The organism is Phocaeicola coprocola DSM 17136 (assembly GCF_000154845.1).
In the GTDB taxonomy this organism is placed as follows: domain Bacteria; phylum Bacteroidota; class Bacteroidia; order Bacteroidales; family Bacteroidaceae; genus Phocaeicola; species Phocaeicola coprocola.
This window is the reverse complement of record NZ_DS981479.1, coordinates 1-57,671: the sequence shown is the minus strand read 5'-3', so window position 1 is coordinate 57,671 and position 57,671 is coordinate 1. Positions and strand designations below refer to the sequence as shown.

At 40.1% G+C, this 57,671-nt stretch carries 41 protein-coding genes, 2 tRNA genes and 7 pseudogenes (1 of these 50 running past the window's edge); 19 read left to right on the top strand and 31 right to left on the bottom strand.

Annotation, left to right across the window (positions count from 1 at the left end):
* Positions 1 to 743 carry the 5' portion of a LysR family transcriptional regulator gene (locus BACCOP_RS09905; RefSeq protein WP_007568763.1) on the bottom strand. The gene continues 190 nt to the left of window position 1, outside the view, so 743 of the gene's 933 nt are visible here — the first part of the coding sequence; it begins with the start codon at positions 741 to 743; the stop codon falls past the left edge of the window.
* The gene (locus BACCOP_RS09900) at positions 744 to 1,325 is read right to left on the bottom strand and encodes a DUF6621 family protein (RefSeq protein ID WP_007568761.1); all 582 of its coding nucleotides are present in this window, start codon (positions 1,323 to 1,325) and stop codon (positions 744 to 746) included. It abuts the gene before it with no gap.
* A gap of 195 nt (positions 1,326 to 1,520) precedes the next feature.
* Between BACCOP_RS09900 and clpB the strand changes: the two genes are divergently transcribed.
* Positions 1,521 to 4,109, top strand: a complete 2,589-nt coding sequence (gene clpB / locus BACCOP_RS09895) for an ATP-dependent chaperone ClpB (protein WP_007568759.1) — start codon at positions 1,521 to 1,523, stop codon at positions 4,107 to 4,109.
* Between the two features lie 124 nt (positions 4,110 to 4,233).
* A complete protein-coding gene (gene mltG / locus BACCOP_RS09890) occupies positions 4,234 to 5,259 on the top strand; it encodes an endolytic transglycosylase MltG (RefSeq protein WP_007568757.1) in 1,026 nt (341 codons plus the stop codon).
* 29 nt (positions 5,260 to 5,288) lie between these two features.
* Here mltG and BACCOP_RS09885 read toward each other — a convergent pair whose 3' ends face one another.
* Together BACCOP_RS09885 and BACCOP_RS09880 are read right to left on the bottom strand one after the other, a co-directional pair.
* A complete protein-coding gene (locus tag BACCOP_RS09885; protein WP_007568755.1) occupies positions 5,289 to 5,978 on the bottom strand; it encodes a potassium channel family protein in 690 nt (229 codons plus the stop codon).
* Between the two features lie 3 nt (positions 5,979 to 5,981).
* Positions 5,982 to 7,814: a TrkH family potassium uptake protein gene (locus BACCOP_RS09880; RefSeq protein ID WP_007568753.1), complete on the bottom strand. Its 1,833-nt coding sequence runs from the start codon at positions 7,812 to 7,814 to the stop codon at positions 5,982 to 5,984.
* 318 nt (positions 7,815 to 8,132) lie between these two features.
* On the opposite strand from BACCOP_RS09880, the gene BACCOP_RS09875 reads away from it, so the two are divergent.
* The 6 genes from BACCOP_RS09875 (at position 8,133) to BACCOP_RS09850 (ending at position 13,532) form a co-directional block, all read left to right on the top strand.
* Positions 8,133 to 9,503: a TrpB-like pyridoxal phosphate-dependent enzyme gene (locus BACCOP_RS09875; RefSeq protein ID WP_007568751.1), complete on the top strand. Its 1,371-nt coding sequence runs from the start codon at positions 8,133 to 8,135 to the stop codon at positions 9,501 to 9,503.
* Between the two features lie 16 nt (positions 9,504 to 9,519).
* Positions 9,520 to 10,884 carry an alanine/glycine:cation symporter family protein gene (locus BACCOP_RS09870; protein WP_007568750.1) on the top strand — a complete coding sequence of 455 codons (1,365 nt, stop codon included), beginning with the start codon at positions 9,520 to 9,522 and terminating at the stop codon, positions 10,882 to 10,884.
* 174 nt (positions 10,885 to 11,058) lie between these two features.
* Positions 11,059 to 11,133: transfer RNA gene (locus BACCOP_RS09865), tRNA-Glu, on the top strand.
* 35 nt (positions 11,134 to 11,168) lie between these two features.
* Positions 11,169 to 11,243 (top strand) — tRNA-Glu (locus BACCOP_RS09860).
* Between the two features lie 110 nt (positions 11,244 to 11,353).
* A complete protein-coding gene (locus BACCOP_RS09855) occupies positions 11,354 to 12,781 on the top strand; it encodes a RapZ C-terminal domain-containing protein (protein WP_007568747.1) in 1,428 nt (475 codons plus the stop codon).
* A gap of 4 nt (positions 12,782 to 12,785) precedes the next feature.
* A complete protein-coding gene (locus tag BACCOP_RS09850) occupies positions 12,786 to 13,532 on the top strand; it encodes a nucleotidyltransferase family protein (protein ID WP_007568745.1) in 747 nt (248 codons plus the stop codon).
* A gap of 444 nt (positions 13,533 to 13,976) precedes the next feature.
* Here BACCOP_RS09850 and BACCOP_RS09845 read toward each other — a convergent pair whose 3' ends face one another.
* The 12 genes and pseudogenes from BACCOP_RS09845 to BACCOP_RS09790 all read right to left on the bottom strand — a co-directional run bounded on the left by BACCOP_RS09845 (position 13,977) and on the right by BACCOP_RS09790 (position 28,942).
* Entirely contained in the window at positions 13,977 to 14,858 is an 882-nt protein-coding gene (locus BACCOP_RS09845; protein ID WP_040312009.1) for a helix-turn-helix domain-containing protein, read from the bottom strand.
* Between the two features lie 189 nt (positions 14,859 to 15,047).
* A pseudogene (locus BACCOP_RS09840) lies at positions 15,048 to 16,694 on the bottom strand (efflux MFS transporter permease).
* Positions 16,695 to 16,737: 43 nt separating this feature from the next.
* A pseudogene (locus BACCOP_RS09835) lies at positions 16,738 to 17,715 on the bottom strand (HlyD family secretion protein); the annotation flags it as partial.
* A gap of 48 nt (positions 17,716 to 17,763) precedes the next feature.
* Positions 17,764 to 20,328, bottom strand: a complete 2,565-nt coding sequence (locus BACCOP_RS09830) for a pectinesterase (protein ID WP_040312002.1) — start codon at positions 20,326 to 20,328, stop codon at positions 17,764 to 17,766.
* Between the two features lie 125 nt (positions 20,329 to 20,453).
* Positions 20,454 to 23,198: a methionine synthase gene (gene metH, locus BACCOP_RS09825; RefSeq protein ID WP_007568733.1), complete on the bottom strand. Its 2,745-nt coding sequence runs from the start codon at positions 23,196 to 23,198 to the stop codon at positions 20,454 to 20,456.
* 112 nt (positions 23,199 to 23,310) lie between these two features.
* On the bottom strand, positions 23,311 to 23,769 hold the full coding sequence (gene smpB / locus BACCOP_RS09820; protein WP_007568731.1) for an SsrA-binding protein: 459 nt from the start codon (positions 23,767 to 23,769) through the stop codon (positions 23,311 to 23,313).
* The gene (locus BACCOP_RS09815; RefSeq protein WP_007568729.1) at positions 23,769 to 24,338 is read right to left on the bottom strand and encodes a Yip1 family protein; all 570 of its coding nucleotides are present in this window, start codon (positions 24,336 to 24,338) and stop codon (positions 23,769 to 23,771) included. Before BACCOP_RS09815 ends, smpB begins: the two co-directional genes overlap by 1 nt.
* A gap of 197 nt (positions 24,339 to 24,535) precedes the next feature.
* The gene (locus BACCOP_RS09810) at positions 24,536 to 24,976 is read right to left on the bottom strand and encodes a hypothetical protein (RefSeq protein WP_040312001.1); all 441 of its coding nucleotides are present in this window, start codon (positions 24,974 to 24,976) and stop codon (positions 24,536 to 24,538) included.
* Between the two features lie 365 nt (positions 24,977 to 25,341).
* Entirely contained in the window at positions 25,342 to 26,628 is a 1,287-nt protein-coding gene (locus BACCOP_RS09805; RefSeq protein WP_007567149.1) for an IS1380-like element IS615 family transposase, read from the bottom strand.
* 130 nt (positions 26,629 to 26,758) lie between these two features.
* Positions 26,759 to 27,292 carry a hypothetical protein gene (locus tag BACCOP_RS09800; protein ID WP_148315615.1) on the bottom strand — a complete coding sequence of 178 codons (534 nt, stop codon included), beginning with the start codon at positions 27,290 to 27,292 and terminating at the stop codon, positions 26,759 to 26,761.
* 201 nt (positions 27,293 to 27,493) lie between these two features.
* Positions 27,494 to 28,297: a hypothetical protein gene (locus tag BACCOP_RS09795; RefSeq protein ID WP_007568724.1), complete on the bottom strand. Its 804-nt coding sequence runs from the start codon at positions 28,295 to 28,297 to the stop codon at positions 27,494 to 27,496.
* Positions 28,298 to 28,432: 135 nt separating this feature from the next.
* Positions 28,433 to 28,942, bottom strand: a complete 510-nt coding sequence (locus BACCOP_RS09790) for a DMP19 family protein (protein ID WP_007568722.1) — start codon at positions 28,940 to 28,942, stop codon at positions 28,433 to 28,435.
* A 282-nt stretch (positions 28,943 to 29,224) separates the two neighbouring features.
* Between BACCOP_RS09790 and BACCOP_RS09785 the strand changes: the two genes are divergently transcribed.
* The 5 genes and pseudogenes from BACCOP_RS09785 to BACCOP_RS09770 all read left to right on the top strand — a co-directional run bounded on the left by BACCOP_RS09785 (position 29,225) and on the right by BACCOP_RS09770 (position 33,085).
* Positions 29,225 to 29,926: an iron-sulfur cluster assembly scaffold protein gene (locus BACCOP_RS09785; RefSeq protein WP_007568721.1), complete on the top strand. Its 702-nt coding sequence runs from the start codon at positions 29,225 to 29,227 to the stop codon at positions 29,924 to 29,926.
* Positions 29,927 to 29,945: 19 nt separating this feature from the next.
* On the top strand, positions 29,946 to 30,956 hold the full coding sequence (locus tag BACCOP_RS09780; RefSeq protein ID WP_007568719.1) for a GGGtGRT protein: 1,011 nt from the start codon (positions 29,946 to 29,948) through the stop codon (positions 30,954 to 30,956).
* Positions 30,957 to 30,967: 11 nt separating this feature from the next.
* Positions 30,968 to 31,447: pseudogene (locus BACCOP_RS21115) on the top strand (hypothetical protein); the annotation flags it as partial.
* Between the two features lie 773 nt (positions 31,448 to 32,220).
* Entirely contained in the window at positions 32,221 to 32,553 is a 333-nt protein-coding gene (queD, locus tag BACCOP_RS09775; protein WP_007568716.1) for a 6-carboxytetrahydropterin synthase QueD, read from the top strand.
* A complete protein-coding gene (locus BACCOP_RS09770; RefSeq protein WP_007568714.1) occupies positions 32,540 to 33,085 on the top strand; it encodes a 7-carboxy-7-deazaguanine synthase QueE in 546 nt (181 codons plus the stop codon). Before queD ends, BACCOP_RS09770 begins: the two co-directional genes overlap by 14 nt.
* Before the next feature lie 157 nt (positions 33,086 to 33,242).
* On the opposite strand, the pseudogene BACCOP_RS09765 reads toward BACCOP_RS09770, so the two are convergent.
* The 4 genes and pseudogenes from BACCOP_RS09765 to BACCOP_RS09750 all read right to left on the bottom strand — a co-directional run bounded on the left by BACCOP_RS09765 (position 33,243) and on the right by BACCOP_RS09750 (position 37,796).
* Positions 33,243 to 34,047 (bottom strand): annotated as a pseudogene (locus BACCOP_RS09765) (M48 family metallopeptidase).
* A gap of 19 nt (positions 34,048 to 34,066) precedes the next feature.
* Positions 34,067 to 34,504 (bottom strand): DUF3592 domain-containing protein, encoded by a 438-nt coding sequence (locus BACCOP_RS09760; protein WP_007568708.1) that lies wholly within the window; start codon positions 34,502 to 34,504, stop codon positions 34,067 to 34,069.
* A 140-nt stretch (positions 34,505 to 34,644) separates the two neighbouring features.
* The gene (locus BACCOP_RS09755; protein WP_007568706.1) at positions 34,645 to 36,045 is read right to left on the bottom strand and encodes a carboxylesterase/lipase family protein; all 1,401 of its coding nucleotides are present in this window, start codon (positions 36,043 to 36,045) and stop codon (positions 34,645 to 34,647) included.
* On the bottom strand, positions 36,042 to 37,796 hold the full coding sequence (locus BACCOP_RS09750) for a glycoside hydrolase family 3 C-terminal domain-containing protein (RefSeq protein WP_317618160.1): 1,755 nt from the start codon (positions 37,794 to 37,796) through the stop codon (positions 36,042 to 36,044). Before BACCOP_RS09750 ends, BACCOP_RS09755 begins: the two co-directional genes overlap by 4 nt.
* Positions 37,797 to 37,828: 32 nt before the next feature.
* On the opposite strand from BACCOP_RS09750, the gene BACCOP_RS09745 reads away from it, so the two are divergent.
* The 3 genes and pseudogenes from BACCOP_RS09745 to BACCOP_RS09735 all read left to right on the top strand — a co-directional run bounded on the left by BACCOP_RS09745 (position 37,829) and on the right by BACCOP_RS09735 (position 41,731).
* Positions 37,829 to 38,992, top strand: coding sequence for an IS4 family transposase (locus BACCOP_RS09745; RefSeq protein WP_007564783.1), 1,164 nt, complete (start codon positions 37,829 to 37,831; stop codon positions 38,990 to 38,992).
* Between the two features lie 386 nt (positions 38,993 to 39,378).
* A pseudogene (locus tag BACCOP_RS09740) lies at positions 39,379 to 40,378 on the top strand (IS110 family RNA-guided transposase).
* Positions 40,379 to 40,402: 24 nt separating this feature from the next.
* Entirely contained in the window at positions 40,403 to 41,731 is a 1,329-nt protein-coding gene (locus tag BACCOP_RS09735) for a sigma-54-dependent transcriptional regulator (RefSeq protein WP_007568696.1), read from the top strand.
* A 232-nt stretch (positions 41,732 to 41,963) separates the two neighbouring features.
* Here BACCOP_RS09735 and BACCOP_RS09730 read toward each other — a convergent pair whose 3' ends face one another.
* The 10 genes and pseudogenes from BACCOP_RS09730 to catA form a co-directional block, all read right to left on the bottom strand.
* Complete coding sequence (locus BACCOP_RS09730) at positions 41,964 to 43,418, bottom strand: HAMP domain-containing sensor histidine kinase (RefSeq protein ID WP_007568694.1); 1,455 nt, start codon at positions 43,416 to 43,418, stop codon at positions 41,964 to 41,966.
* 10 nt (positions 43,419 to 43,428) lie between these two features.
* Complete coding sequence (locus BACCOP_RS09725; RefSeq protein ID WP_007568692.1) at positions 43,429 to 44,556, bottom strand: hypothetical protein; 1,128 nt, start codon at positions 44,554 to 44,556, stop codon at positions 43,429 to 43,431.
* 67 nt (positions 44,557 to 44,623) lie between these two features.
* Positions 44,624 to 46,129, bottom strand: coding sequence for a TrkH family potassium uptake protein (locus BACCOP_RS09720; RefSeq protein WP_040312000.1), 1,506 nt, complete (start codon positions 46,127 to 46,129; stop codon positions 44,624 to 44,626).
* A gap of 209 nt (positions 46,130 to 46,338) precedes the next feature.
* Entirely contained in the window at positions 46,339 to 47,058 is a 720-nt protein-coding gene (locus tag BACCOP_RS09715; RefSeq protein WP_007568688.1) for a TorF family putative porin, read from the bottom strand.
* 175 nt (positions 47,059 to 47,233) lie between these two features.
* Positions 47,234 to 47,821 carry a K(+)-transporting ATPase subunit C gene (locus BACCOP_RS09710; protein ID WP_007568686.1) on the bottom strand — a complete coding sequence of 196 codons (588 nt, stop codon included), beginning with the start codon at positions 47,819 to 47,821 and terminating at the stop codon, positions 47,234 to 47,236.
* A 20-nt stretch (positions 47,822 to 47,841) separates the two neighbouring features.
* Entirely contained in the window at positions 47,842 to 49,878 is a 2,037-nt protein-coding gene (kdpB, locus tag BACCOP_RS09705; protein WP_007568684.1) for a potassium-transporting ATPase subunit KdpB, read from the bottom strand.
* A 93-nt stretch (positions 49,879 to 49,971) separates the two neighbouring features.
* On the bottom strand, positions 49,972 to 51,678 hold the full coding sequence (gene kdpA, locus BACCOP_RS09700; protein WP_007568682.1) for a potassium-transporting ATPase subunit KdpA: 1,707 nt from the start codon (positions 51,676 to 51,678) through the stop codon (positions 49,972 to 49,974).
* A 53-nt stretch (positions 51,679 to 51,731) separates the two neighbouring features.
* Positions 51,732 to 51,812: a potassium-transporting ATPase subunit F gene (locus BACCOP_RS21305; protein ID WP_081446902.1), complete on the bottom strand. Its 81-nt coding sequence runs from the start codon at positions 51,810 to 51,812 to the stop codon at positions 51,732 to 51,734.
* Positions 51,813 to 52,413: 601 nt separating this feature from the next.
* On the bottom strand, positions 52,414 to 53,019 hold the full coding sequence (locus BACCOP_RS09695; RefSeq protein WP_007568678.1) for a PliI family lysozyme inhibitor of I-type lysozyme: 606 nt from the start codon (positions 53,017 to 53,019) through the stop codon (positions 52,414 to 52,416).
* Positions 53,020 to 53,067: 48 nt separating this feature from the next.
* A pseudogene (catA, locus tag BACCOP_RS09690) lies at positions 53,068 to 53,700 on the bottom strand (type A chloramphenicol O-acetyltransferase).
* Between the two features lie 463 nt (positions 53,701 to 54,163).
* Between catA and BACCOP_RS09680 the strand changes: the two are divergent.
* Positions 54,164 to 54,658 carry a hypothetical protein gene (locus BACCOP_RS09680; protein WP_007568670.1) on the top strand — a complete coding sequence of 165 codons (495 nt, stop codon included), beginning with the start codon at positions 54,164 to 54,166 and terminating at the stop codon, positions 54,656 to 54,658.
* Positions 54,659 to 54,663: 5 nt separating this feature from the next.
* On the opposite strand, the gene BACCOP_RS09675 is transcribed toward BACCOP_RS09680, so the two are convergent.
* Positions 54,664 to 56,124: an ISAon1 family transposase N-terminal region protein gene (locus tag BACCOP_RS09675; RefSeq protein WP_227994726.1), complete on the bottom strand. Its 1,461-nt coding sequence runs from the start codon at positions 56,122 to 56,124 to the stop codon at positions 54,664 to 54,666.
* A gap of 104 nt (positions 56,125 to 56,228) precedes the next feature.
* Between BACCOP_RS09675 and BACCOP_RS09670 the strand changes: the two are divergent.
* Together BACCOP_RS09670 and BACCOP_RS09665 are read left to right on the top strand one after the other, a co-directional pair.
* Positions 56,229 to 56,750 (top strand): annotated as a pseudogene (locus BACCOP_RS09670) (efflux RND transporter permease subunit); the annotation flags it as partial.
* A 41-nt stretch (positions 56,751 to 56,791) separates the two neighbouring features.
* Positions 56,792 to 57,671, top strand: an 880-nt coding sequence (locus BACCOP_RS09665) for a TolC family protein (protein ID WP_007568664.1), incomplete at its 3' end; no start/stop codon positions are given.

Below are 57,671 nucleotides of genomic sequence, written 5' to 3'. Positions count from 1 at the left end.
ATTGCCTGAAGGGATATAATGCCCATTGTGGAGCTGTTTCTCAAAAACTGCTTAATGCTTTCCGTACTACCCAAATACAACCTGACATTCATCGACGAAAGCTTTATTCCCTGTTCGGATAGTGCCATTTCAATTGCATCGAGTGTACCCGATCCTCGTTCACGAAGTACCAGTGGTATATCCTTAAGTTCATCGAGTGTCAGCGAATCTTTTTTAGCCAAGGCAGAAGAAGTACAAACTACCGGCACCAGCTCATCGTGCAGAAAAGGCTCATATTTCAGGTTAGGCAAGCGGAATACTCCTTCTACCATACCTAAATCTATATTGTGTTCCTGCAATGCCTGTTCAACATTGCGTGAATTTGTATCTATCAGCGAAACGGAAACTTTCGGATATTTCTCTGTAAAAGCTGCTAAAATAGGCGGAAGCACATACTGGGCTATCGTCGTACTGGCACCCAGACGAAGCTGGCCGTTGTATTCATTATGCAACAAATGCATATCGTACTCCAGCTTACGATATTCGGCCAAAATACGCTCGCAATGTTCCAGCAAAACATTTCCCGATTCGGTCAGCGAAATCGTATTCCCTAAACGATTGAACAACCGGGTTTGATACAAGCTTTCCAGCTCGCGTATATGTTTGGTTATAGCGGGCTGGCTGACGAACAATTCCTGCGAAGCCTTTGTAAAGCTCAGGTTTTTCGCCACACTGTAAAAAACTTTCAGTCGGAAGTCTGACATTTAGAGTTCCTCCGCACGTATTCCTAATGACTGAAGAATGGGGAATCCCAACATCTCAAACGAATAATCACCTTCGTATGCAGGAGGGTTCATTCCAAAAACGGTAATGCTTTCCTTACCTTTCACCTTATTTATATAGTTACCCATGCGCTCACCATATCCGTCTTCATCGGGCACAATGATAATGCGATGAACATCTTTCGATTCACCGGCCAACTGGAACGACTCGATAAACAGGTCTTCGCGGGTTGCCATATCGGAAGGCTGGAAGGCATAAAGTGAAAATTCGCCCAGCTGACTCTTGAACGCTACATCATGGAGTTCTTTTCCCAGATTTGAAGGAGTGCAAAAATTCATTTTTTCTTCTCCGGCATCGTAGATAAAAATCACCTGTACCTCATTTTCTCCCAGCTGTATTCCTGCATCCAGAGCAAGGCACTCCAGCAGGTTAGCGAGATCAGCTTTGGGTAACTCACGGTTCACGATTGGGGCAAAATGAGCACTCATGTCACTGCCTACCCTGTCCAGATAAGAAGCATCTATCAGCATCACAACAGGGGCAAAAGGTATCTTCTTTTCCATATATCAAAGTTTATGGCGATAAAGATAATAAAAACTTTCCTGACATTTTGATATATATCCGGACAATATTGCAGTTTTCAAAGCTAACACACTGACATTTAGGCATATAATTATATTCTTAAAGCTGTGGCAAGAAGTTTGTCTGATAAAAGGTGTATTACAAAAACATAGATAAATAAGAAAGGAGAACAATATATGAACTTTAACAACTTTACAATCAAATCGCAAGAAGCTGTGCAACAAGCGGTGAATCTCGTACAAAGCCGCGGACAGCAAGCTATCGAGCCGGAACATTTGTTGGCAGGGGTGCTGAAGGTTGGCGAAAATGTCACAAACTTCATTTTCCAGAAACTTGGCATCAACGGTCAGCAGATAGAAACCGTACTCGACAAGCAAATAGCTTCTTTGCCAAAGGTTTCAGGAGGTGAACCTTACCTGAGCCGTGACGCTAATGAAGTATTGCAGAAAGCTGTCGAGCTTTCCAAATCACTGGGTGATGAATATGTTTCGCTGGAAGCTATCATCTTGGCTTTGCTCAATGTAAAAAGTACCGTATCTACCATCTTGAAAGATGCAGGTGTTACCGACAAAGAGCTGCGAGCTGCTATCAGTGAACTTCGTCAGGGACAAAATGTTACTTCACAGTCTAGTGAAGATACATACCAGTCACTCAGCAAATATGCCATCAACCTGATAGAAGCTGCACGTAACGGCAAGCTGGACCCGGTAATCGGTCGTGATGAAGAAATCCGTCGTGTACTGCAAATCTTGAGCCGTCGTACCAAAAACAATCCGGTCCTGATTGGTGAACCGGGTACAGGTAAGACAGCGATCGTAGAAGGACTGGCTCAGCGAATCCTGCGTGGAGATGTTCCGGAGAACTTGAAAAACAAGCAATTGTTTTCGCTCGACATGGGTGCGCTGGTTGCAGGTGCAAAATACAAAGGCGAATTCGAAGAACGACTGAAGTCGGTTATCAACGAAGTAACCAAATCGGATGGAAATATCATCTTGTTCATCGATGAAATCCATACACTGGTAGGTGCCGGAAAAGGTGAAGGTGCCATGGATGCTGCAAACATCCTGAAACCGGCCTTGGCACGTGGCGAACTGAGAAGTATCGGTGCTACTACCCTTGATGAATATCAGAAATATTTTGAAAAGGATAAAGCACTCGAAAGACGATTCCAGACCGTCATGGTAGACGAACCGGATACGGCAAGCTCTATTTCTATCTTGCGTGGATTGAAGGAACGTTATGAGAATCACCATCAGGTGAGAATCAAAGACGAAGCCATCATTGCCGCTGTAGAACTGAGTAACCGTTACATCACCGACCGTTTCTTGCCGGATAAAGCTATCGACTTGATGGATGAAGCCGCAGCCAAACTTCGTATGGAACGTGACTCGCTTCCGGAAGAGCTGGATGAAATTGAACGCCGGTTGAAGCAGCTTGAAATTGAACGTGAAGCTATCAAACGTGAAAAAGATGAAGCTAAGCTTGCTCAATTGAACAAAGAAATAGCTGAGTTGAAGGAACAGGAAACTTCATACAAGGCTAAATGGCAGAGCGAAAAAGAACTGGTGAACAAGATTCAGCAGAACAAGAAGGAAATAGAACAGCTGAAATTTGAAGCTGACAAGGCTGAACGCGAAGGCGACTACGGTAAAGTTGCTGAAATCCGTTATGGTAAGTTGCAGAGCTTGGAAAATGAAATAAAGAGTATTCAGGAAGACTTAAAGAAAAAGCAAGGCGACAATGCCATGATCAAGGAGGAAGTTACTGCCGAAGATATCGCAGATGTAGTATCACGCTGGACGGGAATACCGGTAAGCAAGATGTTGCAAAGCGAACGTGATAAATTGCTCCACTTGGAAGATGAATTACATAAACGTGTTATCGGTCAGGATGAAGCAATTGAAGCAGTAGCCGACGCTGTACGCCGTAGCCGTGCGGGACTGCAAGACCCGAAACGTCCGATTGGTTCATTCATCTTCTTGGGTACTACGGGTGTAGGTAAAACCGAGCTGGCAAAGGCTCTTGCCGAGTACCTGTTCGATGATGAATCGCTGATGACGCGTATCGATATGAGTGAATACCAAGAGAAACATACCGTTTCTCGTCTGATCGGTGCGCCTCCGGGATACGTTGGCTACGATGAAGGTGGTCAGTTGACTGAAGCTGTACGCCGTAAACCATACTCAGTTGTTCTTTTCGATGAAATCGAAAAAGCACATCCGGATGTATTCAATATCTTGTTGCAAGTATTGGACGATGGACGTCTGACTGATAATAAGGGACGTACGGTAAACTTCAAGAACACCATTATCATCATGACATCCAACTTGGGAAGTTCTTACATACAAAGTCAGTTCGAAAAGATCAATGATCAGAACCACGACCAGGTTGTAGAAGAAACCAAGGCAGAAGTGATGAATATGCTGAAAAAGACCATCCGTCCGGAATTCTTGAACCGTATAGATGAAACAATCATGTTCCAGCCGTTGAACAAGAACGAGATTGAACAGATTGTACGCTTGCAGATAAACGGCATCAAGAAAATGCTGGAAGAAAATGGTGTTACACTCCAGATGAGCGATCAGGCTGTAGATTTTATTGCTACTGCCGGATACGATCCAGAGTTTGGTGCTCGTCCGGTAAAACGTGCTATCCAGCGCTACTTACTGAACGATTTGTCAAAGAAGCTTCTGTCACAGGAAGTAGACCGTACTAAACCGATCATCGTAGAACGTAGCAGTGAAGGTTTGATATTCCGAAACTAAACTACTTATACAGGTTTCCAGAAACTACCTAAAAGGGAGAGTATTGAAATACGATACTCTCCCTTTTTCTTTTTGTCCAAATGGAAGAAATAAGCTATCTTTGCCGCACTGAAATAAAGCAAGAATGAAAAATAAAAAAGTTATTTATATCGTCGGATCGATTGTCTTATTGATTTTAATCGGTGTCGTTGCCTGCAAAACATTAATACTGAATACCCCTCTCAAAATAGAGAAAGCTGCTTATCTCTACATTGACAGCGACGATAACATAGACTCCGTATATACAAAATTGAAGAAAGATTTCCACACCTCTGATATCACCGGATTACGTATGCTCATTTCATGCAGTAATTATGCTGAAAACATTCACGAGGGAGCCTATAAACTTAAACCGACTGATAACACTTGGCATATATTTCACCAACTGAAAAGCGGACATCAGACTCCCATACGTCTGACAGTACCCAGTGTACGTACGCTCGGAGCATTGGCTAAATCCGTTTCCCGACGTCTGATGACGGACTCAGCTTCTATCGCCAGTTTGCTGAATGACAGTACGTATTGTTCTACGCTAGGATATAATCAATACACGATTCCTGCTCTTTTCATTCCCAATACATACGAAGTGTATTGGACCATGAGTGCTGAGGATTTTATCAAGCGTATGAAAAAAGAACACGACCGGTTCTGGAACAAGGAACGGATGGAAAAAGCAAAAAGTATCGGCTTTACTCCCGAAGAAGTGGCAACTCTGGCTTCTATCGTCGAAGAAGAAACAGCTAATAAGGCAGAAAAGCCAATGGTAGCCGGTCTTTATATCAACCGCCTGCACACAGGTATGCCCTTGCAGGCCGACCCCACTGTAAAATTTGGCTTGCAAGAATTTGGACTTAAGCGTATTCTGCATAAACATCTGGAAACAGATAGTCCATATAATACATATAAACATGCAGGATTACCTCCCGGACCGATTCGCATACCATCTATCGACGGGCTGGAAAGTGTATTGAATTACGCCAAGCATGATTATCTATATATGTGTGCGAAGGAAGATTTCTCTGGCACACACAACTTTGCCAAAAGCTGGAACGAACATCTTGCCAATGCCCGCCGTTACCAACGGGCATTGAACCAGAGAAATATCCACTAAGGGCATTACCTCTTGAATATAATTTTCAATCAACGGATAGATTTCCAGAACTTCATGAAATTAGCATACAGTCCGTAACATACCAATGCATCTTCGGGCTGTATTATATAGTCTTCAGGAAATTCATTGGCTACTTCTCTTTCCAAAATAGAAATACCAATGCAATTCTGTGCCTTCTTTCCACGTATCAATGAAATAATCTTCAAATCGAATTCCTTTTCCAACTGCAATTCATTGATGCCATATCCTGCTAATTTGGCAGGTACATTAAACTTGAAAATATAATGTTCCTCGTCTATCTGAAATGGTTCTACTGATGCATTCAGTTCCAACAACTGGACCAACATACGTGCTGCCTCTTTCTCCGGAGTCAGAATACGGTCTAGCGAAAAAGCTTCAAGCACAGTTTTATGGACATCATCTATCGCACGGGCATAAATATGCTTTACCTTGTTTTTCTTCAACAACGATACAACGCGTACAGAAGCTCCCAGGTCTTCACCTATTGCTACAATAACAACATCTACACTCTTTAATGGAAGAACAGAAAGTGCGATTTCATCGGTTGCATCAAGAACAAAAGCTGTAGCAATCTTATCTTTCAAATGATCCACATAATGTTCCCTCACATCCACTCCTATGACTTCATGCCCCAAAACAGTCAGTTCTTCGGCGAGCTTTCCGCCATAATTTCCCAGTCCTATTACAATATATTTCATATATCAGTTTATTATAATGTTATCACTTGGATATTTATAATTACGCTTCTTTACTTGTTTAATCAGTCCCAGCAACAAGGTAAAAGCTCCTACACGGCCTATGAACATCAGTAAAATAATAACCGATTTACCAGCCGTACTCAAAACAGGAGTAAGATCCAGACTGGAACCCACAGTACTCAAAGCCGATACACATTCAAAAGTAAGTGCCATTAGAGATGCTTTGGGTTCTAACATGCTCATGACAAAAATTGCAGCAGACAGAATGATAAGATACAACATAAGCACTGCATTTGAGCGGCGGATCGAATCATCCGACAATTCTCTCTGGAAAATAGTTACCCGATTTGCTCCTCTAATGACCGCCCACAAATTCAGAAGTATAACAGCAAACACATTTATCTTTACTCCACCTGCGGTAGACTGCGTACCCCCTCCTATGATCATCAGTATAATCATCAGCAACAAAGTCTGTGTAGACAGCGTAGTCAGCCCGACACTGACAAATCCAGCCGTACGCGGACATGTCGCATTGAAGAAAGCATGTACCCATTTATCTGTAACTTCCATGCCAGAAAATGCATTGTTCCACTCGTAAAGAGCAATAGCCAACGTACCCAGCACAAGCAAAATAGCTGTCATTATCAAAACAATACGTGTATTCAAATTATATAAATGGACCTGTTTTGGAAAATGAGACGAACGCCCGAAACACTTCCATTTCAGATAACGTAAATAATAAAAAAGCGTTTCTTTCAGATTCACCAAAATAGGGAAACCAATACCTCCCAAAATAATCAGAAATGAAACGGTTATAAAAAGCAAGTTATGGTTTTGCATAACCGCCGCATTTCCTAAGTTACCCGGCAAAGTAGAAAATCCGGCATTACAAAATGCTGAAACCGAATGGAAGGCTGCAAAATATATTTCCTGTTGCAACGTCATTCCCAGAGTATTGTGTATAGAATACCAGATAATCACCATACCAATACCTTCGATAGCTAATGTGAATCCTAGAATATATAATAAGGTGGATAAAAGAGAATTCAATGAATTAGAACTTATCATATCGCCAACTACCAGCTGATTATATAAAGAAGTATTTCCCATAAAAAACATGGCAAAAAAACTTGTCAGTGTCATAACTCCCAATCCTCCTATCTGGATAAGCAAAATGATAATAATTTGTCCTTCCAGTGTAAAGGTAGACGGAACATCAACCGAAACCAGTCCGGTAACACACGTAGCACTAGTTGCAGTAAACAATGCATCTATCCACGAAATTCCATGATAAGTTGCTCTGGGAAGCATCAGCAATCCAGCCCCAATAAATATTATAACCAAAAAGCTGGAAGCTAAAATAAGAGAAGGATTAGTACGCCTGCCCAACAATCGTACCAAGCTACTGGACAACTGCAATAAAGAATATAATAATAAAATAGCTATCCGATAATAATGACTATGAAAGAACATCCATGTCCAATAAACACCTTCATCTCCAGCATCCGGTTTCTTGAACAGCACAGGAAGTAAAGTCAGATACAGCAAGACATTAATTACCCATGACCAAAATGTATTTTTCTGTCCGTCCTCATCTGATTGAAAAACAATCTGCACTGTAGCCGACAGCAAAAAAACAATCCATACACTCTTATATATAATACGAATAGCCTTTGCCTCATCCGATGAAATCATAAATCCATGTTCATAAACCAAAGTAGCCAAAAACAGGATTGCGCAAAAATACGTAATCCACATGAACCAATTTATGACTTGATAAATACGAGGTAATATCAGTTTCTTACGATAAAGCAAGAGCCTTTCTAAAGAATCCATACTAAAACTGTTTTTATATTAACACTTGCACGCAAATGTATTTATAATTATCGGTTTTCCGATTAAAAGCATGACTTTATTACATATTTGTTTTTCCCCATCTACTCTATTAGTAAAGTCAACATCATCTTATACTCTGAATAGATCTTTCTGAAGAAAAACTTTCATTAAAACAAGCTATCATCTACTTATGTTCAAGAAACGCCGTGCACGGTTTTAAGGCATAAAAACATCAAAATAACAAATAAAAACCAAAAACGGTTGTAATATTACATTGTTTTACTTATTTTTGAAAAATCAATCAAAAAGCAAACATTTATGAGCAATAAACAGAAAAGATTCATTTTACCGGAAGATGAAATTCCTAAATATTGGTATAATATTCAGGCTGACATGAAAAACAAACCCATGCCTCCTCTGAATCCAGCTACACGCGAACCGCTTAAACCGGAAGATTTGTATCCTATTTTTGCAAAAGAATTATGTCATCAGGAGCTTAACCAGACCGATACATGGATAGAAATTCCCGAAGAAGTACGTGAGATGTACAAGTATTATCGAAGTACTCCGTTGGTTCGTGCATATGGTTTGGAAAAAGCTTTAGGAACACCGGCACATATCTATTTCAAGAACGAAAGTGTCAGCCCTATTGGCTCGCATAAACTGAACTCTGCACTGGCACAGGCTTATTACTGTAAAAAAGAAGGTGTCAGCAATATTACAACCGAAACCGGAGCCGGACAATGGGGAGCAGCCCTTTCGTATGCCGCAAAAGTATTCGGACTGGAGGCTGCCGTTTATCAGGTAAAAATCAGTTATGAACAGAAGCCATACCGACGCAGCATCATGCAGACTTTCGGAGCACAGGTTACTCCTTCACCTTCTATGTCAACACGCGCCGGAAAAAATATATTGACCAAGTATCCTAATCACCAGGGATCACTGGGTACAGCCATTTCCGAAGCCATCGAACTGGCACGTACAACTCCGAACTGTAAGTATACATTAGGATCTGTACTGAGCCATGTAACGCTTCATCAAACCATCATTGGTCTGGAAGCAGAAAAACAGATGGAAATGGCCGGCGAATATCCAGATATCATCATCGGATGTTTTGGTGGAGGTTCAAACTTTGGAGGCATCTGCTTCCCCTTCATGCGTCATACTATTCTGGAAGGAAAACAAACCCGTTACGTAGCTGCCGAACCGGCTTCCTGTCCGAAACTGACAAGAGGAAAGTTTGAATACGACTTTGGTGATGAAGCCGGATATACTCCTCTTCTGCCGATGTTTACACTGGGACATAACTTTACACCTGCCAACATTCATGCAGGTGGATTGCGTTACCATGGAGCAGGAGTTATCGTATCACAACTTTTGAAAGATCATTTGATGGAAGCCGTAGACATACAGCAACTGGAAACATTCGAAGCCGGATGTCTGTTTGCCCGTGCCGAAGGCATCATCCCTGCCCCCGAATCGTGTCACGCCATTGCTGCTGCCATACAAGAGGCCAACAAATGTAAGGAAACGGGTGAAGAAAAGGTTATTCTGTTTAACCTATCCGGACACGGTCTGATAGATATGAGTGCATACGACCAATATTTATCTGGAAACTTAACCAACTATACATTGACAGATAAAGACATCGAAAAAAGCTTGGGTGAAGTAGAAACAATGCAACCTTAACGATTTTAATATTTGCATGGAATTATTCGAACAAATAACAGCATCGGTCAGCTCCTTTCTCTGGGGATGGCCGATGATTATATTACTACTGGGAACTCACATTTTTCTGACCATACGGTTAAAGTTTCCACAACGCAAAATATTTACAGCGATACGACTTTCTTTTAAAAAAGATCCTGATTCTGAAGGCGATGTCAGTCAATTTGGCGCGCTTGCCACTTCACTGGCAGCAACTATTGGAACAGGAAACATCATCGGTGTGGCGACTGCCGTTGCATTCGGAGGTCCCGGTGCCGTATTCTGGTGCTGGCTGACCGGAGTTTTCGGAATTGCCACAAAATATGCCGAAGGGCTTCTTGCCATTAAATACCGCGTAAAAACATCCAGCGGAGAAATGCTTGGTGGTCCGATGTACGCACTGGAACGAGGACTGAAGCAAAAATGGCTGGGCATTTTATTCTGCATCTTTACAGCCATGGCAGCATTCGGTATCGGAAGTACGGTACAAGCTAACTCTATTGCCTTACTGATGCAAGAGACATACGGAGTAAGCGAACATATCACCGGTATAGTAGTGGCACTAGGCATCGCACTGGTTATCTTCTTCGGAGTAAAAGGTATTGCCCGTGTATGTATGACGCTGGTCCCTCTGATGGCTATCCTCTATATAGGAGGATGTATTTATATCCTCATTCTGAACCACGCCTATTTGGGAGAAGCCTTCAAACTCATCATCAGTTCTGCGTTTACTCCACATGCCGCAGGAGGAGGATTTCTAGGAACGAGTGTCATGCTCGCAGCACGTTACGGTATTGCCCGCGGACTTTTCTCCAACGAATCCGGACTTGGTTCGGCACCTATTGTGGCAGCAGCGGCACAAACTCGCAACCCGGTACGTCAGGCACTGGTTTCTTCTACCGGAACATTCTGGGACACCGTCATTATCTGTGCGCTGACGGGATTGGTGCTGGTTACCAGTGTACTCGCATTTCCTGACATCGATTATACACAAGGTGGAGCATTGACCAAAGCAGCCTTTGGTAAAATTCCTTATGTAGGTACCAGCATCCTGGCAATCGGTATTCTGACCTTTGCCTTTTCTACCATTTTAGGCTGGGGATATTACTCGGGAAAAGCCATCGAATATTTAGGAGGGAAAAAACTCCTGCGAATATATCGTGTTATATGGATTTCATCCATTTACTTTGGTTCCACCATGAATTTACAAGCAGTATGGAATATTGCCGACAGCGTAAACGCACTGATGGCAGTTCCTAATCTGATTTCCCTCATCTTCTTATCGGGAGTTGCCGTCAAAGAAACACAAAAATACCTTTGGGAAAACAGACTGGAAGACACTGCCGATCCGGAAGATCTATAATTCATAAAACGCTACCTGCACAAAGCAGTTTTCCCCTTTTTTACCCCTTTCAGAGGGGGAAAAAGAAAAAAATATGCATTTTTCTGCATTTTTTGTGCAAAACACTTGCAGATTCAAAAATAATGCGTACCTTTGCACCCGTGATTGAGAAACACCTCAACACAAACAAAGGATGGCCCGTTCGTCTATCGGTTAGGACGCAAGATTTTCATTCTTGAAAGGGGGGTTCGATTCCCCCACGGGCTACCAAAACAAAACATACGGTTAATCCGATGTATAAGGATGGCCCGTTCGTCTATCGGTTAGGACGCAAGATTTTCATTCTTGAAAGGGGGGTTCGATTCCCCCACGGGCTACCAAGGTCTGAGCAGTTTCTGTTCAGACCTTTTTCTTTTTATCCCTTTCTTTCTTTCAGCTTTTTATATCTATCTTTGTCCTTGTATTATAAGTTTATGTAATAAAAGATAGTATGAATACCGAATTACTCGCACAACTTTATCAATCATATACTGGAGAAGCTCCAACAAGTATCGAACCTTTGCCGGGAGCAGGCTCCAATCGCAAATACTTTCGCTTGAAAGGCAAGGAAAGCCTCATCGGTGTATATGGAACCTCCACCGAAGAAAATCGTGCATTTATCTACATGGCCAGACATTTCTCACAAAAAGGTTTGCCCGTACCCCGTATACTTGCCGAAGCAACCGACCAGTCGGCCTACCTGCAAGATGACTTGGGAGATATCTCACTGTTCCAACTTATCAAACAAGGAAGAGAAAGCGGTAACTTCAGTGATGAAGAAACAAATATATTGAAACGAACTATCCGCCTGCTTCCACAGATACAGTTTGAGGGAAGCAAGGACATGGACTTCAGTTATTGCTATCCACTGGCGGCATTCAACCGTCGCAGCATTCTGTGGGACCTGAACTATTTCAAGTATTGTTTTCTTAAAGCTACCGGACTGGAGTTTCAGGAAAATCTACTGGAAGATGATTTCGAACGTATGGCAGATACCCTTCTTCAGATAGAACCACAGGTATTCATGTACCGTGATTTTCAGAGCCGCAATATCATGATACGGGAAGAAAAACCGTACTTTATCGATTTTCAGGGAGGACGCAAGGGACCTTTCTATTACGATGTGGCATCTTTCCTCTGGCAGGCAAAGGCAAACTATCCCGATTCGCTCCGTCAGGAGCTTCTGGATGAGTACCTCGATGCTCTTCGCCCCTATCACGCGATTGATAAGGAGCAGTTCCTCACCACCCTCCGTCACTTTGTACTGTTCCGTACTCTGCAAGTTCTAGGCGCATACGGTTTCCGTGGATATTTTGAGAAAAAGGCACATTTCATACAAAGTGTACCGTATGCCATCGAAAATCTCCGTCAACTGCTGGAAACAGATTTTCCTGAATATCCCTACTTATGCCTCATGCTACGCAAACTGACAGAACTTCCCCAGTTTGCCAGCATACGAAACAGAAGGAAACTCACCGTACGCGTAATGAGTTTTTCGTATAAGAAAGGTATTCCCGAAGACCCGTCAGGAAACGGAGGCGGATATGTATTCGACTGCCGTGCCGTGCACAATCCGGGAAAGTACGAACAATACAAGCAACTGACCGGACGCGACAAACCGGTTATCGACTTTCTGGAACAGGACGGTGAAATACTCCAATTTCTGGAACACGTAGACGCACTGGCTGATGCTCATGTACAGCGCTTTCTGGAAAGAGGGTTTACCAACCTCTCTATCTGCTTCGGCTGTACCGGAGGACAGCACCGTTCCGTATATTCGGCAGAACACGTAGCGCACCACTTGAACGAAAAATTCGGTATACGCATCCGCCTGATACACCGCGAACAACATATTGAACAAATTTTAGAACCCCGATAACAATATGAAAGCCATGATATTTGCAGCGGGACTGGGAACTCGCCTGAAACCGCTGACCGACCATATGCCCAAAGCACTCGTACCCGTAAACGGACGTCCGATGCTGGAACACGTCATCCTGAAACTAAAACAATCCGGATTCAACGAACTGGTTATCAACATACATCATTTCGGAGAACAGATCATCGACTTTCTTGAAGCCAACCAGAATTTCGGACTGACAATTCATATCAGCGACGAACGTGAACAGTTGCTCGATACGGGAGGAGGTATCAAAAAAGCCGCACCATTTTTTCAGGGAAACGAACCATTCCTGATACATAACGTCGATATCCTCTCCGATACCGACCTGAAAGCCTTATACGAATCCCACCTGCACAGTGGCAATGATGCTACCCTGTTGGCAAGCAAACGAACCACAGCCCGCTATCTGCTGTTCGACAAACAGGCATATCTGAGAGGATGGGTTAATAAAGATACCGGACAGACCAAACCCGAAGGCTTCGAATATGACGCAACAAAATATCAGGAATATGCCTTCAGTGGCATTCACGTCATCTCCCCTTCCCTTTTCCGATACATGGACGAACGGTGGAAAGGCAAATTCCCCATCATGGATTTCTATTTGCAAACATGTGGGGAAGCCCGAATTGGTGGATGTCTGACCGAAGAGCTTCATCTGATTGATATAGGAAAACCGGAAACCCTTGAGAAAGCTGCCAGCTTTCTGGCAGAACTGAATCAAGAATAAAAATATCAGTCACTTACAAGCCAACAGGCAACTTGCCCGTACCTTAATGCAGAAGGCAATCCAACCGACTGCATAATATCTAAAAAACACGGGCAATTTGCCTTATTTTTTTGTACAAAAGCTAACAGACTTTGTACGATTTTTCAGAAAAATTCATGATGTTTTTCCTAACTTTTGCTGAAGTTTTTCGACATACTTCCTGAAGTGTTCCAAAACACGTGTTTCAAACCAAACTGAACGGTTGAAAACAGCAGTATATTAAAACTTGAAACTCATAAATAATAAACTTACAATCCGAAATCAAGCAATCAACATCAGCCAAAAGAGTTCTATCATGCCCATCACAAAGTCCGCATATCACTTTGATATTCAAACTTTTAAACACAACCATTTCTGAATATTTTATTTTAGCTTTAAAAAGCCCTATTAAATACCGAAACAATTTTACTCCTCAGCAGAAATCCGGTAATACGAAGGAGCAAGTCCCGTCTGCTTCTTAAAAAATGTCCCGAAAAAAGAAGCATTCGGAAAATTCAAGTCATCCGATATCTCTTGTACACTCTTGTTGGTATTCTTCAGCCAGAAAATGCTCTTCCGGATAATAGCTCTGAAAACCAGTTCCTGCACCGTATATCCGCAAACCGATTTCGATAATACTGAAAGATATTTGGGAGAAAGACACAACTTATCGGCATAAAAAGCTACTCCCCTCTCTTGCATATAATACTTTTCAATCAACCGAATGAGCTTGATAAAAGTATCAATCTTATGTCCCGCTACATTTTTTTCTTCGATAATCCGCCGGCTGTAAATAGAACACAAACGGTAAGTCAATGCCAGTAACAACAACTTACACTCATGATTATCAAACGGATTCTGCGCACTCTTCCTATGTCTTCCCAGCAATGCAATATAACGTGCCAAATCGCTTTCTTCTCCGGAAGTCCATACATAGCATGGTTCGGGAGTCAGTGTCGTATACAAATACATTGCCACAATCGAACTGCCTAAAATCTCACGTATCGGATCTATATGATAAAACAGTATGCTCACACGTAAATCATCAGACAGTTCTCCTATTGAAAAATTATTCCCTTCGGAAAGAAAAACCGTTTCCCCTGCCCGGGCTGTAAACTTCTTTTTATCTACATCGAAACAGAAATATCCTTTTTCACACACAATCAGTCCCACATAATTCATCAGGAAGGGCTTACACAATATCTTCGGAAAAGCTTTAACTTCCCCTTCCAGGCAGCAAATATCTTTTCCCGCCATCAAATCGCGCTCAAAACGTGTTAAACGCATTTCTTGTTCCTTAGCATCCATCCCCATAAAACTAAAATTAAAGTCTGCCACTAAGGTAAGATTTTTCTATATTCCCATCATGAAACAAGAAAATAAAAATACATCACGGGGAGCTTTCATAGGTACTTTTCCACCGAAAAGTCAGATTAAGAAATGAAATACGCTCCACCGTGATGTATAAAGCAAATAAATGAACGAGTGTAAAGTATTTTATGTCTGTAAATCCAGCTTTCTTTTTCTCCACGGAATTACCAGCATAAGAACGGCACATGCCATACAGCCGTAGAATGTCCATCCCGACATTTCTTTTACAGCAGCCAAAGTAGCCTGTACCTGCACACGCCCTTTTGTTGAAAGAGCTGCCATATTATGTGCTTCCTTTTCACTTTTTCCCTGATACATCATCCCTTGAACCGTCTGATTATATGAGGCTGCTACCTCTGTATTCAACTGATCCATATCGTGAGCAAAGCGAGTTACATAGTGTTGCTGACGATGCTGCATCACATTGGTATAGATAGCAGTTCCAGCCCCCGGTCCCAGTACCATACGCACTGTCAACATGATACAAATCCAGGTAGACAGATATTTATAAGGCATCCGCTGATTGGCATGTACAGCTGTCAGCGAATAAAGTAGCATCATTCCGGCAGAACGGATAATAACCGGATATTTCATGCGCTCGTACAAGCCGTCGGTCTGTACCTCAAAATACATAAACAGGCTGGAAAGTCCTATCAGAACAAAGCCCATCGAGAAAAGGTATTTCAGATGTACTCCTTTTGATCCCATGGCAATAGCAATAATGCAACCGATAAAATAACCGGCTATACTCCAGTTATTAAGCGACGCATTCTGCCAGTTGTCTATCTTCATACCAACTCCTGCAAACACACTGACAAACATGGCACTGGAGTTGAAAATCATCAGCAACAGAAAGAGCAGGATACCCATACGGATAGAGCGCAACTTAAACACATCCATCAGAAAATAAGGCGAATTATGGTTACGTTCCATATAGACAAACAGTATGGCAAACACAACAGCCGTCGCGGTAGCCCAGCAAATAGATGGAGAATCGTACCAGTCGAGCACCTTTCCATACGCCAGCACATAAATAGCAGCCGAACACATCACGCAAAATATTACCACACTGCCAAACTTACGCAAGTTGATAGGAAAACGTTTGCCCACATATTTATGATAAGGCATGGTGATAAACACAACCAGAATAGATAATAGCAACGCCCCCATCATGAAATAATATACATACTGCCATTCGTACTCATAAGCCAGTCATGCAGTGAGCGAAGTTCCTATCTGCCCCAGAATCATGAAAAACAGATAAATGGTAGGCATACTGGTACTCTTTTCACGGTCCAGCTTATCCCATCCTTCACCATCCACAGGTTCATTGCCCGGAGTTATATTTCGGGTAGCCTCCATCTTGAACGCATATTTGATAAGCGTGAACAGATTGACCATCATCAGCACCATGCGCAGAAATCCCATCACCACACTACAGACAGCCAGCAGGTAAATACTATCGGTCTTGGCACATACGTAACTCAATATATAAAGCAGCGAAAAGCCTACGATGCACATCATTTTCTCACGGCGGATACAGACCAGTTCATAAAAGAACGGAGAGAAAGCCGCCATTCCTACAGAAGTAAGAAAACCAACAAACTGAATATGTTCAGACTGAATACACAGCCCGCTCAGCATCTCGCCACTGTTTACCGTATACACTCCGCTTGCCGTAAGAATCGGAATAAATAACAGCAACAGAATAAGAATACCCAAAGGTTTGGGAACCCAATTATAAAACGGATAATTTTTCGGACACGAAGGCATAATTCTAATTTATTAGAAACTGAAAAACATGTTTGTCTTATTTTTACTGTCTGGCTTTTACCACTACCATCATTCCGGCAGCCAGACGTTCATTGTCTTCCGATGAAAGGTTCGTAAAATCAATACGTACCGGAATACGCTGCTGAATCTTGACAAAGTTTCCGGCAGAGTTATCAGTCGGAACAAGTGAATATTTCGAGCCGGTTGCTCCAGAAATAGCTGTAATCTTTCCGGTAAACTCCTTATCGCTGATTGCATCTACTGTAATACGGACTTCCTGTCCCACGTGAAGATTCTCTACCTGAGTTTCCTTATAATTAGCTATCACCCACTTCTGCGTATCAGGAAGAATATACGTAATGCTTTGTCCGGCACCAATATATTGTCCCTCTTCCAATGCACGACGTCCCAGCTTCCCGTCACAAGGAGCCAACACAACAGTATACGAAAGGTTAAGTCGTGCCATTTCGAGTGCGGCCGTAGCACGTTGTATGGCAGCTTCCGTACTTTCTCTGCGATTGGAAACTTCCTTAATGCCCGACATGGCAGCTTTTTGCTGACGCTTTGTAGCCTCCAGTTTCTTTCGTGTAGCCTCATATTCCGTTTCAATCTGTTCCAGCTGTATCGGTGTTGCCGCATTCCGCTTCAGCAAGTTTTCATAACGCTGACGGTCTTTTTCGAGTTTAGCCAGACGAATTTCAATTTCGGCAATAGAAGCCTCATAAACAGAAGCCGAATTCTGTGTAGTCTGTAAGGTAGCATCTATTACCGTAGCTCCAGCCATTGCATCTTTCAAGGCAGCTTCAGCCTCCATCACTCGGATACGGTATTCACGGTCATCGAGCACCAGCAAGGTATCTCCCTTCTTGACCGACTGATGTTCGGTGAAATAAATTTTCTTAATATATCCCGACGCACGCAAGTTCACCGGAGAAATGTATTGTTCTATCTGTGCGTCGTTACTGGTTTCCGTCTGTTTATAATCGAGAAAAAGAAAGGCAACCTCTATTACTCCCCATATATCGTGAAGGGCTGTTCATATTTTCCTTTTCTGCATTCTAATCACTTATCATTTGCTAGCCGAAACGCCCATCCATTCTATTTTCAGGTGATGCAGCATGGTAGTACTCTCTCCACAACTTCCCGTATGCTGAATCCCCATACCTCCCCAAGCATTAGGAACGATATCAGCCTCCAAACTTACAGACGGTTTCAGATTCTCGTCCGTTACAGGAGATGAAAGCGGAGTGGAAGTTTCGGCATGGGCCGTCAACTTACTTCCTTTAACCTCAAGTACAATGGTGCAGTCGGTACGGTAACAGGTGGAAGATACCGGAAGAGAAATCGCAGTAGTCCTGCCATTTTCGTATTTCATCAGCATGAAATCGACCGCATTGCTGTATTTTGTCGTACGGATAATACGCAAAGCATATCCAGTCAGAGTACGGGTATCGAACTTGATACAGATATCCATATATTGCCCCGTAGCACTTCCAAATCCTTGTCCTGCGGTTTTGCTCGGATCTACATTCAAGGTTATTTTCATGTCTCCATATCTACCTTCCAATGGAGTATATAACAGCCGTGCTCCACGCTGCGCCTGCAGCAAACCCGTTCCGCGTGATCCGTTCATTCCCTCTCCATACACCCAATAGTCCTTATCGGAGAAAAGTTCCCAATCGTAACCTTCCGTATCAAGAGGCTTGTATCCTCCTATTGTCCATCCGCCGGAATACAATACAGGCTGATTGGAACAAGGAAAATTTCGAAAATCAGTTTCGAATACATCTACCGGATTTACCTGTTTCCTATCAACAGGTGATGAAGAAATCACCGTATATTCTTTACCGGGATGACAACGCAAATGTTTGGGTGCTACCGTTGCCATAAGATAATATCCAACGTCTTCTTTTGTTAATCTATAGGTTGTTTCGGGCTTAGCCAACCGTGACACTGCTACCGGATATTTCGTTTTACCCTCCTTGTCAACAGCCCGATACCAGGTAATCAGCGACTCATCTTTCCGTCCCTGCAAATCCAGTTCGTAACTTACCATTGCTTTTCCATCTGCTATTTCCAGCTTCGGCACTTCCACAAAAGCAGGAGCTTCCACAAAATCGGGAGCAACTGTCAGTTCTACTGCACATTCCAATCCATCTTCCGTATAGGCTACAACAGTGAAATGTTTGGTTTCGTCCTCATGATTCATTGCCTTGACCACACACGTCCCGTCTTCTCCGGCAGACAGGCTGACATACTTTTCATATCCCGGCTGAATCTTCCAGCGAACAGAGCTTCCCTGCTGCACATAATTGCAGTGTCTTTTTACGTTGGCAGCCAACTTCACCGGATTGCCTCCGGTCTGTACAGAGGCAACCAGCGGAGTAACCGACAAACAAACCGGCAGATTCGCATAATCCCTGCCATCATGTTCTCCGATTGCCCGTACACAATCCTTCACTTGAAGCGGATCCCAGTCATCATCTCCCCGAAGTAAATTATAAGTGTTGTAAATTACCTTACCATTTTCATCTGTCAGGCGGTATGCGTGAAGTACATTTTCCTGCTCCATACATACTGTATTATAAGGCTTGTCCGCACCTATTACGTAAGGCTGTCCATTCATCGTTACACCATACTGGTAACACCGTAACCAGTCGGACGGCTCGTGTGTCCAGCCTGCATATACAGGCTTTCGGACATGAAACCGGCAATCGACAACAGTCAAAGGTCCCACTCCTTTACAAAAATACTGACGGTCTTCGTCATGACATACATAAAAATCACTGTTCAAGAAAACAGCCCCTCCCATATCCGTCCGCCAGAATGGTTTCTGACCATAAAACTTCAACGTACAGTTCAGGTAGACTCCTGTACCAGTCAACGCATCGTCGGTACTTTCCATATAACATTTATAGAACAAAATACGTTTTGCCCCATTCAAAGGATTCATATTCAAGCGGCTGATGAAACGGACATTTTCTGCCACAATTTTATCTCCATGACAATAGGCTACATGCGCCTGGGTAATGGCAGACATTCTTTTTTTACGTCCTAATTCTTTCTTTAAAGGAAATTCCAGATCGACATTACAATAGTTTCCCATCGTAAGATTCTTCACCGACAGACCATCTCCCCAGAAATCAAACATCGTGAAGTTTCCTACAGCTCCCTGTGTCTGACCGCGACTGGAAGCAAGCACTACATTTTCAGGATTTTTGGTTAACCCGACAAGATGCAGATAAGGACATTTTACTACCAGTCCGAAAGGTTCTTTACCGTCTTTTCCTACCCTTACCTGAGGATCATCAGGATTATCAATCCAATATACATAAGGAGCTATATATACTTTCATAGGCCCTGCTTCTGTTCCGGCAACAAAAGCCTTGGCTGCTTCATTAAAGCTATTGAAAACAAAAGGATATCTGACCGTCACTTCATCGGACAGCTGCCCATCGATAAAAAAGGTTTTCTCTCCCAACTCTATTTCCTTTCCTTCATAGAGAATCTTATTTCCTAAAAACTCTATAGGATTTGTAACATCCAACGAACGATATCCGCATACAGACTGAGCCGGCAAAAACTCACAAAAGATTATCCAGCAAAGTAAAAAAGAACAAAATTGTGTTTTCATTATCACGTCGTGTTTTTCAATATGGTGATAAAAATACAAAGAATACGGAAAAAGGCATGACATATCACTAAAAATTTGATATGCCATGCCTTATAACAGAATATAAATCAGTTTGTCTACAAAGACTATTCCCAGAGATTCAATTTATTTTTCTGTGCTTCCTCGAGTGAAACCGTCTTTACCTGTTTGGTCTTATTCTTTTCACGAAGCTCACGGTATTCACTTTCCAGTTCTTCTGCAAATGTACTTCGAAAATCAAGATTCATCAGGCGTGCTGCCACCGGAGCATTCAGTGAAGCATCTTTCATATATACTACCGGAGCATGATAAACCGGAGCAATCTTCAAAGCTGTATGAAGTTTGGAAGTTGTAGCACCGCCAATCATTACAGGAATATCAAGTCCGGCACGTTCCAGTTCTGAAACGACATGCACCATTTCTTCCAGCGACGGTGTAATAAGTCCGCTCAAGCCGATAATATCTACCTTCTCACGAATAGCCGTTTCAACAATCTTTTCTGCAGGAACCATTACGCCCAAGTCGATAATTTCGTAATTATTGCATGCCATAACCACAGAAACAATATTCTTACCGATATCGTGTACATCTCCCTTTACTGTAGCCAACAGCACTTTTCCTGCACTGCGTGCCCCTTCCTTTTTTTCCGTCTCAATATAGGGCTGAAGGATAGCTACCGCTTTTTTCATAGTACGTGCTGTCTTTACAACCTGAGGCAAGAACATCTTACCGGAACCGAATAAATCACCGACATGATTCATTCCCGACATAAGCGGACCCTCGATAATGCTGACAGCATCCGGATATTTGGCAAGTGCTTCATGCAAGTCTTCATCCAGATAATCGCCAAGACCCTTTACCAGTGCGTATTGTAAACGTTCTTCTACAGTCGTCCCTTCACGCCAGGCAAGATGTGAACTGGCTGTTTGCTGCTCACCCGAGTTCTCCTTTTCCGCTTTCAGTTTTTCAGCTGTTTCAATCAAGCGTTCAGCTGCATCCGGACGACGGTTCAGCACCACATCCTCAATCCGTTCCAGGATATCCGAAGGTATATCTGTATAAAGTACAGAAGTTCCCGGATTGACAATACCCATATCCATACCCTGCTGAATAGCATGATAAAGGAATACTGCATGCATTGCCTCACGTATATAATTGTTGCCACGGAAAGAGAAAGAAAGATTACTTACTCCTCCGCTGACGTGTGCGCCCGGAAGGTGACGGCGAATCCAACCTGTAGCTTTAATAAAATCGACAGCATAATTATTATGTTCCTCGATACCAGTAGCCACTGCCAGCACGTTCGGATCGAAGATTATATCCTGAGGACGGAAACCGACCTTCTCTGTAAGAATACGATAAGCCCGTTCGCAAACTTCTATCTTCCGTTCAAATGTATCGGCCTGTCCTTTCTCGTCGAAAGCCATCACGATGACTGCCGCTCCGTACTGCTTGACGGTACGGGCATGCTCAACAAAAGCTTCTTCGCCTTCTTTCAGTGAAATAGAGTTGACGATACATTTTCCCTGCACACATTTCAGTCCTGCCAAAATAACTTCCCACTTGGAAGAGTCTATCATAACAGGCACACGGGCAATATCCGGTTCTGATGCAACCAGATTGAGGAAGGTTGTCATCTCCTCAGCAGCATCAAGCAATCCGTCGTCCATGTTAACATCGATAACCAACGCGCCGTCTTCTACCTGCTTGCGGGCTATCGACAAAGCTTCATCGTATTTCTTTTCGTTTATCAAACGAAGAAACTTACGTGAACCGGCCACATTACAGCGCTCACCCACGTTGACAAAATTAATTTCAGGAGTCACTTCCAACAGTTCCAGCCCAGAAAGCCAGAGATAATCCGGTTTCGGAGCAGGCGCATGAGGTTTGGCATCTTTAATAAGTTCCTGATACTTGGCAATATATGCTTCGGTAGTACCACAGCATCCACCGATTATATTCACCAGTCCTTCATCGATATACTCCTTGACTTCGGCAGCCATTTCTTCGGGTGTCTGGTCGTATTGCCCCAGACTATTAGGAAGTCCGGCATTAGGGTAAGCACTTATATAATAAGGAGCACGACGGGCCAACTGCTCCAGGAAAGGTTTCAACTGTCTGGCACCAAAAGAGCAGTTCAGTCCGATGGAAAAGATATCAGCATGCTGTACCGAAGCCAAAAACGCATCAAGCGTCTGTCCCGACAACGTGCGTCCAGCAACATCCGAGACCGTAACAGAAAGCATTAAAGGAACTTTTCTTCCCAAATTCTGCATAGCTGTTTCTGCGGCCAGAACAGCAGCTTTCGCATTCAGCGTATCGAAAATTGTTTCTATCAGAATAGCATCTACTCCCCCTTCAAGCAAAGCCTCCATTTGTTCACGGTAAGCTTCAGAAAGTTCATCGAATGTCAATGCACGAAAAGCGGGATTATTTACATCCGGACTCATCGAGCAAGTTTTGTTGGTCGGTCCTACCGAACCGGCAACAAAGCGTGGTTTTTCGGGAGTTCTCGCTGTATATTCATCAGCAATTTTACGGGCCAGACGAGCTGCCGCAAGATTTATCTCACGGCAATAAGCCTGCATATGATAATCTGCCATCGAAACAGCAGTTGCATTAAATGTATTTGTTTCGATGATATCAGCTCCTGCCTCTAAATACTTACGGTGTATTTCCTCTATAACATCCGGCCGAGTCAGGCACAACATATCATTGTTCCCTTTCAGCAATCCTGGAAGATCCTTGAAACGCTCTCCCCGAAAATCAGCTTCCGAAAGGTTGTATTGCTGTATCATCGTTCCCATGGCTCCGTCGAGCACGAGAATACGTTCGTTTATTAGTTGTTGCATTTTGAAAAAGCTCTATTTAAATTTAAAACACAGGGAATCGTTTTCCTCATATGCCAAAAACACGATGCAGACAACTTATATAAACTGTAATTGTCTGCACCATCTTTCCCGATCATCGCTTGAACATGCGATCCATCATACGCTTATCTTCTTTTTCTTTCAACGTCTGGCGTTTATCGTATTGTTTCTTACCTTTTGCCAAAGCAATCACAACCTTCGCCAACCCTTTTTCATTAATATACAGACGAGTCGGAACAATGGTAAATCCAGGCTCGGCAGAAGTACGTTCAAGTTTACGAAGTTCTTTTTTCGTCAGCAACAACTTACGGTCCCGACGAGCTGAATGATTGTTGTACGAACCGTAAAAATATTCAGCTATATGCATATTCTTTACCCACAACTCTCCACGGGAAAAGAAACAAAACGTATCAACCAAACTTGCTTTTCCCTGACGAATAGACTTTATCTCAGTTCCGGTCAACACAATTCCGGCTGTGTACGTATCGACAAACTCATAGTCGAACGAAGCACGTTTATTCTTAATATTTATATTACCGGCGTTTGTTTTCATTAATTCAATATTACTGATAACTTATTAAATATAAATTCGATAATAGCAGGACACACCAAAATGATGATAGTAGCCACAAGAGTAAAGGCAGTCTGTTTGTTCTCCTCAACCTTAAGCCATCTGCGTACCCCCTCGAATACAATTACAATGGTATATATTTGCAATATCCAGTGCAGTACAACTATAGAAAACAGTCCACTGACGATATTCAATACAAAAGTAACTACCATAGAATAGCCCACAAACACAAGTATCCGGTCGTAAGAATCTTTCCCTCCCAGCCAGTTATGATTCAACTTATCCAATAAATAAGCTGAAAGAAAAAAACCACCGAACAAAGCTACAGCTACAGCACAACAACGAGTCAAGGCTACCTGGAACATAACGGATGAAAAATCTTTTCCGATAAATGTTCCGATAAACTCTGACAAGCCACACAACCCAATAAGAGGATAAACAAAAGCAGGCATTACTGACCTTCCTACCCCCCGCTCTGCAATTTCACTCCACGCTTTGCCTGGAGTAGACAACAAAGCTATTATCTGCTGAAATAATGATTTATAATCCAATGTTATTCTACTTTTTTGTAATAAATCCGAACTTCGGAACTGCAAATGTACAAAAAAGAAATAAAATAAGGCACGAATTATACAGAAACGCTGACATACATTAACATACACAGCCTTATCTGCATAATCCGCACCTTTAATAAATAATAGTACTACTATTTAGAAGTTCAAAGCAATAATCATATCATCAGCCCTCATCAAAACTCAATAGGTCGTATATCTGCTTCTACAAGATTATTCTTTTCATCAAAAGCTTCTTGATAAGTATCAATAGCTTGAACTCCAGACCACGTACCTTTTACTCTAAAAGTAACATTATCTGCTCCTTTTAATGTTGCTATATACCTCACATTCATCCTATATTCTTTTACTAATGTTTTAATTGAATAATAAGTATATGGAGGAACTGTTACTTCATAGGAACATGTAATCGTTTGTTTTTCACCTTTATCCTCCCCCTGCACATAAGAAGCATGTTTAGTTGTTGAAGTAGAGATTGATATTTCAGAGTTCGAATTTACAGTTACCTTAGGTAATCCCACTTGAATCCCCGACGAAGAAGAGGTAGATATGGAATATTCTGTAGAAATTCCTTCCGTTTTAGAAAAAGTAGAAGATTCTGAGATTTCATGAGACATAGTTTGAGTTCTTTTCACTGATACAGAAGATTTTCTATTATCTACTGTATAATTATCAATTATAACGCTAGAAGAGTCTAAACTTCCACCATCGTAAAAAGAATATTCTATATCCTCAATAGTATATTCTCCAACCGGAGATATTTCCCATTTAGCCCAATCTGCAACATTCGAATTTCCAAAAATTAAATTATCCTTAAATCCGCAACTCCATTCCCGAAGTGCTACCTACATAAAGAGAAATGGACTTTTGATTCGTAAGATAACCATTAAGTCCTCGCGTCCGTTTCAATGCGCATACCATCCCCTTACCCCATAAAGCGACTTGAGGCAATACGCAATCAGTGGCCATCAAGTGATGTAAATCATCCGGAAGAAGTTTTGAAGGCTTCTGCATATGCATGGTTGTCGGTGTAGATATTCAGCACACATTGCCTTGCGGTCTTAATCCACTTGGCAGGTACTGAAATGAATTTGAAGACAAACGTCTTGATACGGCTGGTTTCCTTGAGCCCGAACTTCTTCACTTCAATCCTTTGCATGATGGCCTTGTAGAAATTGCGTATCAGTGCCGTCAGGAGCAGGAACACGGTATTTTCCGCCATGAAGGATTTAGGCAGTCTGTCCCATCCAAACCCATTGTTCATGTCATCAAAGACGCGTTCCTTGCCACCGCGCATGTTATAGAACTCCACGATGTCCCTCATGGATGATTCGTAATCGTTGGTCAGGATGCAGCGGTATGTATATTCCCCCTCCCACAGGTCCGGTCCACTGCCCATGCGTCTCTGTCTCTGGATTACCAGGCGATACGGTTTGCCCTTCCACTTCTCAACGAGAATGGAGTTCAACTCAAACACGATGCCGTTTATCTCTTCCTTCTTCCACCCTCTGAGCGCGAAGATGTCATCATAGAGCGAGCAGCAGCGGTTGGCGCGTATGTAGAATGTCCTGCAATGCTTCCTGACCTCATCCACAATGTCTTCAGAGCATGAGCCGCAGTCGGCCCTGAAGCGTTTGACTGTCAGCTTCTTCTCTTCAAGTCTCTCCAAAATCCTCTTTAGCGTGTCCTTCTGGTGAAAGCGTACATTGGTGTTGCCGTCGCTGTTCTCTATGCCGACAATCATGTCGCCGATAACGGCCACACCGGACCTGTAACCAAGAAATTTCTTGTACGTGGGCTTTGCATCGTACTTCTCCGCCTCAATGAACTGGTGGTCAAAGTCAACGTCATACTCCCCGCCCTCTTTCAACTGCCCTGTGGACAACAGGCAATTCAGGAGCAATGTGTTGAGTGTGTCTGCCGTATTGAAATCATAGGACTTTCCGGCATCAGACGTGTATGAGATGTTTTCCCGGGTCAGTTCGTTTATTGCCCTAAGGATGGTGTCGGCGCTACAGGTGCGGAGTGTGGGGTGAAGGGAAAGATGACTCATTAAGTGGGCGGTGACATCCTCAACGCAAGAACCGCCGCAGAAGTAAACGCATAGGAGGGAGCGGATGATTTCGCTGTATTGATAACCATAGAGTTTGCATCTCAACCCAAGTGTTGAGTCAATTGTAGAGGAGAGAAGGGAGGTAAATTGCTCCATGATTGGAAATATGCCTCCAAAAGGAGTGAGTCTTTCGGATTTTATTGCTACCTTTGCCATGCCTGTTGCGGTTTTCTTTGTCTTTGGATTCGCAACACTAAGGTAAGTGAAAACGCTGACATGGCAAAAACCTGGGCAACAAAATGTTGCTCAGGAACTTATAAAAATAATTATCAATTATGTTGCGGAATTAAGGATTATTACTCTCCTTTGACTCTCGCTGCAAATACGTTATTGGAAAACCAGGCTGAACTGAAGACCCACTACAAATGTAATAAAAAACAGAGTTAGAAATAGATATCATAGAAATACCAGTTGTCCCCGGTAAAGGAAAAATATCACTTAAATAAGGTCTACAAATACTTTCACCGCCAATTCTTACTACGTGAATTGATTTATCAGGTTGAGTTATAGGACTTATATCCAACCCTAAACCGAATTTATTGATTATCCATCTTTGTCGAGCAGACCCATCATCAGAAGCCTCCAACAATACAGAAGTCCCAACCTCAGACATATAAGTATTTCCTTTACCAACATTTCTAATATAAACAGGAACATTGTTATTAGAGATTTCATTCAAAGGATCAAAATCATTTTCATTTCTTGTCAACAACTCTCCTTGACTTACAATAAAATCAGAATTAGTAAAATCCTCTTTATTACAAGAAGTAGCCCAACATAATACTACAGCAAAAGCTATAAACAAAAAATTCTTTTTCATAGTTTTAAGCTTTAAAAGGTTAAACATTTATTTACATCACAAATATCTATAAAGCGTATTAATTAAAAGATATTTTGAAAATTCCATAAAAGAAGGCACGAATTATACTCAGGATAAATTTATAATAAATCCTTCATATATCGTGCCACCTAAATGCATTTTAAATGCACTTACTCTACCTTTCTCTCTCTTAAATTATTTTTATTTTTTCTGATACAACTGATAAGATCTTACTTCTCTAGTTTTCTCATTAGGAGCTATTGTTGCACCATTATAGTTATTTGATTTTTCAAACTCCAGTCTAATCCATTTTGGATTTCCAGAACCTGGTATATTAAGTTGCAAATAACGATAATCAGCATATTTACTAGTATATTCTTCAGAATACTTCTTTGCTGCATCTTCTTCTGATAAATCTACCCCCTGTATTGTATAACGAAGATAAAGTTTTAAAGAATCCCCATTCTCAGAAAATTCCTTTCCCGGAATTGTATAAATTATAAAATTATGTTTTCGTAATTCTTCATTCATCTCATCTTCATCATTTCTATCTACATCTTTATGGAGAGTATAAGATAAAGGTAAAAGCAAATACTCATTATTTGCTCCCCAAACTAAACCAGCATTATAACCATCATCTACAACATCTAAAGTAGCAGTAGTCTGCTCTTGGGGAATTTCTGTATAATTTGCAGTGACAGTTCTCAGGTAAGATAAATCCCCTAATAAAGTTATATCATAAGAGTTTTCTTGCTGATTATACAAACTATAATCATATTGCATAGGAACATAAGCAAATTTACCTTCAGCTGACAAAATCTCCTTATTAGGTATATATTTAACACCTGATATATCTGTAAAATAAGTTCCTCCCATAAAACTAGACTCTACTTTCAAAATAGGAGCTCCTTGAATAGTTGTATTAGTTTCACCATTCAAGCAAGAGCTAAATCCAATCATCGATGCAAAAGCTGATGCCAACATAAAAAACTTCATTGTCTTCATATTCTTCCTTTATTTATCTTTTATTATTTATTTTTTTTCACTTAAAATGAAAATGAGTAAAAAAGACTGCTTTCTCTATCTTTATTTTTAACTTTTATTCACTATAAACCAAAAACAAGCAATAAATTCCAAAGATTACTCTATCCCTGCAAATTGTTCCAAATGCTCATCTACATACTCAGCAATCTGTGCTGTAACTCTCTCCTCCATATCCATATAGGCCTCTTCCAAATCATCAAACGCTTCGTATTGCTCATACATTGCCATAAACTCATCATCAGAACATTCTTTTTCCAAATCTTCACGATGAGCATCATAAATCTTTTTAGCATCATAAATAAGCTTTGAAAAATCTTTCGCTCCAAACATACGCATCGCCTTGGCAAAAGGATTATCAAAGATATATGGTCCGTAACCATTTTGAATCAACTGTATAAAACCTCCTTCAAGCACTTCTTCACGAAAGAAATGATAACCTAGTAATGTATGCTGATACCCATTCAGTAAAGGCATCGTTTCAGCATTAATTACTCCTCCTGTAACCTCAAGATACTTATGGATAAACACATTCAGAAATTCATCCATTCCAGCTTCGGCTCCACGACGTAGGTCTTCGTCTTTTACTTTAATTTCGACTTCATTCATATACCTAATTATTATTACTTACAGATAGGTATTACCATCCTGCTGATATTACCACCGGCAAAGATACAGGTTTCTTTCGGAAGATAAAAAACATTTTGACAAGCAGAGATTACAAAACAAGAGTTTCAGCAAAAAATATCATTAAAAACCAACAAAAAGTTAGGTTTCAGTGATTGCATAACTAAATAAAACGACTAACTTTGCGTACGAATTAAAGAAGAAATTCCGTAATAAGAAGTTTACGAAATACTTATTTTTTATTACTCATAAAACGTAAAGAATATGACTTATTCACACGAAGTTGAACACATGTGTGTTGTAAAAAAAGGACCTAATCATGGTCCAGCTCCAATTCCTGAAGAAGGAAAATGGGTTAAATCAAAAGAAATCAAAGACATTTCAGGTTTGACTCACGGTATCGGTTGGTGTGCTCCTCAGCAGGGTGCTTGTAAACTGACTTTGAACGTTAAAGAAGGTGTTATCCAGGAAGCATTGGTTGAAACAATCGGTTGCTCAGGTATGACTCACTCAGCTGCTATGGCATCTGAAATCCTTCCGGGAAAAACAGTTTTGGAAGCATTGAATACCGACTTGGTTTGCGACGCTATCAACACAGCTATGCGTGAATTGTTCTTGCAAATCGTTTACGGACGTACTCAGTCTGCTTTCTCTGAAGGTGGTTTGATGATCGGAGCCGGCTTGGAAGACTTGGGTAAAGGTCTGCGTAGCCAGGTAGGTACTTTGTATGGAACTTTAGCTAAAGGTCCTCGTTACCTTGAAATGGCTGAAGGCTATATCAAGACTATCGCTTTGGACGAAAACGATGAAATCTGCGGATACGAGTTCGTTCATCTGGGCAAATTCATGGATGAAATCAAAAAAGGTACAGACGCTAACGAAGCTCTGAAGAAAGTAACAGGTACTTACGGACGCTTCACAGCAGAACAAGGCGCAGTTAAACATATTGACCCACGTCAGGAATAATATAAGGAGGAAAAGACATATGATTAGAGAAGTAAAATTTGAAAGCCAGGACCGTCGTATCAAACAGATTCTTGCTGCTTTGAACGAAAACGGTATCAAAGACATCGAAGAAGCTAACGCTATCTGCGAACAATATGGTCTTGATCCTTATAAGACTTGTGAAGAAACTCAGCCTATCTGTTTCGAAAATGCAAAGTGGGCTTATGTAGTAGGTACTGCTATCGCATTGAAGAAAGGTTGTACAAACGCTGCTGAAGCTGCTGAAGCTATCGGTATCGGTTTGCAGTCATTCTGTATCCCAGGTTCTGTAGCTGATGACCGTAAAGTAGGTCTTGGTCACGGTAACTTGGCTGCTATGCTGTTGCGCGAAGAAACTAAATGTTTCGCATTCTTGGCTGGTCACGAATCATTCGCTGCTGCTGAAGGTGCTATCAAAATCGCTGCAAAAGCAGACAAAGTACGTAAAGAACCTTTGCGTTGTATCTTGAACGGTTTGGGTAAAGACGCTGCTCAGATCATCTCTCGTATCAACGGATTTACTTACGTTCAGACTGAATTCGACTACTATACAGGTGAATTGAAAGTTGTACGTGAAATCGCTTACTCAAACGGTCCTCGTGCTAAAGTAAAATGCTACGGTGCAGACGACGTTCGTGAAGGTGTAAAAATTATGTGGCATGAAGGTGTAGATGTATCAATCACTGGTAACTCTACTAACCCGACTCGCTTCCAGCATCCGGTTGCAGGTACTTACAAGAAAGAACGTGTACTTGCAGGTAAACCATACTTCTCAGTAGCTTCTGGTGGTGGTACAGGTCGTACACTTCACCCAGATAATATGGCTGCTGGTCCTGCTTCTTACGGTATGACAGATACTATGGGTCGTATGCACTCAGATGCTCAGTTCGCTGGTTCTTCATCAGTTCCTGCTCACGTAGAAATGATGGGATTCCTGGGTATCGGTAACAACCCGATGGTAGGATGTACAGTGGCTTGTGCGGTTGACGTAGCTACTGCTTTGAATAAGTAATCTATACTTAATCAAATCGAGTAGGAGGAAAACGAAGTAGTTTTCTTCCTACTTTCGTTTTCCGACCTCTCACACCACCGTACGTGCCGTTCGGCATACGGCGGTTCTTTACTATGGATGCCTTTCGTATTCTTCGAAAGACACTTCCACGACATCTTCTTCAACCATCCATTTGTAGGTCTGCGCTCCTTTATACCCTTCGGATTCCGTCCTATCTCTTTAAAGGTAGCCCAATACTTCTGTTTTGGTTTTATGCATTCGTTCCAACAAACGGTAGTTTTCAGTTATGCCGTTTAAATAAAGTTTGGTCCTTCCCTATAGGCATACATGCCTTGGGTACTACGACCTCTGCTGACTTCTCACGGCAAGCTTTACTCCATCATGGTACTTCGAATCATTCATCCTCACCATATGTCCGTGAGACCTCCTCGGATAAGGGTATTAACTTTCAATCTTATGTCTGCTCCATTTACACTAACCGTCCCGAATAGCTATAGGGCTTTAGTTTGTTTCGCAACCTTACCCACGGTCATATGCCTTATATGAAGTTTCTGTTCGTCAGACCAGATGTTTGCCGCCAGCTTCTTTCAGATTCCAACTCGCGATGGACACCCTTGCTTTTGGCTGTATGATTCCCGCTATTAGGGCTCATTGGGGACTTGCACCCGTTAGCTAATACTCATGCCGAGCATACGATAATAAATCCCTGTAACTCCATGAGTTATGGGGATTTTTATTTTATATATACCCCATAAATAAAAGATAATTTCCTATTACTTTTTGCTTGCTTTTTCTTCTTGTAAATAGTTGTAGGTAGATACTGAATTAAAGCTGAATATCACTTTATTTGAGTTTATTTTTCTAAGATTAAGAAGTGCTGATTATCCTTGAAAATGGGCTAAAAAGAGGATATTTTGTGACTAATTTGCGACCATTTTCCCATTTTTTCAAAAGTGGTCGCAAAATTCGATTCATCTATCTAATACACAGAAAGATATATCATATTTAAAAGGACTTCCCAATGTCTAATTTAAAATGATTAAACAATGATAAGAAGTTCATTTGCCATTCTCTTTTTCATAAGAAAAAGTAAAGCAAACCCAAAAAGGTTTCTCACCTATTGAGATTTCTATCTCTATAAAATCACAAATGTAGCAATCGGTTATGATAAAAAATCCTTAAAAATTTGCTATCTTTGTACTATAACTGCCGAGGTGACATTAAGCAGAAGCAAATTTGTATTAATCAAACTAATGTATTTACTATGTACACAGTAATCAAAAGGATGGAAATTTCAGCCTCACACTCGCTAAAACTATCTTATCCGAGCAAATGCGAGAAGCTTCACGGTCACAACTGGATTATAACCGTATATTGCCGCTCGAAAGAACTTGATGAAAACGGTATGGTTGTAGATTTTACTCACATCAAACAGGCAGTAGAAAAACAATTAGATCATAACAATCTGAATGATATATTGCCTTTCAATCCTACAGCAGAAAATATTGCCTGCTGGATATGCAACCAAGTTCCCCATTGTTTCAAAGTAGAGGTAAAAGAATCGGAAGGTAATACAGCTATTTATGAGAAAGATTAACGAAATTTTCTACAGCTTGCAAGGAGAAGGATTTCATACAGGAACTCCTGCTGTTTTTGTTCGATTCTCGGGATGTAACCTGAAATGCAGCTTCTGCGATACACAACATGAAGAATTCCGAATGATGACAGACGATGAAATCATAGCGGAAGTATGTACCTACCCATGCCAGATGGTAATTCTTACAGGCGGAGAACCTGGGCTATCAATTGACAGTCAACTGACAAAAGCATTACATGCAGCGGGGAAATATATCGCAATAGAAACTAATGGTACTTGTGTTTTACCGGAAGATATCGATTGGGTTACTTGTTCACCCAAGGAAGGAACAACACTAAAATTACATCACATAGACGAAGTGAAAGTGGTATATGTAGGCCAAGATGTATCTCCCTACCTTAAGCTACCCGCAAAGCATCACTTTCTGCAACCATGTTCCGGACAAAATACCAATGATGTAATAGCCTACATCAAGGAACATCCACAGTGGAGGCTTAGCCTTCAGACACACAAGTTAATTGATATACCATAATATAGGACTTTTGTATTTTACTGCATTTGAATTTAGATATTTTCCCTGTTTAAACAAGCAAACTTCATTATCTGAAGAAATAAAAAGCCAACTAATTCATAGCACTTTACATATGAATTAGTTGACTAATTTTATCTTATTTACAGAATATACCTATCTATTTTATCACTGTTTTTTCAATACCCTCATTAGTAGCACGTTCTTCCATTCGTTTAATTCTTAAATCCAAATCAGGATGAGTAGAAAACAACTGATTCAATTTACTAGACAACTGATCACCGCTTTGCCCTTGCAGTTCTTTTAATTTTTGAAATGAAAGTGCCATGGACCAAGGATTTTTACCAGCCTTTTTCAAAAACTCATATCCATAATCATCGGCTTCACATTCTTGTTTCTGAGAATATCTAGCATTTACTAAAGCTTCCGTTAAACTTCCTAACTGAGAATCAGTCAACTCAGCTAGCTTACCCCCTTGAGAAGCAACACCGTCCTTTAAAGCAGAAGTAAGCAAAGCTGTACGAAAGCCTTTTTTGGAATCACGATGTGCAACATGGCCTATTTCATGACCAATCACGCCCAGCAGCTCTTCATCACTCATTATATCCATCAAAGATGAAAAAAACACGTACACTTCCATCTGCACAAGCAAAAGCATTTACATCCTTCACATAATATACTTTAAAATTCAATGGAATACCATCTGCATCACCTAACCCTTCTGTCAACTTTTTCAAACGAAGCGTATATGCATTATCATCTGCGCAAACTTGATTATGAGCATCCATCCATGTAATATATTCCTTTACATACTCACTCATCTGTTCATCTGTCAGAGTTACTGCCTGAGCCATCTTTACAGCCCCACTAATCGCTTTTTTAAGGTCAAACTGAGCCATTGCATGAGATGAGAAGGCAATACATACCAGCAAAACAACTAATTTTAAAAACTTCTTGTTCTTCATATATAAATTATAAAAATGGTTATCCTTCGCTTTTATCAGCTGTTTTAGATGTTTTCCAGAAAACAACGCTTCCACACATACATATGAAGCCCGACGCCACTAAAAGTCCCCAAAGCATACATTCTGATTCCGGTAAACGAATTTCATGCGGACGATGAGGATGATACCAAACAGATACCTTGTCTCCTACACTCCTCAATGGCCAATAGCTGATTCTGGTAGCAAATAAATCACCATATTTATCAGTAGAATATGCTATTTGCATCTCTTTCTTATACCTTATTTTTCGATACCGATAAATCTTTTTGGTTTGCAATGTTCGAATAATTCCAGTAGTATGTTCATACCGATGAGATATAGCATACAAAGAATAGAATCCCAAAACACCACCACCCAATAAGACAACTCCTGATATAAGCAACAACAATGCAATGATCTGGCTACGTATTATATTCATGGATAAAGTCTGATTTATACAAAGATATAAAATTATTAACATAACTTCACTCCAAAGGGAAGGTTTGTTTAATTTTCCTTATCCAGAATAGACAACAGACTTTACCATATTCAGTATTTCCAGTGATATATAACCTTAATTTACTTCACATCTAACTTTTGTATATGTTTATCCACCTTAGTACAAGGTTTCCATTCAGGCAAGCCTACTCCATTGGGATTACCTGTTTTAGCAAAATTAGTCCAATAAGAAACCATACGTTCACTCAGTTCATAATCAGCTTTTTCCATTGGGCGCCAACATTTATCAAGTGTCCCAAACATATACCATAGCTCACTAGAATGAAATGCACCTTTCATATCACCAAAACCACCTTTGGGAGCAGACATATCTTCGCCAGGTAAATCGCGGCTAAAGCAATATACATAGACCGGACACCGCCCCTGACGCTCAAGCAACAAACTCCAGTTTACAGCAGCCTGCTTCATTTGATCTGGTGCAATGTCTTCCGACGTATATCCAATCATATAAGGAATATCCAGTTCCTTATTCTGCAATGCCACATCATATACAGACGATTCTAAGAGCTCCCCATCCACACAAGGAGAATAAGGCATACCATTAAAAGTTTTCTGCACTTTCATGTAGTTCATCATCACTTCCTGAAAATGCTCTACCGGACAAGTACGCATTTGCTCCAATGTATCATATCCCGACGCATCCCACATGGCTTTCCCCATCGTTTCAGCTTCCTGCAACGACTTCGTAGAAATAATACCTTCCAATCCTCCACCACTCTGTATAATGGCACGCTGTACATAGCCTTTCGCAAGCGGTGAAGATATCAAAGCTTGTACACTACCCGCTCCTGCACTCTGTCCGAAAACCGTAACATTATTCGGATCCCCTCCAAAAACTTCGATATTACGTTTTATCCATTTCAATGCAGCAAGCTGATCGAACAATCCATAATTTCCAGAACCCTTTCCTGAGTTTTCTGCTGTCAGCAACGGATGAGACAGGAAACCACACATCCCCAAGCGATAGTTTAAAGTAACCAATATAATGCCTTTCTTTGCATATGCATCACCATCAAATTCGATTTCATGTCCGAAACCATTCTGAAAGGCACCTCCATGAATCCAGACCATAACCGGCAAATGAGCATTTTTCTTTCCCGATGCCGGTGTCCATATGTTTAAATACAGACAGTCTTCACTCATTTCAGGATTACCATCCTGATAAAACTCTTTCCAATAAAAAGAACCCTCAATTTGTCCACCTTGAAAAGATGCATCTCCAAACTGTTTACACGCCTTCACTCCCTGCCACGGCCGTACCGGTTGCGGATGCTTCCAACGTAACTCTCCCACAGGAGGAGCTGCATAAGGAATGCCCTTGTAGACAACTATACCCTCTTGATCTATTACGCCTTCGATCTGTCCACCTTCTACGTCAACAACAAGATTTTGGGCACATGAAGCCATCGACGCTCCCCAAAGGGAAACGCAGATGACTATATGTAACAAACCTCTTTTCATCGTTTTACCATATCATGTTGAGCTATCTTGTATGGAGGTATCATGGCATTATGAACTTTTACTTTCTGAGCCTTTGACACTTTCTGAGTTACCGTACAGCGTACATCAGCCGATGAAGCTCCTACCATCCATTGATATGTTCCTTTAGGTAATTCCCATGAACTGCTCTTTTCATTAAGCGAAGCCATATCCATCAACTTCCACGACAAGGTTACAACCTCCGATTCACCCGGCTGTAACAGTTTTGTTTTGGCAAAAGCCTTCAATTCTTTAGCTGGCTTCTCAAGTCCACCCGCCGGAGCTTTAACATATACCTGTACAGATTCCTTTCCAGCACAATTACCCGTATTCTTCACTGCAACCTTCATTTCACAATTATCACCATTAATATCAGATGACACAATTTCAAAACTAAACGTTGTATATGACAAACCGTGACCAAAAGGATAAGATACTTCCTTATCAAAAGTTTCAAAATAACGATAGCCTACATAAATACCTTCCTCATAATCCGTAAAGTCAACATTACGAACAGCTTCTTTGGGCTTTTCTTCCTTTTCTTTTGATTCGAAGTTCATACCACTTCCCATTGCAAACGAAGGCATTTTAAATTCATAATCATAAGGGAAATTAGAATCAGACGGTGCATCCCCATATTTTATAGCAAAAGTCATCGGCAAATGTCCTGAAGGATTTACTTTACCTGTCAATACATCTGCAACACAGTTACCAACCTCCTGACCTGGCTGGAAAGCACAAATTACAGCATCAACCATATTCTTCCAGGAAGCTGTTTCTACCGGACTACAAATATTCAGAATAACAATAACTTTCTTTCCGGCTGCACGATAAGCTTCTGCAACCTGTTTAATAAGAGCTGATTCATTTTCTTTTAGATAGAACTCTTCCACACGTCTGTCGGAAGCTTCACCGCTAGTCCGTCCTAAAGTAATAATAGCGACATCGTTATTCTTAACTTGTGCTGATAATTCGTCACTCGTCGGAACAAACTCTTCTGCACGTTTGAGAGGAGTCAGTGAGAAAGGAGGTTTTCCATTAGGATAAAGACGTTTTTGCTCATCAAACAAATGTTTTTTGTATTTCTTTATTAGATCAGCATCTACAGTGTATCCTGCATTACGCATTCCCTCAACCAAAGAAACACAATAGTAGCCAACACCTGTACTACCGAATCCCATACCAGCAGGAACCATATCATAAGATGTTGTTCCATAAAGAGCAATAGTCTTTACATTGGCTGTCAAAGGCAGTGCACTCCGGTTATCCAACAAGACAATACCTTCAGCACCTATCGTGCGGTCAATGATTGCATGGGCTTTCAAATCTGTTTCGTTAGCATATTTATAGTTTTCAAAAGTATGACACTTTACTACTAATTCTAATATGCGCTTTACATTACGGTTTAAAATAGCTTCATCCAGGGTACCGTTTTGCACAGCTTCCAAAATAGCCTTATATTGGCGTTCTTGTCCAGGCTGTAACATATCATTTCCAGCCTTCATGGAAGTAACGGCATCCGTCCCTGCATTCCAGTCGGACATTACCACTCCCTTGAATCCCCATTCATCACGCAGAATATTCTCAGTCAGATCAATATCTTCACACGTATATTTGCCATTGACTTTATTATAAGATGTCATTACTGTCCCGTAAAAGTGGATAAATAGTTCTTTGAAATAACTGAAATATAGCTTATTATACTCTATTTGTAAAGCGCGACGATTTGAAATTGTACCTTTGAAACCAAATCAAATGGCTTCAAATGAATCAAGACAAATATGTTTTCGCTCAATTGGTAGAGTTTTTGAACAACAATAAATTCAGAAGAATCGTGGACAAATACGATGGAAATCGTTACGTCAAACATTTCACTTGCTGGAACCAGCTTCTTGCTATGATGTTCGGACAGCTAAGCAATCGTGAGAGCCTACGCGACCTGATTGTTGCATTGGAAGCACATCAAGCCAAGTGTTATCATTTGGGATTGGGTCGTGAACCCTTGGCCAAAACCACACTTGCATCAGCTAACCAAAATAGGGATTACAGAATCTTTGAAGATTTTGCATTCTTCATGATGAAAGAAGCCAGTGATAAACGAGCTACTCATATTCTGGATATCGAAGGAAAGAAGTACGCTTTTGATTCAACCACCATTCCGTTATGTTTGGCAACATTTCCTTGGGCTAAATTTCGAAGTAAAAAAGGTGGAGTCAAGGCACATGTCCTTTATGACATTGAGGCTCAGGTTCCGGCTTTTTTTACAGTAACCACAGCTTCAAAACATGACTCAACAGCAATGTCTGCAATTCATTATGAACCAAATGCATACTATATTTTTGATAGAGCGTATGATTCGTTTAAGGAACTATATCGGATTCATCTTACTGGCTCTTTCTTTGTCGTAAGAGCCAAGTCGAATCTTAAATTTAAGTTCTGCAAATGGAAACGCAGACTACCAAAGAATATACTATCTGATGCTGAAGTGAAATTATCAGGATATACCTCTGAAAAGAAGTATCCGGAATCATTCAGGATTATCAGGTTCTATGATGAAGAAGATGATCGTGAATTTACCTTCCTGACAAATGCCAAACATATATCTGCACTTGATGTAGCTAATCTCTATAAAAAGAGATGGCTTGTAGAACTGTTCTTCAAATGGTTGAAGCAGCACCTTAAAATCAAAAGGTTCTGGGGCACCACAGAAAACGCAGTCCGTATTCAGATAAGTGTGGCTATTATCACTTATTGTTTGGTAGCTATTATCCAACATGATTTGCACTTAAGCCGTTCGACCTATGAGGTCCTACAGATTTTGAGCATTTCATTAACGGATAAAACACCTTTACAAGAGTTGTTCAATAAGACTAATTTCAATGATGTCAAAGAGCAATTAAATCCCCTTTTCCCGGGGTTGTTTGATTAATATTTAATTCGTCCCGATTTTAACGGGACACTAATGATATTAACTACAAAAATGAAAAGCCTATTGGCAGAGTTAAATATGCGCTATTTTAATTCCGCCAACAGATAAAATAGTATCTTTGTACCTAATAAAGATGTATAAAAATCAATCAACACCTTAGATTTGCATCCGAGGATTACAGATAAAATAGAAAGGATAAATTTGTAAAGCAAAGAAAGAATGCAGGAAGTGAACCGGCAATCAATACGGAAAGAACAAGTTCCATTTTCATAAGCGGACTTCCTGCTTGTTTGAACCCAGACCCGGATAGTAGGTTAACATCCATTGTTAAGGTAGTTAGGTTAAGTTCAAGCCCTTTCTTTCCTAAATCATTAAAAGACAAAAGTATGGAAAATTTTTATTTTATCGGTGTGAACGTGTCGAAAAAGAAGTTAGACTTCTGCGTGATGTTTGAAGGAAAGGTTGTGCATGAAGAAGAAACTGCCAACCATCAAAGTGCAATAATGTCGTTGCTGCATCATTTTGAAGAAGATTACGGAATAGACAACACCCGAATGCCTGTCTGTGCAGAGCACACCGGTCAATATACGTTCCCTTTGGCTTGTGCCTGTAAAACTGTAGAATGCAAGCTTTGGCTTGAAAATGCAGCGGAAATCAAATACTCCTCCGGTGTACAGGGGGGGGAAGAATGACAAGGTGGATGCCAAGCGTATTGCTATCTATGCCAGCCGATTTCAGGATAAGGTGCGCTATTACGAGCATCCCACAGAGGATATTGAAAGGTTAAAACAACTTGAATCCGAACGTACTCTGTATGTGACGGATTTGACCAAATATAAAGGACAGATGAAAGACCAGAAAGACTATATGCCCAAAGCTCTGTATGAACGCAAGATGAAGCGTTTGCAGGCATTGATGGATGACTTGAAGGAAGCCATACAAGCCATTACGGACGAGATGGATGAAGTGATAGCTTCCTGTCCTGTATTGTTCAGACAGCAAGAATTGCTGATGTCCATAGATGGCGTAGGGCGTGTGGTAGCAACCAACATGATAATCGCCACGGAAGCATTTACCCGTTTTTATGATCCGAGGAAGTTCAATTGTTATGCCGGAGTTGCTCCATTCTCTTATTCTTCCGGAAGTTCCCAACACTCAAAAGCAAGAGTGTCGCATCGGGCAGATAAGGTGATGAAAAGACTTCTCCACTTAGCTGCCGTAGCGGTAACACACCGGGTCGGAGGCGAGCTGAAGAAGTATTACGAAAGAAAAGTCGCCGAAGGCAAGAACAAGATGTCTGTAATCAATGCGTTAAGAGCCAAAATTGTAGCCAGAATGTTTGCGGTCATCAAAAGAAACGAGAAATATAAACCTATTTTATCATAAAAAACTTGCAAAAATCATAGTAGTATGGTACAAATTCTAGTAATAGATGATGAAGAACCTATTCGTAAATTATTAGCGAGGATTATAGAATTAGAAGGTTATAAAATATCCACAGCGAGTTGTTGTAGCAATGCATTGCAACAATTACGCAAGCAACAGTATGACGTGATTCTTTGCGACGTATTCTTACCTGATGGAAATGGAGTCGATTTCATTTTTGAAATCAAAAAATATTCCAGCGATGCCGCCATAATATTATTAACCGCGCATGGAAATATTGAAGATGGTGTACAAGCTATCAAGAATGGAGCGTTTGACTACATCACCAAGGGGGATGATAACCGTAAAATTATCCCTACGATAAATCGTGCAGTCGATGAAACTGAAAAAAAGAAAGGTAAAAAAACGACCTCTATAGCATACTCTTTTGACTCTATTGTTGGAAAATCAAAAGAACTTAAACAGGCTATAACATTGGCACAGAAAGTTTCCAAAACAGATGCAGCTGTATTGCTGACCGGAGAAACAGGAACAGGAAAAGAGGTCTTTGCGCATGCCATTCATCAGACCAGCGAAAGAGCTGCACTGCCAATTGTAGATATAAACTGTTCGGCTTTTAGTAAAGACTTGCTGGAAAGCGAACTATTTGGCTATAAAGCCGGCGCTTTTACAGGTGCCTTAAAGGATAAAAAGGGACTATTTGAAGTAGCTAATCATGGGACCATTTTTTTAGATGAAATAGGAGAAATGGCTTTTGACCTCCAGGCAAGGCTTCTACGTGTTCTGGAAACTGGAGAGTATATAAAAATAGGTGACACTAAACCAACAAAAGTAGATGTCAGAATTATATCAGCCACAAACAGGGACTTAAAGAAAGAAATAGAAAATGGTAATTTCCGTGAAGATTTATATTTCCGATTATCCGTTTTTCAAATAAACTTACCTCCGCTGCGAGAGAGAAAAGACGACATTGAAAGTCTGTCATATATGTTCTTGGAGAAATTTGCCAATAAACTTAAAAAGAGAATTACAGGAATAACCCCAGAAGTGCTTAATATATTAAAAAAAGCAGAGTGGAAAGGAAATGTCAGGGAACTTAGAAATGTTATAGAAAGATGTTCAATCGTATGCGAAGAGCAAATAACATTCGAAGATTTGCCTCTCGACTTACAGAAACGTAAGTCAGATGTTTCACCGATGAAAGATAGTTTTGAACTGGCGGAAATCGAACGAATGCATATTATCAAAGTATTGCAATATACCAATGGGAACAAAACAGAAACCGCGCGTCTTTTAAAAATAGGACTGGCGACTCTTTATCGTAAAATTGAAGCATATAAAATAAGTGTATAAAATAAAATTAACCGTTTATAAGCATTCGTCTGATATGCTTATAAACGGTTTTATAAGAAATCATTGTTGTCCGATAAAACTTTTTAAGTCATCAATAACTTGTTGATATACATAAAATTAGACATCAACTTTAACAAGAAAGCTTATTCATAAAGATAATACTGATAATCAACCTATTTAATATGTTTATCGGACACTGATAATAAGAAATAAGAATTGACAAATCTAATGATTATGCTTTCAATCGTAATGTAAAGCAACTTCCTTTTCCAACTTCACTCTCTACGGTTAAAGTACCACCATGTGCTTCTACAAAATCCTTCGAAATTGATAATCCCAGTCCACTACCTTGAACCTTTGTACCAGGTACTCGGAAATAATGATCAAAAATACTCTGATGATAACGTGGATCTATGCCCTTACCAAAATCACGAACATACATTTCAATATAATTATCATCAGTTTGACGGACACCGATAATTATACGGCCATTTTCAGGAGAATAGCGAATCGCATTCGAAAGCAGATTGGTTAATACCCAAGCTATTTTTTCACTGTCTACAAATAATTTACCGATCTTATTTTCCGGATATTGTACTTCTATTTGTATGTTGAACTTTTCAGCTTGCACCCGATTGGCTTTTATGGCATATTCTATCAATTCTATTGGTTTTGTTATACGGGGCTTGAGCTGTAACTTTCCAGACTCAACTTGCGTCATATTAAGCAGTTCACCAGTAATATTAAGCAAACGTTCACTGTTGTCCTGAATGCTTTGCGCCAATTCTTTTTGCTCATCATTCAAATCACCTACCCTACTGTCTTCGAGCAATTGCAAACTCATCATAATTGCCGAAATAGGTGTCTTCAGCTCGTGTGATATTGTCGAAATGAAAGTGGTCTTGGCAGAATCCAGCTCCTTAAACTCTGTGATATTTTTAAGCATAATAACGTATCCCTCGTTTATAGAGCCGGAATTATTGTTTCCTGGTTTATTAATTTGCATATATTTCATCTGAAAATAGCTTTCCTTGTTGTCGGCATATATTTTTAAAGGCTCCGTTTTGCCAACTTTGTTTTCTTTTTGTGAATCCATAAGCTCACGTATGAGTCTTCTCAACAAATCATTTCTCAAGGAAATATCCTGAGCCGATTTTTGTAAAACTTCTTCACGCTTTAGATTCAGGACATTCAAGGCCTCATCATTTATAAACAAAATAGTCAGTTCATTATTCAAGCCTATAATAGGTTCTTTTACACTATTAATAATGGCTTCCATATAATTTTTTGCAGCCTTTATTTGCACCAGGGTACTCGAATGGTAATCGGACAATCGCTTTGCCATTCGATTGAAATTCTCAGAAACTTCCTTAAATTCATGACTTTCCAGATTTAGTCTGCAATCATAATTATGATTGGCTATATCTTTTATTCCGTCGATAATCTTTTTGATCGGTTTATTGAAATAAGAAGGAAGAACTGCCAGCATGAAAATACCGATTACAATACAAAAACCTCCAATAGTCGAAATCCAAAGTAATGCACGTTGCAACCCGGGACCTGCAGCAGGACTATTGGGCTCTGTAGCCGTTAAGATTTGCAAGTTTACAATAGAAAGTGAAACCAGAAGCACAATCATAGCAACCAGTGCTCCTATTACCAGTGTCAATTTTGTCTTAATATTCATAACACATTTTTTATTGCGGAAAGATAATCAATTTTATATCCATTTCTGAAAGATTTCTAAGAAAATATCCATAACGATGCATCTTAAAGATCTTACTCCAAGTTAAAGTCGGCTGTCCCATGCAAACTGTTGTAATATGGCGTTCATGACATACATCAATAATAGCCTGTATAATATCGGGTGATGCAACTTGTACCAATTCACCCCCCAGTTCGGTTACTAGTTTAAAATGGTTTAGTAAATGCCTCTGAACAGACAAATTTATCCTGTCCGGACTTTCAGAAGGCGTTTGAACATATAAAGCTATAAAATCGGTATTGTACCGGGATGCGAGCCTTGCGGTACGACGTATGATATGTCTCGGCGTTTTCTCGTTACTGCTTATACATGCAAGGTACAATTCCCTATGAATCGCTTTTTCTTCCGGAATTACTTCTGTTTCAACTTTCTTCTCAACCCTGAATGCAACCTCCTTAAGAGCTAATTCTCGTAATTGAAGAATATTTTCTGTCTTGAAAAAATTACTAAGAGCGGTTTGTATTTTCTCCGTCTTATATATTTTCCCGGCTTTTAAGCGATTGATAAGTTCCTCAGCTGTCAAGTCAATATTGACAACCTCATCCGCTTCCTCTAAAACCTTATCAGGAATACGTTCCTTTACTTCAATTCCGGCTATACCTTTAATATCCTCATTCAGGCTCTCAATATGTTGAATATTAACAGCAGATATAACATTAATGCCAGCCTCTAAAAGATCCATTACGTCTTGCCAGCGCTTCTCATTTCGGCAACCACCTACGTTGGTATGTGCAAGTTCATCAACTATTACCAACTCTGGATGCAACTGAAGAATAGCATCCAAATCCATTTCTTCAAGCTCTTTTCCCTTGTAAAATATCTTCTTACGAGGAATAACAGGCAATCCCTTTAACTGTGCTTCTGTACCGGCACGTCCATGTGTTTCAACATAACCTATTTGTACATCAATTCCATTATCCAACATTTCATGAGCTTCCTGCAACATTTTATATGTTTTACCAACACCGGCAATCATCCCGATATAGATTTTAAAAGCACCTCTTTGTGAGCGTTTTATAAGACTTAAGAAATGACGTACATTTTCTTCTTTAGTTGCCATTTTATTTGTGTAAGATTTAGTATTCAGCACCAAGTTTACAAATTTAAAATGATTTTATTGCTTTGTATTAATAGTCAGTCCAGAAACGCTTATCAAACAAAAGCAACACACCAAAAATTTCCAGTCGCCCAACAAGCATGAGAGCCGAAAGAATCCATTTTGCCGCATCTGGCAGAGCAGCCCATGAAAAGACCGGTCCAAAAGCTCCCAGTCCTGGTCCGACATTACCTATTGCAGATATAACAGTACTAAATGATTCCGTCAAACCAACTCCAAAGCACATCAGCAATGTCCAGCCTATAAATATGCATATTAAGTATGTAACAAAAAATGTATATACTAATGCCGATGTTTGTACTGGAACTTGACCGTTATTAATATGAACTGGCAGAACAGCTCTCGAATGCAACATTTGCCTGAACTGGTTCCTTATATTCTGAAACATGATTAATAAACGTAAATTTTTAACACCACCACTGGTTGAACCGGTACAGCCACCGGATATCATAGCCCAGATAAGAAGCATCCATGTAAATGGTGGCCATAAATTATAATCATCTGTTGCAAACCCACACGATGTATGAGTAGTAGCTACCTGAAATAAAGCCTTACGAAATGCAGTTTCGATATCATAATAATCTGTTATAACTAAAGCAAATGCTATTATTACAGAAAGAATTGCTATAGACGCCAGAAACCAGTGTAATTCTCCATCCTTTAATAATTTCTTATATTTCCCATTCAAGGCAAAATAATATAAAGAAAAATTTATACCTGATAAAATCATAAATATAGATATAACATACTCTATATACGGTGAGTTCCAATAAGATATGCTATCTTGTTTGGTAGAGAAACCACCTGTTGCCGTAGTAGCAAACGCCTGGCACAATGCGTCAAACAAATTCATTCCACCCAACATCAATAATACAACCTCCAATAAAGTTAGTCCGATATAAATAAGCCACAGGCAGCGTGCCATGACCTTAATTTTAGGATGGATTTTATCATGTGTCACTCCTGTTGCCTCAGACAAGAAAAGCTGCTGGCTACTACCACTAAATAATGGAAGCAATGCTATGGTAAAAAGAACTATACCAAGACCTCCAATCCATTGTGTAAAACTACGCCAAAAGAGCAGTCCATGAGGTAATGATTCTATATTATTTAATATTGTAGCTCCAGTTGTTGTGAAACCTGACATGGTTTCGAAAAAAGCATCAGTAATAGATGGTATGTATCCACTTAAATAGAATGGTAACATACCCAAAAGCGTAAATAATATCCAGGAAATACTGACGATACAATATCCATCACGTCTTGAAATATTATTACATCTACGATTACCGGCTAGTACCATTATTCCGCCAATGCCAATATTCATTAACATTGTCCAGATAAAGTAGATATAGCTATTTTCATGATAAAAAGCTGATATACCAGCGCAGATTGCAAATAGCCCAGCTTCAACCAAAACCAGTATACCTAAAATATAGGAAACTGTTCTAAAATTAATTAGTCCTTCTTTCTTGTTTTTGAATAAAAAAGAATTTGTTCGATAAGTTTCTTCCATATATAACATCTTTTGTAAACTTATAGGCAAATCGTATGCCACATGAATTAAGTGAATTGTAATTCGTTAATTAATAAGATGTTATAAGTATGTACTATGTATAAAGAAACGTCACCCTTCTCATTATGAGATATATAAATTCCCATAATGAGAAGGGTGACATTGATTATTATAATTAGCTATAAAGGGATGTAAACGTCTATATTAATTTAAAACCCCAAGCTAAATCCTGCTACAAGATATGTTCTATCATAGACTGGAGCCACTATCGCTTGTACAAATACAGGAATAGAGAAATTGTCTGTTACTTTTATGTCCTTATTAGCCTTTAACGATATGTCTGTAAAAGCAGCTTTATTATGATAATATCCTTTCCAAGGTGTAAAACCTATTGCAGGAGTAAGAGTGATATCCGCTGGTAATGAGATTGGATACGAAGCATTGATATAGGTAGAACCTTGAAGTTTTCCTTCTTCGTTTTTATCAGCTCCGGCAAACATTGTACTCCATGAAAGAGTTAAAGGAAAAGACTCTCCAAAGCAATAAGCCAAGGTTCCTTCAAAAAAATGAGAATCTTTATAATGACCATAGGGCTGATTCACTCCGGACCACCAATAATCCGATACTGTCACAGAGAAATTATTTAATGAATAACTCAAATTTATATCAAACTCTTTGGCTGGTGTTTCAACATTCCATCTACTTAATGTTTGACTACCCCATACATTTATACTAAAGCCTGCATATCCCAAGGTTAAAGATGGCTGTACTGAAAAGCCTGAGTTCTGATCTGCTCCACGCCATATATAATCAGAAACAAAATCAGCCTTACCGTTAACTGTAAATTTGTCCTGAGCATAAGTCTTAGTTGGGAATAATAATATAGCTGTGCCCATAGCGACTGCTAATGTTTTTATAATCTTTCTCATAATCTATTGAAATAAAATTTTGCTTAAATATATTCTTGTTTTATTTTTGAATTACAACGTATAAGTTGTTTTTACAACTAATCTTTCTCCCGCATTTCTGCATCTACAATCTCTTGCAGACACAGAAACACATGTCAGGAGAAAAGACAGTTATAGATTTATAGATATTTACTGATTATCTGTTAACTGTTGGATTTATCTCTTCCAAAGCTACGTTCAGTTTCAACACATTAATTTTTGCAGGACCGAACAATCCAAGCAGTGGCTTTTCTATCATTTTATCAACGATAGCTTTAACATCTGATTCATTCATTCCCCTTGCATCAGCAACGCGTTTAACCTGTACATATGCACATTCAGGAGTAATATTAGGATCAAGACCAGAAGCACTTGCTGTTACCATTTCAGCAGGAACATCTTCGCGTTTTAAATAGGGATGATGAATAAGGAATGTATCAACTCTTGCTTCTACCTCTGCAAGATATTCTTCATTGGTCACCCCTTTGTTACTGCCCGCTGAACTTGTACCATCGTATCCATCGCCGGCACATGAAGGTCTGCCCCAAAAGAATACATCTTTAGTAAAGACTTGTCCTACGTTTGCCACTCCTACAACTTTACCATTAAGATTTACAGTTTCAGCATTACCTCCCTCGCCGGGTGCTGCAAACTGTGCAAAAATCCATAATACTAATATATAACATACCGAAAAAAACGCACAAAACACCAATGTGACTCGGATAGATTTCATTAAATTTTTCATAACTGTTTTTTTTGATTTTATTAGAAGAATAATCCAACAAATAAGTCTATTAATTTAATACCAACAAATGGAGCAATAATACCACCTACACCATATATAAGCAGGTTACGACGGAGTAAGGCGCTTGCCCCTATAGGTTTGTATTCAACACCTTTAAGAGCCAAAGGTATTAGGATTGGTATTATGATTGCATTAAATATGATAGCAGAAAGAATAGCACTTTCAGGACTATGTAATCCCATTATATTAAGTGCTCCCAGTTGTGGAACAGAAATCATAAACAATGCAGGAATGATAGCAAAGTATTTGGCTACATCATTTGCAATAGAGAATGTAGTAAGAGTACCACGAGTCATAAGTAACTGTTTACCTATCTCAACAATTTCAATAAGTTTTGTCGGATCATTATCCAGGTCAACCATATTGCCGGCCTCTTTTGCCGCCTGAGTTCCACTGTTCATTGCTACACCTACATTCGCCTGTGCAAGAGCCGGAGCATCGTTTGTTCCGTCACCCATCATAGCAACTAATTTACCGGCAGCCTGTTCCTTTTTTATATAATTCATCTTATCTTCCGGTTTGGCTTCCGCTATAAAATCATCGACACCGGCTTTCTCAGCAATATACTTTGCGGTCAGAGGATTATCACCTGTAACCATTACCGTTTTCACACCCATCTTACGCAGACGTTCAAAACGTTCCTCTATGCCTGGTTTGATAATATCTTGCAGCTCAATTACACCAGCTATTTCCTTATTGACACAAACAACTAACGGAGTACCACCATTACTTGTAATTATCTTAATTATATCTTCAGTTTCTTTAGGGAATTTGTTGCCCGCTTCGTTTACGATTCTGCGTATTGCATCAAATGCTCCTTTTCTGATTTGAGTTCCATCCTTTAAGTTTATACCTGAGCATTTTGTCTCAGCCGTAAACTTGATCATATGAGCTCCTTCTGTGTTCAAATTACGCATACGTAACCCTTGTTCACGTCCTAACTCTATAATAGATTTTCCTTCCGGTGTATCATCAGAGGCAGAAGACAACATACATGCTTCTATAAAACTACGTTTGTCAAGACCTGCTACCGGATAAAAATCAGTAGCTTTACGGTTACCGATTGTTATGGTTCCAGTTTTGTCAAGAAGAAGTGTATCTATATCACCGGCCGTTTCAACAGCTTTACCTGATTTAGTGATTACATTTGCGCGTAGTGCACGGTCCATTCCGGCAATACCAATTGCAGAAAGCAAACCACCGATTGTAGTAGGTATCAAACAAACAAAAAGTGAAAGGAATGCTGCAATGGTAATTACGGTATTAGAGTAGTCTGCCATTGGCTTAAGAGTGATACATACTACAAGGAACACCAAAGTAAATACAGCAAGAAGAATTGTAAGAGCGATTTCATTAGGTGTCTTCTGACGGCTTGCCCCTTCTACCAATGCAATCATCTTATCCAGGAAACTTTCACCCGGTTGAGTTGTTACAACTACCTTAATATGATCTGAAAGGACTTTTGTACCGCCTGTTACAGAACTCTTGTCTCCACCCGCTTCACGAATAACAGGAGCAGACTCACCTGTAATGGCACTTTCATCTATTGATGCAAGCCCCTCAATAATTTCACCATCAGCCGGAATGACATCACCTGCCTCACATTCAAATATATCCCCCTTCTTAAGCTGTGAACTGCTTACAGTCTTCACATTACCATTTATAATAAGTTTAGCAGGTGTTTCTTCACGAGTCTTACGCAAGCTGTCAGCCTGAGCCTTACCACGAGCTTCAGCTATAGCTTCAGCAAAGTTGGCGAACAACAATGTCAGAAAAAGTATTATAAATACCCATAGGTTATAAACAAATGAACCTTGTGATGTGCTGAATGCAGAATATATAGTTACGAACAACATAATCAATGTTGAAACTTCTACAGTGAACATGATCGGGTTCTTAATCATTATTTTCGGATTCAGCTTTACAAATGACTGTTTCAGACTTTCTATAACCTGATCCTTTTGAAACAGTGATGTATTTTGATTCTTTGAATTCATATCTTAATTTTTTTGTTTATAAGTTGACAAGGGTATCAGTTATCTTTAATATAAAACTGTACTGCTTGTCAACTTCAACTTAATTATCTTAAATCACAATGAAAAATGTTCAGCAATTGTACTTAATGCCTGTGCAGGGAAGAATGACAACGCTGCAACTATGAAAATAACAGCAAATGTCATCACTCCGAAAGTTACTGTATCTGTTTTAAGAGTTCCGGCGCTTTCCGGTATATACTTCTTTTGTGCCAAAAGACCTGCTATAGCTACCTGACCGATAATAGGTATAAACCTACTCAATATTAATACAATACCACATGATACATTCCAGAACCAGGTATTGTCACCAAGCCCCTCAAAGCCTGAACCATTATTTGCGGCACAAGAAGTAAACTCATATAACATTTCTCCAAGTCCGTGAAAGCCAGGATTATTCAACCATCCTCCTTCACTTTCCACAAATGCAGGAGCATGAACATAAAGATATGCAGCAAGAGCAGTTCCTACAAGTATCACAAAAGGATGAAGAAGTGCTACTATCGAAGCTATTTTCATTTCTTTTGCTTCAACTTTATGACACATAAACTCCGGAGTACGTCCTACCATCAATCCACTTATGAATACTGCTATGATAATGAATGTAAAATAGTTCATCCAACCTACTCCTACCCCACCAAACCATGTATTAATTTGCATATTAAGCATTTCAATCATACCAGACAGCGGCATTGTAGAATCGTGCATACCGTTTACAGAGCCATTAGATGTAACAGTCGTAACGACACTCCAAAGACCTGTTGCACCGGCACCAAGACGAATCTCTTTACCTTCCATAGCTCCACCGTCCTGCGCTATACCCATTGCATCAATTCTTGGATTACCCCCCATTTCCTGAGATACATTGATGCATACACCTATTAGGAATGCAACAAGCATTACACCATAAATACTGTAACCTAATCTTTTACGGTTTACATAGAAGCCAAAAGCAAATACCATGGCCATTGGAATAATAAGAATGGAGCAACATTCTATCATGTTAGACAAATAGGTAGGGTTTTCCAATGGATGTGAAGAGTTCACACCATAGTAACCTCCGCCATTAGTACCCAACTGTTTGATAGGAACAATTGCCGCTGCCGGGCCTTGTGATATACTTTGGGTATTTCCCTCAAGTGTTGTTATCTCCATCTTTCCATCAAATCCCATTGGAGTCCCTTGTATAATTAGTATAAAACCAACTACAAGTGATAACGGAAGAAGGATACGGGTACAACTTAATACAAGATATTTCCAGAAATTACCAATAGTTTTTGTGGTCTTTTCACCAAGAGCTTTCATGATACCCGCCATAGCAGCCATACCTGTAGCTGCAGTTATAAACTGGAATAACATAATTACAAACAGCTGTGTGAAATATGTAAGGTTGGTTTCACCACTATAATGCTGTTCATTACAGTTTACCATAAAAGAGATACAAGTATTGAAAGCCTGATGTGCCGTCTGACCAATATTTCCATCCGGATTTAGTGGTAAATAGCCTTGCACAACAAGCAAAATCATTCCCCATACAAACCAGAAAGCATTTACTACAAGCAAAGCTCTTAAAAACTGTTTCCAGTTCATCTCTTCTTCCGGATTGATTCCTGAAAGCCGGAAAATTAAATTTTCTACAGGCTTCATGAAATCACTCCAAACCTTGCTACCTTTATAAACTTTTGCAATATATTTTCCTAATGGATAACTTAATACTACCATTAGAATAATTTGCGCTATTACACCTAATATTTCTGTATTCATATTTTTACTATTTTTTATTCGACAGCCTTATTATAATATTCTTCCTGCTCTATTTAAAATTTTTCCGGTTTAACTAAAACATACATTAAATAGCCAAACATAATAAGGCTTACAATAAATAATACCGTATACATAAATCTTTCCTCCTTTTTACTTTAAATGTTTTCAAACCAATCAATACATTTCCCAAATAACCAAAAGCAGCCAATACCAATTAGCATACAGACTGCAAAACCAATTGTAAATAGTTCCATCATTTTTTATGTTTAAAATTCATTCTTAGCAATACAACTGGTATGCCAAAGGAAAAACAGCTTACATAACAATCTGTATATTAACACATTAAATAAATACAACCAGATACAAAATACTATTCCAACTTTCTCAATTTGATAAATTGATCTTATTATTGTGATATGATACCTAATACTCAGACTGATAGAAATGACAAAGAAGAGCACATCAAACGGATGCTATCAATGGGAAAAAATAAAGCCGCCAGAAAGTATGAACTGCACTTCTGTGTAGCAAGAACTTTCTAACGGCTTTATTTATATATAAGATATATCTGCCTTTAATATATACCAACTTGACTATATATTGAAAGTGATAGATTCGCTGGTATGTTCATTATATTTATTACATTGTACTTTTCAAACCAAATATTATTGATAATCAATATTTTTTATGCAAAAGGAATTAGAAGACATACTAAAATTCTACGACCTTATCTATTTACAATATTCTACCGCTTTCTCCATCTACCAGTTTATACTGTATCTGTCGAGTTCCGCCAGTCGGATTAGCATTACTGTCGCCTTCTTTGTAGACTGGAAAACGTTGGCAAAATGTATTTTCCACGATAGCCATCTCATCATGTCCCATATAGCCCTTGTTTACTTCGTTGTTTTCAGAGATCTCGGGCAAATATACCTGACTTACCGATTTTCCATTGTTTACAGAGTATCCAATTAATTTACCGTAGCTTCCACTACCATCCGATGTCAGATAGATAAATACCTCCGGATAGCTGTCAACATTCAAATCACCTATCTCAGCATTTACAATCGTATATCCGGTTATATCATGATACAATGTTTCGTTGGATACGCTTAATCCGGAAGGCTGAATTATAAGGCTGTCACCTTTGGTACTTACCATAAAAGAAATCTTGCTTCCAGGATACGTCAGTTCTTTATTGAAGCTTTCTTCACTAACCTCCTGTTTCGTAATATTCATATCTTCTTTCGCTGTAGTATCAGAAGCACTGCCTTTCTCATTCTTGCTGAATGAACAGGACATCAGCAAAGCACATAACACAAATGAACTTATTTTCTTCATAATTCTCTTAATTTTATAATAGTAAAATATATTTATCAACAACCTATCTTATATCATTAATATTTGCTGGATTTCATTAATAAGTCTTGAAACATGAAACCCGTCATACGCAGCATGGTAAACCTGGGCAGAAAGAGGAATAAGGTATTTATCATCTTGCTGAAAGTACTTTCCATAAGTAAAGATTGGCAACAAATAAGTTCCATCCGCAAATATATTCAGATTGAAACCTGTAAACGTAGCCTAGGGCAATGAAGATATAGGAAAAGTATTAGCTGGCGTATCAGGTTTGGCATCTATACCGTAATTACCACCAAACATTTCAATATCCCGTTCATAGTTTGAAAGAAAAACTATAAGATCATCATTCCACTCCGTCCACAGATTGGAAAAGGTTTCATTCTCCTCATGAAAAACAGTATAACACGGCAGTAAGGTATCCCACACTCCCAACTCCCCTTTGTCATTGATTGCTGTTCGAAACTCTTCATGATTATTTACCGCCTTTGTCAATACATAAATCAGAAGAGGATAAAGTTTCGAACGACTTTTGTTTTTAAACGCTATAATCCCGGAGATATCTATGTTTACAGTAATGCTATATGTACACCGTATCTGACTGAAATAATGATCAAAATACGGCTTTCTTTTCCAATTATCTTTATCTATAAGTTTAAACATAAGATTGTTTCATTATATCAATGCGGCAACTATTATTTTTCCGAACACATTACTTTATCAGTCAGATAAACAAAACTCGTAATCATCGCAGAGGAACGACTAATGATATCTTTATTTATCAGCGACATATTGTCTACTTCCGAATGATGGATAGAAAAATAATTTTTTCTATCAGCCATGTAAAAATAGACCGGGACTTTCTTTTCTGAATTTAAAGGCCAGAAAGATGCATCTTCCAATGACATCCTTTGCAATTCAGGTGTGAATCGAAGGCTATCAGAAAATAATTTTATTTTGTAGGGTGTCCAGTTCTACGTTCCTAAAAACGTAGTACAAAACGCCCTCGTTATTGTTAATTCAGTGCTCTTAAATTCAATGCTTTAATAAGCAAAATTGCTCTTTGAAAGTTTGTGTATTTCATTGATTTTTAATATCTTGGTTAAATAATTTAGAACTAAAAGCAATGAAAAAAGTAGATTCAAACCCCATAAAGAAACCCTGGAAGAAGAGGTTAAACGTCTTCGTAAAGAAAATGCCAAACTCAAATCTCAGAAAGCAGCCAAAGAGGCTAAGCTTAAGGAGACAAGGAAGGAACTTAAAAAAAAGACGTAAAGACCGTGACTGTGACCGAAGAACAAATGAAATTGTTATCGACCCTATTCCCGGACATAGATACTCTCTTCTGATTGTTCAGCTTTGTATATTGATTTACATTCGTACCAACTGCGGCCTTCGCACTGTCGTGAAGATACTTGAAATCTTCAATGATGTGCTTGAAGGAAAATGTGGAAAAGTACCATGCTATAACACCGTAGAAAACTGGATGAAGAAACTTGGATTATCCGCTTATGAGAATGACAGCAAACCTACAGACAAAAAGTTTGCATATATCATTGACGAAAGCATCATGGTTAATCGAGAGAAACTGGCACAGTTGCATAAGTCCGTGGCAATATAATCATGTTATCCAAAGATTATGGATGCTCTGAACATAAAGAAAGGTAAATCCTGCACACCGCGTAGTTGTGCTCTAAAGCCTTTCAACTTAGAGTTAAGAGATTCAGCATGAGCATTGGTTGATCTGTTTATGAAGTAATTTAGTACTTCTTCTTCCTTGTACTTGATGGCATCCCTTGCAGCCTTTACTTCACGCAACGTACAAACTGAAACCTTCTGATACCACTCATGCAGTTTAACCTTAGCAGTACCCCGGTCGATAGACTTGTTGCTAAACACGCTTCTTAGGCTACAAATCAAAGTATATGCATCCTTTATCTTTGGGAACATCCTGAAAAGTATCTTTGCACGTGTTTTCTGCCTGTCAGTCCATTTTTCACCACTCACACTCAGCAGATACTTGCTTCTTGTCAGTAGTTCTATGACAGTTTCGCCATTGGCAAGCATGGTTGGTCTGAAGCGTTTGTTCAACCTCTGTGGCTTGCGTCCCCGCTTCTTGCCTTTGTATTTCTTTGGATGTTTCTTGCGGTAGTATTTACGGCTCTTTACCAGCTGTTCAAGTTTCTTTTTGAACATGGCCTTCTCCTTGTTTTGTGCTTTCTGTGCTTCTCGTTTAGCTTTGAGGCGGAGTTCCTCCACTGCTTCGATACAACGTTTGACGATATGGAAGCAGTCAATGACTATGGCTGCATTGGGAAAGGCTTCTGTGACGACAGCAAACATGCTGTCAGAGAAGTCCATGGTGACTTCCTCGACCTGCTCTCGCTGTTCCTGCGGTATCTGCATAAGAACATTGATAATGTCTGATGCCTTAGTGCCTTTTACTGCTGCTATTAAGGTGTGACGTTTGCCATGCCCTTCTTTGTTGGTCAAGAATGTCATCAGGTCCTTGTGGAGCATGGTCTCGTCAATGCCCAGCCGTTTGCCTATGTTCTTAGGATGCAGCACCCAGTCCTCTGCATGACTGGCTTGTTCCCAATTACGGAAACCGCTCAGATGATCCTTGTAAGCACGCTCCAGGTTATTGCCATCTACCTTAAAGTATAGCCCCGGCGAGCGGGCCGTTATCGGGTAGGTATCCAAATATTTTTTTAAGACATCAGCAAACTCCTTAGAGTAGCTGGTGTTGTCAGCAAGCAACGAGTACCTGTCAAGGATTATGTTTCTGCCTTCTGCCGTTAACCGTCTGCGACGTCTGACATGAAGAACGACCTTGTGATCACGGATAGGAAAGTCGTTAACCTGACGGCTTTCCGTGAAACCATTGGGCTTAAGGTCGTGCCACTCTTCTTCCCGTGCATCTTTTTCGTCAAGATAGATGTGAAGAAGGACGCGCTCATTACCAGTCTCTTCAATAATGCCAGTGTGGTCTTCGTTAACGGCTGTAACGTCGAAGAACTTAAGTATGCCTTTGGGAAGAAGGTAACTTGCCAGAATCTTATAGTCAAATGCTGATTGCTTACTCATGAGTGCAAAGGTAATGCTTCTTATAAACATTTAAGCATTAAACAAGAAAATAGAGACCTATACTACAAAAATAAGCCACGGATATTTGCAACTGTGCCCAAAATCCGCTTATTATGGGAGCACTCGCCATTGCAGCTGTCATGATATTATTTATCCTGATAGCTCATTTCCACCGTCTAAGTATTGCATTACTTATTTTCGGCAGCATGACATTCTGTGTTTTCGGTACAGCAATAGGTGTTTTGATTCAGGGAGTTGACTTCAGTATGACATGTACACTGGGTATTATCAGTTTGATGGGAATCATTGTCCGTAACGGAATCATTATGATCGACTATGCCGAAGAGTTGCGAAATACCGAAAAATTATGTGTACGTGATGCTATTTATCATTCTGCACGCCGACGCATGCGACCGATTTTCCTGACTTCCGCAGCAGCTTCTATGGGAGTCATTCCGATGATTTTGGGCAAAAGTGGATTGTGGATGCCTATGGGAACCGTTATTTGCTACGGAACTCTTATCACCATGATCTTCCTGCTGACCGTTCTTCCGGTTCTGTACATGCTATTGTTTAGAGGTTCCACCCGTAAACGCGCTATCAATGAGCAGCTTGAGCTTCAATAACATAATAAACAAAAGATAGCTATCAAAAATTAGTTACGATTATGAAAAGAAAAAACATCATATCTTTATTCCTGCTGTCGGCAGGCTGTATGTTGCCGCTATGTGCTTCTGCCCAACATGTCTATTCGCTGGACGAATGTATAGAAGCTGCTCTCGACAACAATGTACGCATGAAAAATGCTCAAAACAACCTCCGCATGGTGGAACACAGCAAACAAGAGGCTTTCAGTAAATACTTTCCCACGGTAAGTGCCATGGGAAGCGGGTTCCTCGCCGACAAAAGTCTGGTACGTATGGGACTATCACCCGAAATGCAGATGGCCTTTATGAAAAACGGACTTGTGGGTGATGTTTCTGCTACCCTGCCACTGTTCACCGGCGGACAGATAGTCAACGGAAACAAACTGGCTAAGGTAAATGTAGAAGTAAACCGACTCCAGCAGCGCCAGTCGCAAAACGAGGTGACTCTGACAGTCGAAAATTATTTCTGGCAGGTAGTAATGCTGAAAGAAAAATTGCAGACTATCAGTACACTCGACAAGCAACTGACACAATTACTTCAGGATGTGGAAACCAGCGTTCAAGCCGGTGTTACAACCCGCAATGATTTATTACAAGTACAACTCCGACAGAACGAAATACAAAGTAAACGCATTCAGGCAGAAAACATGCTTTCACTGTCACGAAGCATGCTTGCACAATATATAGGACATCCGGCAGACAGCATAGAAGTTGCGGCAACGTTGAAAGATACGTTACCGCAGGGACCGGAAGGACTTTACACTCCACCCGAAGCAGCGCTAGCTACAACAAACGAATACAATCTTCTTCAACAAAATGTAAAGGCAAGCAGCCTGCAACATAAAATGGCTATAGGAAAAAACTTGCCGACCATAGCTATCGGAGGAGGCTATGCCTACG

What these genes read in the sequence shown, in the direction of transcription:
- BACCOP_RS09790 (WP_007568722.1), bottom strand. Translation starts at nt 28,942, where the DNA reads ATGAATGAAGTCGAAATTAAAGTAAAAGACGAAGACCTACGTCGTGGA.
- kdpB (WP_007568684.1), bottom strand. Translation starts at nt 49,878, where the DNA reads ATGAATTCAAAGAATCAAAATACATCACTGTTTCAAAAGGATCAGGTT.
- clpB (WP_007568759.1), top strand. Translation starts at nt 1,521, where the DNA reads ATGAACTTTAACAACTTTACAATCAAATCGCAAGAAGCTGTGCAACAA.
- BACCOP_RS09770 (WP_007568714.1), top strand. Translation starts at nt 32,540, where the DNA reads ATGAGAAAGATTAACGAAATTTTCTACAGCTTGCAAGGAGAAGGATTT.
- BACCOP_RS09855 (WP_007568747.1), top strand. Translation starts at nt 11,354, where the DNA reads ATGAATACCGAATTACTCGCACAACTTTATCAATCATATACTGGAGAA.
- BACCOP_RS09720 (WP_040312000.1), bottom strand. Translation starts at nt 46,129, where the DNA reads ATGGAAGAAACTTATCGAACAAATTCTTTTTTATTCAAAAACAAGAAA.
- BACCOP_RS09710 (WP_007568686.1), bottom strand. Translation starts at nt 47,821, where the DNA reads ATGAAAAATTTAATGAAATCTATCCGAGTCACATTGGTGTTTTGTGCG.
- BACCOP_RS09785 (WP_007568721.1), top strand. Translation starts at nt 29,225, where the DNA reads ATGACTTATTCACACGAAGTTGAACACATGTGTGTTGTAAAAAAAGGA.
- BACCOP_RS09760 (WP_007568708.1), bottom strand. Translation starts at nt 34,504, where the DNA reads ATGAATATAATACGTAGCCAGATCATTGCATTGTTGTTGCTTATATCA.
- BACCOP_RS09780 (WP_007568719.1), top strand. Translation starts at nt 29,946, where the DNA reads ATGATTAGAGAAGTAAAATTTGAAAGCCAGGACCGTCGTATCAAACAG.
- BACCOP_RS09830 (WP_040312002.1), bottom strand. Translation starts at nt 20,328, where the DNA reads ATGAAAACACAATTTTGTTCTTTTTTACTTTGCTGGATAATCTTTTGT.
- queD (WP_007568716.1), top strand. Translation starts at nt 32,221, where the DNA reads ATGTACACAGTAATCAAAAGGATGGAAATTTCAGCCTCACACTCGCTA.
- BACCOP_RS09870 (WP_007568750.1), top strand. Translation starts at nt 9,520, where the DNA reads ATGGAATTATTCGAACAAATAACAGCATCGGTCAGCTCCTTTCTCTGG.
- BACCOP_RS09715 (WP_007568688.1), bottom strand. Translation starts at nt 47,058, where the DNA reads ATGAGAAAGATTATAAAAACATTAGCAGTCGCTATGGGCACAGCTATA.
- BACCOP_RS09900 (WP_007568761.1), bottom strand. Translation starts at nt 1,325, where the DNA reads ATGGAAAAGAAGATACCTTTTGCCCCTGTTGTGATGCTGATAGATGCT.
- BACCOP_RS09755 (WP_007568706.1), bottom strand. Translation starts at nt 36,045, where the DNA reads ATGAAAAGAGGTTTGTTACATATAGTCATCTGCGTTTCCCTTTGGGGA.
- BACCOP_RS09745 (WP_007564783.1), top strand. Translation starts at nt 37,829, where the DNA reads ATGAATCAAGACAAATATGTTTTCGCTCAATTGGTAGAGTTTTTGAAC.
- kdpA (WP_007568682.1), bottom strand. Translation starts at nt 51,678, where the DNA reads ATGAATACAGAAATATTAGGTGTAATAGCGCAAATTATTCTAATGGTA.
- BACCOP_RS09675 (WP_227994726.1), bottom strand. Translation starts at nt 56,124, where the DNA reads ATGAGTAAGCAATCAGCATTTGACTATAAGATTCTGGCAAGTTACCTT.
- metH (WP_007568733.1), bottom strand. Translation starts at nt 23,198, where the DNA reads ATGCAACAACTAATAAACGAACGTATTCTCGTGCTCGACGGAGCCATG.
- BACCOP_RS09845 (WP_040312009.1), bottom strand. Translation starts at nt 14,858, where the DNA reads ATGGATGCTAAGGAACAAGAAATGCGTTTAACACGTTTTGAGCGCGAT.
- BACCOP_RS09695 (WP_007568678.1), bottom strand. Translation starts at nt 53,019, where the DNA reads ATGAAGAAAATAAGTTCATTTGTGTTATGTGCTTTGCTGATGTCCTGT.
- BACCOP_RS09800 (WP_148315615.1), bottom strand. Translation starts at nt 27,292, where the DNA reads ATGAAAAAGAATTTTTTGTTTATAGCTTTTGCTGTAGTATTATGTTGG.
- BACCOP_RS09680 (WP_007568670.1), top strand. Translation starts at nt 54,164, where the DNA reads ATGAAAAAAGTAGATTCAAACCCCATAAAGAAACCCTGGAAGAAGAGG.
- mltG (WP_007568757.1), top strand. Translation starts at nt 4,234, where the DNA reads ATGAAAAATAAAAAAGTTATTTATATCGTCGGATCGATTGTCTTATTG.
- BACCOP_RS09810 (WP_040312001.1), bottom strand. Translation starts at nt 24,976, where the DNA reads ATGTCTCATGAAATCTCAGAATCTTCTACTTTTTCTAAAACGGAAGGA.
- BACCOP_RS09725 (WP_007568692.1), bottom strand. Translation starts at nt 44,556, where the DNA reads ATGGCAACTAAAGAAGAAAATGTACGTCATTTCTTAAGTCTTATAAAA.
- BACCOP_RS09880 (WP_007568753.1), bottom strand. Translation starts at nt 7,814, where the DNA reads ATGGATTCTTTAGAAAGGCTCTTGCTTTATCGTAAGAAACTGATATTA.
- BACCOP_RS09795 (WP_007568724.1), bottom strand. Translation starts at nt 28,297, where the DNA reads ATGAAGACAATGAAGTTTTTTATGTTGGCATCAGCTTTTGCATCGATG.
- smpB (WP_007568731.1), bottom strand. Translation starts at nt 23,769, where the DNA reads ATGAAAACAAACGCCGGTAATATAAATATTAAGAATAAACGTGCTTCG.
- BACCOP_RS09730 (WP_007568694.1), bottom strand. Translation starts at nt 43,418, where the DNA reads ATGAATATTAAGACAAAATTGACACTGGTAATAGGAGCACTGGTTGCT.
- BACCOP_RS09885 (WP_007568755.1), bottom strand. Translation starts at nt 5,978, where the DNA reads ATGAAATATATTGTAATAGGACTGGGAAATTATGGCGGAAAGCTCGCC.
- BACCOP_RS21305 (WP_081446902.1), bottom strand. Translation starts at nt 51,812, where the DNA reads ATGTATACGGTATTATTTATTGTAAGCCTTATTATGTTTGGCTATTTA.
- BACCOP_RS09875 (WP_007568751.1), top strand. Translation starts at nt 8,133, where the DNA reads ATGAGCAATAAACAGAAAAGATTCATTTTACCGGAAGATGAAATTCCT.
- BACCOP_RS09850 (WP_007568745.1), top strand. Translation starts at nt 12,786, where the DNA reads ATGAAAGCCATGATATTTGCAGCGGGACTGGGAACTCGCCTGAAACCG.
- BACCOP_RS09735 (WP_007568696.1), top strand. Translation starts at nt 40,403, where the DNA reads ATGGTACAAATTCTAGTAATAGATGATGAAGAACCTATTCGTAAATTA.
- BACCOP_RS09805 (WP_007567149.1), bottom strand. Translation starts at nt 26,628, where the DNA reads ATGGCAAAGGTAGCAATAAAATCCGAAAGACTCACTCCTTTTGGAGGC.